The 56651-nt window shown below is 68.8% G+C and carries 56 protein-coding genes and 2 pseudogenes (1 of these 58 only partly in view); 13 read left to right on the forward strand and 45 right to left on the reverse strand.

The features are described from left to right. Both A5678_RS07925 and A5678_RS07930 read left to right on the forward strand, forming a co-directional pair. A protein-coding gene (locus tag A5678_RS07925; protein WP_068040615.1) for a hypothetical protein crosses the window boundary here: on the forward strand, positions 1-157 show its 3' portion. The gene continues 23 nt to the left of window position 1, outside the view; 157 of the gene's 180 nt are visible here — the last part of the coding sequence; the start codon falls outside the window, past its left edge; its stop codon occupies positions 155-157. A 9-nt stretch (positions 158-166) separates the two neighbouring features. After that, the gene (locus A5678_RS07930; RefSeq protein ID WP_068040617.1) at positions 167-1006 is read left to right on the forward strand and encodes a glucose 1-dehydrogenase; all 840 of its coding nucleotides are present in this window, start codon (positions 167-169) and stop codon (positions 1004-1006) included. Between the two features lie 31 nt (positions 1007-1037). Here the strand turns inward: A5678_RS07930 and A5678_RS07935 are convergent, their stop codons facing one another. Further along, complete coding sequence (locus A5678_RS07935) at positions 1038-1307, reverse strand: DUF2795 domain-containing protein (RefSeq protein WP_197502071.1); 270 nt, start codon at positions 1305-1307, stop codon at positions 1038-1040. Positions 1308-1455: 148 nt separating this feature from the next. Beyond that, entirely contained in the window at positions 1456-1869 is a 414-nt protein-coding gene (locus A5678_RS07940; protein ID WP_068040622.1) for a ChaB family protein, read from the reverse strand. 119 nt (positions 1870-1988) lie between these two features. Here A5678_RS07940 and A5678_RS07945 point away from each other — a divergent pair, with 119 nt between their 5' ends. Next, positions 1989-2408 (forward strand): MarR family winged helix-turn-helix transcriptional regulator, encoded by a 420-nt coding sequence (locus tag A5678_RS07945; protein WP_068040775.1) that lies wholly within the window; start codon positions 1989-1991, stop codon positions 2406-2408. Positions 2409-2460: 52 nt separating this feature from the next. On the opposite strand, the gene A5678_RS07950 is transcribed toward A5678_RS07945, so the two are convergent. From A5678_RS07950 to rpsB, 3 genes are read right to left on the reverse strand one after another with little or no spacing between them, the layout of a single operon-like run. Beyond that, positions 2461-3858 (reverse strand): amidase, encoded by a 1398-nt coding sequence (locus A5678_RS07950; protein WP_068040624.1) that lies wholly within the window; start codon positions 3856-3858, stop codon positions 2461-2463. Between the two features lie 32 nt (positions 3859-3890). After that, the gene (gene tsf, locus A5678_RS07955) at positions 3891-4706 is read right to left on the reverse strand and encodes a translation elongation factor Ts (RefSeq protein ID WP_068040626.1); all 816 of its coding nucleotides are present in this window, start codon (positions 4704-4706) and stop codon (positions 3891-3893) included. 11 nt (positions 4707-4717) lie between these two features. Beyond that, positions 4718-5551, reverse strand: coding sequence for a 30S ribosomal protein S2 (gene rpsB, locus A5678_RS07960; RefSeq protein ID WP_068040627.1), 834 nt, complete (start codon positions 5549-5551; stop codon positions 4718-4720). A gap of 274 nt (positions 5552-5825) precedes the next feature. Between rpsB and A5678_RS07965 the strand changes: the two are divergent. Then, positions 5826-6311: pseudogene (locus tag A5678_RS07965) on the forward strand (M23 family metallopeptidase); the annotation flags it as partial. Between the two features lie 53 nt (positions 6312-6364). Here A5678_RS07965 and A5678_RS07970 read toward each other — a convergent pair. From A5678_RS07970 to A5678_RS08005, 8 genes are all read right to left on the reverse strand, one after another. Then, on the reverse strand, positions 6365-7261 hold the full coding sequence (locus tag A5678_RS07970) for a tyrosine recombinase XerC (protein ID WP_068040629.1): 897 nt from the start codon (positions 7259-7261) through the stop codon (positions 6365-6367). Between the two features lie 33 nt (positions 7262-7294). Beyond that, entirely contained in the window at positions 7295-8458 is a 1164-nt protein-coding gene (locus A5678_RS07975) for a lactate 2-monooxygenase (RefSeq protein WP_068040631.1), read from the reverse strand. 42 nt (positions 8459-8500) lie between these two features. Beyond that, positions 8501-9352 (reverse strand): siderophore-interacting protein, encoded by an 852-nt coding sequence (locus A5678_RS07980; RefSeq protein ID WP_068040633.1) that lies wholly within the window; start codon positions 9350-9352, stop codon positions 8501-8503. 32 nt (positions 9353-9384) lie between these two features. Then, the gene (dprA, locus tag A5678_RS07985; protein ID WP_068040635.1) at positions 9385-10551 is read right to left on the reverse strand and encodes a DNA-processing protein DprA; all 1167 of its coding nucleotides are present in this window, start codon (positions 10549-10551) and stop codon (positions 9385-9387) included. 115 nt (positions 10552-10666) lie between these two features. After that, positions 10667-12178: a YifB family Mg chelatase-like AAA ATPase gene (locus tag A5678_RS07990; RefSeq protein WP_068040637.1), complete on the reverse strand. Its 1512-nt coding sequence runs from the start codon at positions 12176-12178 to the stop codon at positions 10667-10669. Continuing rightward, positions 12178-12555 (reverse strand): YraN family protein, encoded by a 378-nt coding sequence (locus A5678_RS07995; protein WP_068040639.1) that lies wholly within the window; start codon positions 12553-12555, stop codon positions 12178-12180. The genes A5678_RS07990 and A5678_RS07995 overlap by 1 nt, the downstream gene beginning before the upstream one ends. A gap of 116 nt (positions 12556-12671) precedes the next feature. Then, positions 12672-13490 carry a formate dehydrogenase accessory sulfurtransferase FdhD gene (gene fdhD, locus A5678_RS08000; protein WP_068040641.1) on the reverse strand — a complete coding sequence of 273 codons (819 nt, stop codon included), beginning with the start codon at positions 13488-13490 and terminating at the stop codon, positions 12672-12674. 74 nt (positions 13491-13564) lie between these two features. Then, positions 13565-14545, reverse strand: coding sequence for an NAD-dependent epimerase/dehydratase family protein (locus A5678_RS08005; protein WP_068040643.1), 981 nt, complete (start codon positions 14543-14545; stop codon positions 13565-13567). A 275-nt stretch (positions 14546-14820) separates the two neighbouring features. Here A5678_RS08005 and A5678_RS08010 point away from each other — a divergent pair, with 275 nt between their 5' ends. Next, positions 14821-15579, forward strand: a complete 759-nt coding sequence (locus A5678_RS08010) for a GAF and ANTAR domain-containing protein (RefSeq protein WP_068040777.1) — start codon at positions 14821-14823, stop codon at positions 15577-15579. Between the two features lie 5 nt (positions 15580-15584). On the opposite strand, the gene A5678_RS08015 is transcribed toward A5678_RS08010, so the two are convergent. The 4 genes from A5678_RS08015 to rplS all read right to left on the reverse strand — a co-directional run bounded on the left by A5678_RS08015 (position 15585) and on the right by rplS (position 17994). Continuing rightward, positions 15585-15890, reverse strand: a complete 306-nt coding sequence (locus A5678_RS08015; RefSeq protein ID WP_046184425.1) for a DUF2469 domain-containing protein — start codon at positions 15888-15890, stop codon at positions 15585-15587. After that, positions 15887-16690: a ribonuclease HII gene (locus A5678_RS08020; protein WP_068040645.1), complete on the reverse strand. Its 804-nt coding sequence runs from the start codon at positions 16688-16690 to the stop codon at positions 15887-15889. Before A5678_RS08020 ends, A5678_RS08015 begins: the two co-directional genes overlap by 4 nt. 2 nt (positions 16691-16692) lie before the next feature. Beyond that, complete coding sequence (gene lepB, locus A5678_RS08025) at positions 16693-17583, reverse strand: signal peptidase I (RefSeq protein WP_068040647.1); 891 nt, start codon at positions 17581-17583, stop codon at positions 16693-16695. 69 nt (positions 17584-17652) lie between these two features. Continuing rightward, the gene (rplS, locus tag A5678_RS08030) at positions 17653-17994 is read right to left on the reverse strand and encodes a 50S ribosomal protein L19 (RefSeq protein WP_067212356.1); all 342 of its coding nucleotides are present in this window, start codon (positions 17992-17994) and stop codon (positions 17653-17655) included. Between the two features lie 352 nt (positions 17995-18346). Here rplS and A5678_RS08035 point away from each other — a divergent pair, with 352 nt between their 5' ends. Further along, a complete protein-coding gene (locus A5678_RS08035; protein WP_068040649.1) occupies positions 18347-19315 on the forward strand; it encodes a hypothetical protein in 969 nt (322 codons plus the stop codon). Here the strand turns inward: A5678_RS08035 and trmD are convergent. From trmD to A5678_RS08060, 5 genes are all read right to left on the reverse strand, one after another. Then, entirely contained in the window at positions 19312-20007 is a 696-nt protein-coding gene (gene trmD / locus A5678_RS08040; RefSeq protein WP_068040651.1) for a tRNA (guanosine(37)-N1)-methyltransferase TrmD, read from the reverse strand. The genes A5678_RS08035 and trmD overlap by 4 nt on opposite strands. Then, positions 20004-20525: a ribosome maturation factor RimM gene (rimM, locus tag A5678_RS08045; protein ID WP_068040653.1), complete on the reverse strand. Its 522-nt coding sequence runs from the start codon at positions 20523-20525 to the stop codon at positions 20004-20006. Before rimM ends, trmD begins: the two co-directional genes overlap by 4 nt. A 16-nt stretch (positions 20526-20541) precedes the next feature. After that, positions 20542-20784 carry an RNA-binding protein gene (locus A5678_RS08050; protein WP_003878715.1) on the reverse strand — a complete coding sequence of 81 codons (243 nt, stop codon included), beginning with the start codon at positions 20782-20784 and terminating at the stop codon, positions 20542-20544. A 5-nt stretch (positions 20785-20789) separates the two neighbouring features. Next, a complete protein-coding gene (gene rpsP / locus A5678_RS08055; protein WP_068040656.1) occupies positions 20790-21287 on the reverse strand; it encodes a 30S ribosomal protein S16 in 498 nt (165 codons plus the stop codon). Positions 21288-21539: 252 nt separating this feature from the next. Further along, positions 21540-21959, reverse strand: coding sequence for a nuclear transport factor 2 family protein (locus tag A5678_RS08060; protein ID WP_068040658.1), 420 nt, complete (start codon positions 21957-21959; stop codon positions 21540-21542). A gap of 58 nt (positions 21960-22017) precedes the next feature. Here A5678_RS08060 and A5678_RS08065 point away from each other — a divergent pair, with 58 nt between their 5' ends. Further along, complete coding sequence (locus A5678_RS08065) at positions 22018-22911, forward strand: D-alanyl-D-alanine carboxypeptidase family protein (protein WP_068040659.1); 894 nt, start codon at positions 22018-22020, stop codon at positions 22909-22911. Here A5678_RS08065 and A5678_RS08070 read toward each other — a convergent pair whose 3' ends face one another. From A5678_RS08070 to ffh, 4 genes are all read right to left on the reverse strand, one after another. After that, entirely contained in the window at positions 22912-23520 is a 609-nt protein-coding gene (locus A5678_RS08070; RefSeq protein ID WP_068040660.1) for a TetR/AcrR family transcriptional regulator, read from the reverse strand. Between the two features lies 1 nt (position 23521). Continuing rightward, the gene (locus A5678_RS08075; protein WP_068040662.1) at positions 23522-25354 is read right to left on the reverse strand and encodes an amidohydrolase family protein; all 1833 of its coding nucleotides are present in this window, start codon (positions 25352-25354) and stop codon (positions 23522-23524) included. 73 nt (positions 25355-25427) lie between these two features. Further along, positions 25428-26519, reverse strand: coding sequence for an amidohydrolase family protein (locus A5678_RS08080; protein WP_156746813.1), 1092 nt, complete (start codon positions 26517-26519; stop codon positions 25428-25430). A gap of 71 nt (positions 26520-26590) precedes the next feature. Then, the gene (gene ffh, locus A5678_RS08085; RefSeq protein ID WP_068040666.1) at positions 26591-28156 is read right to left on the reverse strand and encodes a signal recognition particle protein; all 1566 of its coding nucleotides are present in this window, start codon (positions 28154-28156) and stop codon (positions 26591-26593) included. 145 nt (positions 28157-28301) lie between these two features. On the opposite strand from ffh, the gene A5678_RS08090 reads away from it, so the two are divergent. Then, positions 28302-29096: an alpha/beta hydrolase gene (locus A5678_RS08090; protein WP_068040779.1), complete on the forward strand. Its 795-nt coding sequence runs from the start codon at positions 28302-28304 to the stop codon at positions 29094-29096. A gap of 105 nt (positions 29097-29201) precedes the next feature. Next, on the forward strand, positions 29202-30932 hold the full coding sequence (locus A5678_RS08095) for a DEAD/DEAH box helicase (protein ID WP_068040668.1): 1731 nt from the start codon (positions 29202-29204) through the stop codon (positions 30930-30932). A gap of 4 nt (positions 30933-30936) precedes the next feature. Here the strand turns inward: A5678_RS08095 and A5678_RS08100 are convergent, their stop codons facing one another. The 7 genes from A5678_RS08100 to A5678_RS08130 all read right to left on the reverse strand — a co-directional run bounded on the left by A5678_RS08100 (position 30937) and on the right by A5678_RS08130 (position 41215). Continuing rightward, positions 30937-33402, reverse strand: a complete 2466-nt coding sequence (locus A5678_RS08100) for a [protein-PII] uridylyltransferase (RefSeq protein WP_082945444.1) — start codon at positions 33400-33402, stop codon at positions 30937-30939. Between the two features lie 45 nt (positions 33403-33447). Then, positions 33448-33786: a nitrogen regulatory protein P-II gene (glnB, locus tag A5678_RS08105; protein ID WP_066952569.1), complete on the reverse strand. Its 339-nt coding sequence runs from the start codon at positions 33784-33786 to the stop codon at positions 33448-33450. Continuing rightward, positions 33783-35174, reverse strand: coding sequence for an ammonium transporter (locus A5678_RS08110; protein WP_068040781.1), 1392 nt, complete (start codon positions 35172-35174; stop codon positions 33783-33785). Before A5678_RS08110 ends, glnB begins: the two co-directional genes overlap by 4 nt. A 184-nt stretch (positions 35175-35358) precedes the next feature. After that, positions 35359-36684 (reverse strand): signal recognition particle-docking protein FtsY, encoded by a 1326-nt coding sequence (ftsY, locus tag A5678_RS08115; RefSeq protein WP_068040672.1) that lies wholly within the window; start codon positions 36682-36684, stop codon positions 35359-35361. Positions 36685-36739: 55 nt separating this feature from the next. After that, the gene (gene smc / locus A5678_RS08120) at positions 36740-40348 is read right to left on the reverse strand and encodes a chromosome segregation protein SMC (protein WP_068040673.1); all 3609 of its coding nucleotides are present in this window, start codon (positions 40346-40348) and stop codon (positions 36740-36742) included. A 173-nt stretch (positions 40349-40521) separates the two neighbouring features. Then, positions 40522-40815, reverse strand: a complete 294-nt coding sequence (locus A5678_RS08125; RefSeq protein ID WP_068040675.1) for an acylphosphatase — start codon at positions 40813-40815, stop codon at positions 40522-40524. Further along, positions 40802-41215 carry an OsmC family protein gene (locus tag A5678_RS08130; protein WP_068040677.1) on the reverse strand — a complete coding sequence of 138 codons (414 nt, stop codon included), beginning with the start codon at positions 41213-41215 and terminating at the stop codon, positions 40802-40804. The genes A5678_RS08125 and A5678_RS08130 overlap by 14 nt, the downstream gene beginning before the upstream one ends. A gap of 54 nt (positions 41216-41269) precedes the next feature. Between A5678_RS08130 and A5678_RS08135 the strand changes: the two are divergent. Beyond that, positions 41270-41776, forward strand: a pseudogene (locus tag A5678_RS08135) (PIG-L deacetylase family protein); the annotation flags it as partial. A gap of 149 nt (positions 41777-41925) precedes the next feature. Here A5678_RS08135 and mutM read toward each other — a convergent pair. From mutM to sepIVA, 4 genes are read right to left on the reverse strand one after another with little or no spacing between them, the layout of a single operon-like run. Continuing rightward, on the reverse strand, positions 41926-42786 hold the full coding sequence (mutM, locus tag A5678_RS08140) for a DNA-formamidopyrimidine glycosylase (RefSeq protein WP_068040679.1): 861 nt from the start codon (positions 42784-42786) through the stop codon (positions 41926-41928). Between the two features lie 12 nt (positions 42787-42798). Next, complete coding sequence (rnc, locus tag A5678_RS08145) at positions 42799-43512, reverse strand: ribonuclease III (protein WP_068040681.1); 714 nt, start codon at positions 43510-43512, stop codon at positions 42799-42801. Beyond that, positions 43509-44093: a DUF177 domain-containing protein gene (locus tag A5678_RS08150; RefSeq protein WP_197502072.1), complete on the reverse strand. Its 585-nt coding sequence runs from the start codon at positions 44091-44093 to the stop codon at positions 43509-43511. The genes rnc and A5678_RS08150 overlap by 4 nt, the downstream gene beginning before the upstream one ends. A gap of 59 nt (positions 44094-44152) precedes the next feature. After that, entirely contained in the window at positions 44153-44890 is a 738-nt protein-coding gene (gene sepIVA, locus A5678_RS08155; protein ID WP_068040785.1) for a cell division protein SepIVA, read from the reverse strand. Positions 44891-45216: 326 nt separating this feature from the next. Between sepIVA and A5678_RS08160 the strand changes: the two genes are divergently transcribed. Next, entirely contained in the window at positions 45217-46383 is a 1167-nt protein-coding gene (locus A5678_RS08160) for a permease (RefSeq protein WP_082945445.1), read from the forward strand. A gap of 33 nt (positions 46384-46416) precedes the next feature. Here A5678_RS08160 and coaD read toward each other — a convergent pair whose 3' ends face one another. The 5 genes from coaD to A5678_RS08185 all read right to left on the reverse strand — a co-directional run bounded on the left by coaD (position 46417) and on the right by A5678_RS08185 (position 50217). Beyond that, positions 46417-46899 (reverse strand): pantetheine-phosphate adenylyltransferase, encoded by a 483-nt coding sequence (coaD, locus tag A5678_RS08165; protein ID WP_068040787.1) that lies wholly within the window; start codon positions 46897-46899, stop codon positions 46417-46419. A 149-nt stretch (positions 46900-47048) separates the two neighbouring features. After that, positions 47049-47603, reverse strand: coding sequence for a 16S rRNA (guanine(966)-N(2))-methyltransferase RsmD (gene rsmD, locus A5678_RS08170; protein WP_068040686.1), 555 nt, complete (start codon positions 47601-47603; stop codon positions 47049-47051). Positions 47604-47613: 10 nt separating this feature from the next. Next, the gene (locus tag A5678_RS08175) at positions 47614-48249 is read right to left on the reverse strand and encodes a vitamin K epoxide reductase family protein (protein WP_068040689.1); all 636 of its coding nucleotides are present in this window, start codon (positions 48247-48249) and stop codon (positions 47614-47616) included. Beyond that, positions 48246-49010 carry a DsbA family protein gene (locus A5678_RS08180; RefSeq protein WP_068040691.1) on the reverse strand — a complete coding sequence of 255 codons (765 nt, stop codon included), beginning with the start codon at positions 49008-49010 and terminating at the stop codon, positions 48246-48248. The genes A5678_RS08175 and A5678_RS08180 overlap by 4 nt, the downstream gene beginning before the upstream one ends. 91 nt (positions 49011-49101) lie before the next feature. Next, positions 49102-50217, reverse strand: coding sequence for an alpha/beta hydrolase (locus tag A5678_RS08185; RefSeq protein WP_068040693.1), 1116 nt, complete (start codon positions 50215-50217; stop codon positions 49102-49104). Positions 50218-50573: 356 nt separating this feature from the next. Between A5678_RS08185 and A5678_RS08190 the strand changes: the two genes are divergently transcribed. Then, positions 50574-51419: an aldo/keto reductase gene (locus A5678_RS08190; protein ID WP_156746809.1), complete on the forward strand. Its 846-nt coding sequence runs from the start codon at positions 50574-50576 to the stop codon at positions 51417-51419. A 1-nt stretch (position 51420) separates the two neighbouring features. On the opposite strand, the gene A5678_RS08195 is transcribed toward A5678_RS08190, so the two are convergent. The 3 genes from A5678_RS08195 to A5678_RS08205 form a co-directional block, all read right to left on the reverse strand. After that, a complete protein-coding gene (locus A5678_RS08195) occupies positions 51421-52134 on the reverse strand; it encodes an HNH endonuclease family protein (RefSeq protein ID WP_068040697.1) in 714 nt (237 codons plus the stop codon). Positions 52135-52213: 79 nt separating this feature from the next. After that, the gene (recG, locus tag A5678_RS08200; protein ID WP_068040699.1) at positions 52214-54433 is read right to left on the reverse strand and encodes an ATP-dependent DNA helicase RecG; all 2220 of its coding nucleotides are present in this window, start codon (positions 54431-54433) and stop codon (positions 52214-52216) included. A 2-nt stretch (positions 54434-54435) separates the two neighbouring features. Next, entirely contained in the window at positions 54436-56127 is a 1692-nt protein-coding gene (locus A5678_RS08205) for a DAK2 domain-containing protein (protein ID WP_068040789.1), read from the reverse strand. Positions 56128-56388: 261 nt separating this feature from the next. On the opposite strand from A5678_RS08205, the gene rpmB reads away from it, so the two are divergent. Next, positions 56389-56583: a 50S ribosomal protein L28 gene (gene rpmB / locus A5678_RS08210; RefSeq protein ID WP_068040701.1), complete on the forward strand. Its 195-nt coding sequence runs from the start codon at positions 56389-56391 to the stop codon at positions 56581-56583. Positions 56584-56651: the final 68 nt, after the last annotated feature.

Raw genomic sequence — 56651 nt, forward strand, 5'->3', positions numbered from 1 at the left:
CAGTCCGCGCGAGGACGACGAACTCAAGCACGAATTGGACGGCACGCTGCGCGGTAACCGGTCCAGTCGCGTCGAGGAATGGCGCGATCCCGAACCGCCGGCCGACGACGACCCCGACGTCCCCTCCGCCCGTCCAGAGACACGTGACCACGAATAGAGGATTCAGATGGGCTTTGCGCCTCAGCAACAAACCGCACCGGGTGTACAGGGCCGGATGAACCCCGTGCCCGACTGCGGCGAAAGCACTTACCGGGGCTCGGGAAAGCTCACCGGCAAAAGGGCGATCATCACCGGGGGTGATAGCGGCATCGGCCGCGCGGTCGCTATCGCTTTCGCCCGCGAAGGCGCCGACGTGCTGATCTCCTACCTCAATGAGGACGACGACGCCCGCGACGTCGCACGCTACGTGGAAGACGCAGGACGCAAATGCGTACTGGCTTCCGGCGACCTTTCCGATGCGGCGCATTGCCGCGCCGTCGTCGAGCGGGCCGTCCAAGAATTCGGCGGAATCGACATCCTGGTCAACAATGCCGCCTATCAGATGATGCACAAGAGCCTCGACGAAATCAGCGACGAGGAATGGGATTACACGTTCCGGCTCAATGTCGGCGCATACTTTTATCTCGTCAAGGCGGCCGTGCCGCACATGAGAGCCGGGGCGTCGATCATCGGCAGCTCGTCGGTCAATTCCGACACGCCCAATCCGACGCTGGCACCGTACGCGGCCACCAAGGCCGCGATCGCCAACTTCTCGGCGAGCCTCGCTCAGTTGCTGGGCGATAAAGGGATTCGAGTGAACAGCGTGGCGCCCGGCCCGATCTGGACACCGTTGATCCCGTCGACCATGCCCCCGGACAGCGTTGAGTCGTTCGGCGACAACGTCCCGCTCGGGCGAGCCGGCCAGCCCGCCGAACTCGCGCCCATCTACGTGCTGTTGGCCTCCGATGACGCCAGTTACATCTCCGGCGCGCGGGTGGCGGTGACCGGGGGTCGGCCAGTTCTGTAGCGCGACATTGTCTTTGCGCTCTTAGCGCGGTTCAGGAGCCCCGGTTCTCGCCCAGCTCGTCGACGATCGGGCTCTGCACGGGGATGTCTTTCGCGTTTTCGGCCAGCCCCGGCTTGGTGTGGGAGCGACGCGCCGCGGCCCTGTCGCGCTCCTCGACATCGCGATCATCGGTGATGCTGACCGACGCGGCGACCTGGGCGGCGTTGTTGTAGGTCTCGGGAGGAATGCCCCGCAACGCGCGTATCGTGTCGTCGTCGCAACCATTGCGGCCGGCGGCGTCGAGCAGATCCTGTTTGCTCACCGGGAAGTCCACATTGGTGAAGCACTGACGCAGTTGACTAGGGGTAGTGGACGCAACCATGGCTGTCGGGATGCCCGAAGGCCGTGGGGCTAAACGCGGCCACGGGGTGACGTCTCGGTCACACCGGGGCGCCCGTGCGACGCCGCTCTCAGCGGCCGCGGACCCGCCGGTTGTGCTTCTTGATCGCGTCGACCAACTCCGCCTTGCTCATCGTCGACCGGCCGCGGACATCGAGTCGCCGGGCCAGATCGAGCAGGTGTTTCTTGCTCGCGTTGGCGTCCACACCTTCGGCGGTCGGGCCGGATGCTCGCGGTCCGCCGCTCTTGGCGCGCTCGTCGGACGGGCCCTTCTCTTCTTTGGGTTCCCAATGGTCGCCGACTTTTTCGAAGCTGTGTTTGAGGGCGGAGTAGGCCACCCGATGAGCGCGCTCCCCGTCGCCATACTCCTTGGCGGCCGCGTCGTGCGCTTTGGTGAACGTGCGTTGGGCTTTGGCGTTGGACCGCTGCAAAGTGCTCGGCAGTTCGTCCTTTTTCGGCTTGCCGCCTTTCGTCGTCTTCGGCATTGGAAACCTCCTGATACGCCCGCGCGGTGAAACATTCGGTTACCCCTTTGACGGACCGGCAATCACCACTTCTCGCCGAAGCCGCGTCCGGAGCGCGGAAATATGTCAAGATCCTTGACATGGTTCAGGCCGAAGACGCCCCGCTGGGTTACCTGCTATACCGGGTGGCCAGCCTGCTGCGACCGGAGGTTTCCGCCGTGTTGGGCCCGCTCGGCCTGACGCTGCCCGAATTCGTCTGCCTGCGCATGCTTTCCCTGGTTCCGGGGATGTCGAGCGCCGAACTGTCCCGGCAGGCGGGCGTCACACCGCAGGCGATGAACACGGTGCTGCGCAAGTTGGAAGACATTGGCGCCGTGGCCCGTCCGACGTCGGTGTCCAGCGGTCGCGCGCTACCCGCCACGCTGACCGGTCAGGGCCGCGCCCTGCTGAAGCGCGCCGAGGGCGCGGTGCGGACCGCCGACGCGCGCATTTTGGCCAAGCTGACCGAAACGCAGCAGCGTGAGTTCAAGCGGATGCTCGACAAGCTCGGGTCCGATTGACCCCCGCGCGGCGAAGCCGGGCGAAGCGGGTCGCCCACCTGGAAACCGCGGATCAGTCGGTTTGGATCCGGGCCCACGGTCGGGCCTCTTCGAGCTCGTAGGCCAGCTCGAGCAGTAGCGCCTCCTGCCCGACGTCGGTGGAGAACATCATGCCCACCGGCATGCCTTCGTCGGACTGGGCCAACGGAAGGGAGATCGCCGGCTCGCCGGTGACGTTCTGCAGCGGGGTGAACGAGACCCAGTCGATCAGCCGTTCGATGACCTGGTGGTAGTCGGTGGGTGCCAGATAGCCGATGCGGGGCGTCTCGTCGGCGAGCGTCGGTGTCAGCACGACGTCGTAGGTGCCGAAGAATCGTGCGGTACGCCTCCGGATGCCGCGCAGGCGCATGATCGCCAGCGGCAGCCGGTGCATGTTGCGCGCGGTGTGTCGCTCCAGACCGAGCGTCAGACTGTCCAGCCGGCCGCGGTCGAACGTCTTGCCGAACATGTGCCGCCCGCTGCGCACCTGGGCCAGCGCGAGAAACCCCCAGTAGAGGACGAAATCGTCGACGAAGCTGGCCGGCACCGGGGGCTCCTCGAGGTATTCGACGCGGTGCCCCAGTTCCTCGAGAAGACCGGCGGACTTCACCGTCAGCTCGCGCACCTGGGGACTGCAATCGCGTTGCACCGACCGGGTCAGCACGGCGATCCGCAGCCGCTGCCTGCCGGGCCCGACGACGTCCCCGACCGGCGCGAGTTTCGGGTTACGCCAAATGCGTTCGGCCTCTCGGTAGAAAGCCGCGGTGTCACGCACCGAACGGGTCACCACGCCGTTGGCGACGATGCCCACCGGCATCCGGCGCAGGTGGGCCTCCAGCGGCAGCCGCCCGCGCGACGGCTTCAGCCCGACGAGCCCGTTGCAGGCGGCAGGGATGCGGATGGAGCCGCCGCCGTCGTTCGCGTGGGCGATCGGCACCACACCGGCGGCAACGAACGCGGCCGAGCCCGACGAGGACGCGCCGGCGCTGTAGTCGGTGTTCCACGGGTTGCGGACCGGTCCTAGCCGGGGGTGTTCGGCCGACGCGCTGAATCCGAATTCCGACAACTGGGTCTTGCCCACCGGGGCCAGCCCGGTGGCCAGGAACAGCCGGGTGAATTCGCCGTCGGAGGTTGCATTCCACGGCGTCCACGCGTCGGTGCCGTGCATCGTCGGCTGGCCGGCGATGTCGACGTTGTCCTTGAGGAAGGTCGGGACGCCGTCGAAGAAGCCGTTGGTCGCGCCGGCGGTTCGCGCCTGCCGGAAGGCCGCATACGCCAGGCCGTTGAGGACTGGATCGACGGCCTCGGTGCGGGCGATGGCGGCCTCGACCACCTCCGCCCTGCTGACCCAGCCGGCCTGTAACGCGTGGGCGAGGCCGACCGCGTCCAGATCACCGAGGGCGTCGTCGCCGAACGCATGCACGTGTCGCATGTAACCGACGCTAGCCCGCGCCCGCGCAGGGCTCAGGCCTGGCCCACCTCGAAGCGCACGAACCGCGTCACCGTCACGCCGGCCTCGTCGAGCAGGGCCTTGACCGTCTTCTTGCTGTCGGACACCGAGGGCTGCTCCAGCAGCACTGAGTCCTTGAAGAAGCCGTTCAGCCGGCCCTCGACGATCTTGGGCAGCGCCTGCTCCGGCTTGCCCTCCGCCTTGGCCGTTTCCTCGGCGATGCGGCGCTCGCTGGCCACGACGTCCTCGGGAACGTCCTCGCGCGACAGGTAACGCGCCTTGAGCGCGGCGATCTGCAGCGCGACGGAGTGCGCCGCCTCGACGTCGGAGCCGCTGTACTCCACCAGCACACCCACGGCCGGCGGCAGGTCCGCGGCGCGCTTGTGCAGGTAAGCCTCGACGGTGCCGTCGAAGTGCGCGACACGGCGCAGCTCGAGCTTCTCGCCGATCTTGGCCGACAGGTCGGCGATGGCCTGCTCGACCGTCTTGTCGCCAACCTTGGCGAGCTTGAGCGCGTCGACGTCCGCGGCCTGGGCGTTCAGCGCGGCGTCAACGATCTGGTCGGCCAGGGCCTGGAATTCGGCGTTCTTGGCGACGAAGTCGGTCTCGGAGTTCAGCTCGATCAGCGCGCCGCCCTTGGCCGCGACCAGACCTTCGGCCGTGGCGCGCTCGGCCCGCTTGCCGACGTCCTTGGCGCCCTTGATGCGCAACGCCTCGACGGCCTTGTCGAAGTCGCCGTCGCTCTCGGCCAGCGCGTTTTTGCAGTCGAGCATGCCGGCGCCGGTCAGCTCCCGAAGCTTCTTGACGTCGGCGGCGGTGAAGTTGGCCATGTCAGCCTTCCCTAGGAGGGTTCAGTGGTTGGTTCGGGTGCGCCCGCAGCGACGTCGGTGGGGGCGCTGGCAGCAGCGGAGGCCAGCAGTTCCTGCTCCCATTCGGGCAGCGGCTCGGCGGCCTCGGCCTCGGGCTTGCCGTCGGCGCGGCCGACTCCGGCGCGGGCCTGCAGGCCCTCGGCAACCGCGGAGGCGATCACCTTGGTCAGCAGCGCGGCCGAGCGGATGGCATCGTCGTTCCCGGGGATCGGGTAGTCGACCTCATCGGGGTCGCAGTTGGTGTCCAGGATCGCGATGACCGGGATACCGAGCTTGCGGGCCTCCCCGACGGCGATGTGCTCTTTGTTGGTGTCGACGACCCAGATCGCCGACGGCACCTTGGCCATGTCGCGGATACCGCCCAGGCTGCGCTCCAGCTTGTTCTTCTCCCGGGTCAGCATCAGGATTTCTTTCTTGGTGCGACCCTCGAAGCCGCCGGTCTGCTCCATCGCCTCGAGCTCCTTGAGGCGCTGCAACCGCTTGTGCACGGTGGAGAAGTTGGTCAGCATGCCCCCCAGCCAGCGCTGATTCACGTACGGCATGCCGACGCGGGTCGCCTCGGCGGCAACGGATTCCTGCGCCTGCTTCTTGGTGCCGACGAACATGATGCTGCCACCGTGGGCGACGGTCTCCTTGACGAACTCGTACGCCTTATCGATGTAGGTCAGCGTCTGCTGCAGGTCGATGATGTAGATGCCGTTGCGGTCGGTGAAGATGAACCGCTTCATCTTGGGATTCCAACGACGGGTCTGGTGCCCGAAGTGGGTGCCGCTGTCCAGCAGCTGCTTCATGGTTACTACGGCCATGCTTATGCCTTTGTGTGTCGGTTGTCGCCCGGCATCGGGTGAAGCCGGGCCCTGGCGCCTGCTGCGATGCCGGACCTCGCCAGGAAAAACCCTGGCGGGGACCGCCCGGCACGCGGTGCGAACTCCTAATGGAACGGGAGACGCGGGGCGGACGCGCGAAGTCAGCCCGCGAACGAGCTGCGACCAGGAGTTTACACCGACTCAGCTGGCGGTTTTGCACAGCACCGACCCGCCCTGAGTGGTGCCCGCGCCGGCGCGGCAATGAACTGAGCCGATGCGACGCGTTTTGCGGCTGATCCTATGCCTGGCGCTGCTCAGCGCGGCGCCGGCGGTTGCCGACGACGCCCGCCTGGACTGGCCTTTGCGCCCGCCGCCGGCCGTCGCCCGGGGATTCGACGCACCGTCACCGGATTGGAAACCCGGGCATCGGGGGGTCGACCTGCCCGGAGCCCCTGGTCAGCCGGTGTATGCGGCGGGCGCCGGCACCGTGGTGTTCGCCGGGCAGCTGGCGGGGCGGCCGGTGGTGTCGCTGGCGCACCCCGGCGGGCTGCGCACCAGCTACGAGCCGGTCCGGGCGGCGGTGCGCGTCGGTCAGCCGGTGACGGCCCAGACCGTGATCGGCGAGTTGGTGGCCGGCCATGCCGGCTGCCGGGCCGCGGCCTGTCTGCACTGGGGCGCGATGTGGGGTCCGGCGTCGGGCGCCCACTACGTCGATCCGTTGGGTTTGGTGAAGTCGACGCCGATCCGGCTCAAGCCGCTGCAGGGCCGAGGGCGAGTGTGCGCCGGGCCGCGCACTCAGCGCCGTCAGCACACTCACGCCCGCGGGTGGGCCTGATCGTGCACCGCCCGCAGCCGGGAGACGGCGACATGGGTGTAGAGCTGCGTGGTCGCCAGGCTGGAATGGCCGAGCAGCTCCTGCACCACCCGCAGGTCGGCACCGCCTTCCAGCAGATGCGTGGCGGCGCTGTGCCGCAGGCCGTGCGGCCCCATGTCGGGCGCGCCCTCCACCGCGGACACCGTCTGGTGCACGACCGTGCGGGCCTGGCGGACGTCGAGCCGCCGACCCCGCGCACCCAGCAGCAGGGCCGGCCCCGACTCGGCGGTCAACAAAGCGGGACGCCCGTCGTCCAGCCAGGCGCGCAGCGCCTCGGCGGCCGGCGTCCCGAACGGCACGGTGCGCTGCTTGTTGCCTTTACCGAGCACCCGGATCAGCCGATGTCCGGTGTCCACATCTTCGACGTCCAGGCCGCACAGTTCACTCACCCGGATTCCGGTCGCATAGAGCATCTCGACGATCAGCCGGTCCCGCAATGCCATCGGATCCCCCTGTTGGGCACCGGATTTCGCAGCGGCCATCGCGTCGAGCGCCTGGTCCTGACGCAGCACCGCCGGCAGGGTGCGGTGCGCCTTGGGCACCTGCAGCCGGGCCGCCGGGTCCCCGGCCAGCAGGCCGCGCCGGACGGCCCACGCGGTGAAAGCCTTGACCGCCGAGGTGCGACGGGCCAGCGTGGTGCGGGCGGCGCCGGCAGCGCCCGAGGCGGACAACCACGAGCGCAAGAGGGGCAGGCTCAGTCCGTCCAGCCCGGCGCCGCGGGCTTCGAGAAAGGTCAGCAGCGAGCGCACGTCGCCGAGGTAGGCGCGACGGGTGTGCGCTGAACGGCCGCATTGCAGCGACATGTATTCGTCGAACTCCTCGAGGATGGCCTCCACGCCTGCAACGTTCGCAGGAGCCGGGGACCCGATTCAGTCGACGCGCCGAAGCGTGTCCGGGGTGAGATCTTTCAGGGTCGGATAGCCGTCGACGGCCATGATGAGGTCCGCTTCGGCCAGCAGCGAGCGCAGCACGTGCACGACGCCGTCGACGCCGCCCAGTGCCAGGCCGTACGCGTACGGGCGACCGACGCCGACCGCGGTCGCGCCCAGCGCGAGCGCCTTGACGATGTCGGCGCCGCTGCGGATGCCCGAATCGAACAGCACCGGCAGCCCGTCGGCCGCCTCGATCACCCCCGGCAGGCAGTCAAGCGCGGGCAGACCGCCGTTGGCCTGGCGTCCGCCGTGCGTCGAGCAGTAGATGCCGTCGACGCCACCGTCCTTGGCGCGCCGGGCGTCGTCGGGATGGCAGATGCCCTTGATGATGAGCGGCAGCTCGGTCAGCGATCGCAGCCAGGGAAGGTCGTCCCACGTCAACGGATTGCCGAACGTCGTGACCCACTGCAGCACCGTGGCTTGCGGGTCCTCCTCGGGCGGGCGCTGCAGGCCGGCGCGAAACACCGGGTCGCTGGTGTAGTTGCTCAGGCACAGCCCCCGCAACTGCGGAAAGTTTGCCGTGGTGAGGTCGCGCGGACGCCACCCGGGAATCCAGGTGTCCAGCGTGACGATGATGCCCTTGTAGCCGGCGGCCTCGGCCCGCTGCACCAGGCTGGCGGCGAGCTCGCGATTCTTCGGCGTGTACAGCTGGAAAAAGCCGGGGGTGTCGCCGAACTGGGCGGCGACGTCTTCCAACGGGTCTGCGGTCAGGGTGGAGACGACCATCGGGACGCCGGTGGCCGCTGCGGCCCGCGCGGTGGCCAGGTCGCCGTGGCCGTCCTGGGCGCAGATCCCGATGATGCCGATGGGCGCCATGAACACCGGCGACGGCAGCGTCAGGCCGAACATCTCGACCGACAGGTCCCGCTCGGCGGCACCGACGAACATGCGGGGCATCAAGCCCCAGCGGTCGAACGCCTCGCGATTGGCCCGCTGGGTACGCTCGTCACCGGCACCACCGGTGACGTAGGACCACACCGACGGCGACATCGCCCGCTCGGCCCGGGCCTCCAGCTCCGCGAAGGCCATCGGCAGGGGCGGCACCACCCCGCCCAGGCCGCGCAGGTAGATCTCGTTCTGGTAATCACCGAAATGCGCCATGGGAGTAGAGGATGCCAGCCGGTGGTCAGACCGACGAACCCGCTACGACGCTCCGGCCTCCGCCTCGGCCAGTTCCTTCTTCCATTGCCGGAAGGTCTCTTCGGTGCGCCCCCGCCGCCAGTAACCCGAGATGGACGACGCCCACTTGGCGTCCACGCCGCGCTCCTTGCGGATGTAGGGCCGCAGGTTGTGCATGACGCTTTGCGCCTCGCCGTGAATGAACACGTGCACCTGTCCGGGCAGCCAGGGCGTGGTGGTGACCGCCTCGATGAGCGGGGCGTGGTCGCCGGCACGGTCCTCGGGGACCAGATCGGCCCGGCCGCCGCGGTAGACCCAATGCACCTCGACGCCTTCCGGCGCGGTCAGCGGAATCTCGTCTTCCTGGCCCGCTACCTCGATGAACGCCTTGCCCACGGCGTTCGGGGGCAACGCCTCCAGCGCCGCGGCGATGGCCGGGAGCGCCGATTCGTCGCCGGCCAGCAGATGCCAGTCGGCGGCAGGGTCGGGCGTGTAGGCACCGCCGGGGCCCATCAAGAAGATCCGCTGGCCCCGCTGGGCCGTGGCGGCCCATTGGCCCGCGATTCCGTGCTCGCCGTGCACGACGATGTTCAGCGTGATTTCGCGGGCCGCCACGTCCACGTGCCGGACGGTCATTGTCCGGACCGACGGCCTCTTGTCGGGCGGCAGGCCGGCGAAACTGTCCAGGGTCAACGGCTGGGGCAAGTCCGCGACGTCGACGTCATCCGCGACGAACGCCAACTTGACGTAGGAGTCGGTGAATTTGCTGGGCACGAAGGCGTCGAAATCCTTGCTCCCCAGCACCACACCGACCATGTGTGGTGTGAGTTCTTTGGTATCGACAACCTCGAAGCGCTGCAAAGGTCGACCCGCCACGTGTCCTCCTGTCCCCATCCGACCCCCGTCGACTATACGAGCCGCGGCGTCGCTGCAGCTTGGCCGCCGACGGCCCGGACAAGTCGCCACCTGCCCTCCTGACGCTGCACCAACCCGGCCAGCTCGAGGATCGCCAGCGGCCCCAACACCCGCTCGGGCGCCAGCCCCGACGTGACCGCGAGTTGCTCGACGGTGGCGGCGCCGCGGCCCGGCAGCGCCTCGTACACCCGCCGCTCGTCGTCGCTGAGCCCGTCGAGCGCCGTCGCCGGGCGCGGTTCCTCGGCTGCCAGCTCGCCGATGCGGCCGATCAGCTCGACGATGTGGTCGGCCCGGGTCACCAGTTCGGCGCCGTTGCGCAGCAGCTCATGGCACCCGGCCGACGCGGACGAGGTCACGGGACCGGGCACCGCGGCCACCACCCGGCCCAACGCCCTCGCCCAGGCGGCGGTGTTCGCCGCGCCGCTGCGCAGGCCGGCTTCCACCACCACCGCGGCCCCCGCGACGGCGGCCACCAGGCGATTGCGGGTGAAGAATCGGTGGCGGGCCGGCCGGACACCGGGCGGGTATTCGGTGAAGAGCAGCCCATGTTGCCCCACCCGGTGCAGCAATGCCGTGTGGCCGCTGGGATACGGAATGTCGAGCCCGCCGGCGAGAACCGCCACGGTGATTCCGTCGGCGTTCAGCACCGCCCGGTGCGCCGCGCCGTCGATGCCGTAGGCGCCACCGGAGACGACCGCGACCTCGCGTTGCGCCAACCCCGCGGCCAGGTCCTCGGCCACCTGCTCGCCATACGCCGTCGCCGCCCGAGTGCCCACCACCGCAGCCGCGCGGGAAGCCACCTCGTCGAGCCGGGCCGGGCCCTGCGCCCACAACACCATCGGCGCACCGCCGCGCGCTTTTGCCGGGGAATTCCCGAACGCGGCGAACGCCAGCAGCGGCCATTCGTCATCGTCGGGGGTGATCAACCGTCCGCCCCGGCGGGCAAGCAGCTCGAGGTCGGCGGCGGCGCAGTCGATTTCGCGCCGCGCCTCGGTGTGCCGCGCGAGGCCGTCGTCCATCAGTCCGCGGCAGACCCGGTCGGCCGCCTCCACCGGGCCGACACGCCGCACCAGGGCGGCGAGCTCGGCGCAGGGCGGCTCGGCGACCCGGGACAGGTATGCCCAGGCGCGCGACACGGGATCGTCGACCGCGGTCAGCATCGCGGTGCTCCGGGCTCCAAGGATTCCCCGAGGATCCGGATAGCCCCGTACGCGAATGTGTTGTCGTCGAACCTCATTCGCCATCGCGCAGCCGGCACGGAACGGAGTCCGGCGCTCATCGCTGCGCTCCAGGCTGCCGGAAGCTGAGTGCGGCCGCGACCTCCGCGGGCCCGGGCGATACTCCGCCGGCCAAGTCGGTCAGGCTCCAGGCGACCCGCAGCGTGCGGTCCAGGCCGCGGATGCTGAGCAGCCCCCGGTCCAGCGCTTGCTGTAGCGGCGCCATCGCGGCGTTGCCGGGCCGGAACTTTCGGCGCAACAGCACCCCACTGACCTCGGCGTTGGTGCGGAAGCCGTGCGGCAGCCACCGCTCGGCCGCGGCCGCCCGGGCCTGCGCCACCCGCTGCCGAACCTGTGCCGTCGATTCCGCTTCGGTGCCCGAGAACGCACCCGCGCGGACCGCATGCATCTCCACCCGCAGGTCCACCCGGTCCAGCAGCGGCCCCGACAGCTTGCCCAGATAGCGACGCTTGACCGCCGCCGCGCAAATGCAGTCCTGCGGATCGGCGGGCGCGCACGGGCAGAGGTTGGCGGCCAACACCAGCTGAAACCGGGCCGGGTAACAGGCCACACCGTCGCGCCGGGCGAGGCGAATCTCCCCGTCTTCCAACGGTGTTCGCAATGCCTCCAGCGCGCTCACGCTGATTTCGGCGCATTCGTCGAGGAAGAGCACCCCACGGTGCGCGCGGCTGACCGCGCCGGGGCGCGCCATGCCCGACCCGCCGCCGACGAGGGCCGCCACGCTGGAGCTGTGGTGCGGCGCGACGAACGGCGGCGTGGTGATCAGCGGCGTGTCCCCCGACAGCAGCCCGGCCACGGAATGGATCGCGGTGACCTCGAGTGACTCACTCTCCGACAGCGGCGGTAACAGACCCGGAAGCCGTTGCGCAAGCATGGTTTTACCGACGCCCGGCGGCCCGGTGAGCATGAGGTGATGCGACCCCGCGGCGGCGACCTCCACCGCGAAGCGCGCCTGCGTCTGCCCCACCACATCGGAGAGATCCGACGACGCCTCGAGTGCGGGGGCCGTCGTGGTGATCCGGTTGTCCAGGGCGGCCGATCCGCTGAGCCACTTCTGCAACTGCCTCAGCGTGCGCACCCCCCAGACGTCGATGCCGTCGACCAGGCTGGCCTCCGCCAGGTTGTCCACCGGGACGACGACGGCCGGCCAGCCGTCGCGTTTGGCGGCCAGCACCGCCGGCAGCACGCCGCGCACCGGACGGACCCGACCGTCCAGCGACAGCTCGCCCAGCAGCACCGTCTTCTCCAGGCGGTCCCACGGGTTCTTCCGTTGCGCCGACAAGACGGCAGCGGCCAGGGCGATGTCGTAGACGGAGCCCATCTTGGGCAGCGTCGCCGGGGAGAGCGCCAGCGTGAGCCGCGCCATCGGCCAGGTGTTGTCGCAATTGGCGACCGCCGCCCTGACCCGGTCGCGGGACTCCTGCAATGCGGCGTCGGGCAAGCCCACCAGGTGCACGCCCGGCAGTCCGGAGGTGATGTCGGCTTCGATCTCCACGATTTGGCCGTCCACTCCGCGCACCGCGACCGAGAACGCGCGACCCAGCGCCATCAGCCGATCCCTTGCAAATGGGTGATTTCGGGGGTGCGCCGGCGCCCGATCCGCACCCGGATCACGTCGATCCGCAGTGCCGCCCAGCGCTCGTCCTGGCCGGCCAGCCATAGGCCGGCCAGGCGGCGCAGTCGGCGAACCTTGCGCTCGGTGACCGCGTACGCCAGCCCGCCGTAGCCGTCGCCGGTACGGGTTTTCACCTCGACGAACACCACCGTGCGGGCGGCGTCATCGGCGGCGATGACGTCGAGTTCGCCATAGCGGCAACGCCAGTTGCGGTGCAGGATCCGCAATCCCATCCTCGTCAGGTGGTCCACGGCGAGCGCCTCACCCATCGCCCCGAGTTGGACCCGAGTCATAGTCGTTTCGGTCGTCATGCCCGCCAATGTGCTCCGACGGCACCGACACGGCGGGCCGCGGAGACGCGTGCGACCGGTCCGCGACGACGGGTTATCCCCAGTGCCGTCTACATTCACAACCGGCCGGAAAACGGCTAGCCGATTCGGTCGGCCCTGGTGTAGACGTTCATTGAGTCCTCCCGCAGGAACGCCACCAGGGTGATGCCGGACTCCTCGGCCAACGAGACCGCCAGCGATGATGGCGCGGACACGGCGGCCAGCACCGGAATCCCGGCCAGCACCGCCTTTTGCGTCAACTCGAAGGAGGCCCGCCCACTGACCAGCAGCACCGAGCCGGCCAGCGGCACCCGGCGATGTTCCAGCGCCCAGCCGATGACCTTGTCGACCGCATTGTGCCTGCCGACGTCCTCCCGCACCGCCAACATGGTGCCGTCGACGCCGAACAGCGCCGCCGCGTGCAGGCCGCCGGTGCTGTCGAAAACCTTTTGCGCCGAACGCAATTGGTTTGGCATCGCTTTGAGCGCGGCCGCCGCGACGGTGGCGGGGTCCGCGCCGGGCGAGAAGCGGCCGATCAGCCGCACGGCGTCCAGCGACGCCTTGCCACAGACCCCGCACGACGAGGTGGTGTAGAAGTTGCGGGTCACGTCCAGCGCCGGCACCGCGACACCGGCGGCCAGTGTCACGTCGAGCACGTTATAGGTGTTCGCGCCCTCGACCGCACCCCCGCAATACCGGATGGTCAGCACGTCGTCGCGGCCGGCGATGATTCCCTCGGTGAGCAGAAAGCCTTGCGCCAGTTCGAAATCCGCGCCCGGCGTGCGCATCGTCACGGTGACCGCCGCGCCGTTCACCCGGATCTCCAGCGGCTCCTCGACGACCAGCGTCTCCGGCCGGCTGATCGCTTTCCCGGCGGTGAGATGCTTCACCCGCCGGCGCGCAGTTACGTGCCGCACTAGGCGAATTCACCGTCAGCCGGGACCGCGGCGGAACGCTGGAACTTCACGCAGCCAACCTACCCCGGCCGGCGTCACACCGCCGAGGCCAGCGCCGCCAGGGTTTCCGCCGACGAGTGCAGCGGCCGCCAGCCGAGCTGGGTGCGCGCTTTGGTGGTATCCATGACCATCGATGTGCGCGCGGTGTGCAGCCATTCCAGCATGGACGGGACCAGCGGCACCCGCGACAGCGCCGCCGACGCGGCCGAGGCGGCCACGGCGGGCACCCGGACCGGGCGGCCGCCCAGGGCCCGGGCCACGTCGCCCACGGTCACGACGCCGTCCCCGGCAATGTTGTACGCCCCTGGCGGCGCCGTGGCGGTGGCCGCCAGCGCGATCGCGCTCGCGACGTCGTCGTGGTGCACCAGCTGCAACGGGATGCCCGGATCCGGAACGACCGGCTTCAATATCGGCACCGCCTTGACCACGGCGCGCATCGGGCCGGGCAGTTGATTCCACGGCATCGCCTCGGCCAGGACGGTGGCGTTGGGCCCGGCGACGATGCACGGCCGCAACACGTATACCTCGAGCGGCGAGTCCTTCGTGATCTCGCCGAGCAGCGCCTCACATGCCGCCTTCTGCGCCGAGTAGTAGTGCTCGTCGGACCCCCGTGCCGGGACGTCCTCGGTCAGCGGGTCGGGGTTGTCGCCGTGGTAGCCGTAGGCCGCCACCGACGACGTGTACACCAAGCGCCGCGCCCGCTCGCTGGCGACCGTCGCCTCGAACACGTTGCGGGTGCCCTGCAGGTTGATGCGGGCGCTTTCTTCCCTCGAGCCCATGATGATGAAGGCCAGGTGGATGACCACGTCGGCCTGTGCCACCAGGGCGTCGACGGCCTCGCGGTCCAGGATGTCGCCCTGTTGGTAGGTGGTCTTCTGCCAGCCGCGCGACGACGGGTCAAATGGCCGGCGCGCCATCCCGACGATGGCGTCCACCGCGGGTTCGCGCTCAAGCGCCGTCACCGCGGACATCCCGATCTCGCCTGTTGGCCCGGTCACCGCGACGGTAATTCCCACTTCAAGGCTCTTTCCCGTCCGGGCGCCGCCCAAACCACGGATGGGAAATATCACCAATGGGCGCCGCCGCGGGTGCGCCGATTCGTGCGCGCCGGACGCGCGGGTACCCGTATTGTCAGCGGGTGCTTTTTCGCTGGCCCGGGGACCGGCGGTCGAGGCGCGTAGATTCGTCGCAATCACACCGAACGGCGTGTAAGGCTCGCGCCAAGGACCGATAATCTACGGCGATCGAACGCGGGGTCAGACTGCCGAATGCGCAGGGAATGAGGCACAACATGGGGGACGAATCGACGGCCGCAGGCGGGCCGACGCCGGGCGGCGAGAAGGCCGACCCTGGGACGGTGTTCGCCGCGCTGGCCGAGATCATCTACCAGGGCTCCGACGTCGGCCAGATGTATGCCGCCATCTGCATCGCCGCCACCCTGGTCGTCCACGGATGCGACCACGCCAGCCTGTTGGTGCGTGACGGCGACCGCTACATCACCGTGGGCGCTAGCGACCAGCTGGCGCAGCAGATCGACGAGCTGGAACGGCGGTCGGGGGACGGCCCCTGCATCGACGCGATCGAGGAGGAGACCCCCCAGATCGACCCGGACCTGACGACGCCGTCGCTGTGGCCACAGCTGGCGAAGGTCCTGGTGGCCGAAACACCGGTGCGTGGGGCGATGGGCTTTAGGCTGCTGGTGGACAAAAGAAAAGGCGCCGCGCTCAACCTGTTCAGCGACACCGCAGGCGTGTTCGACGCCGAGGCGGCCGGGCGCGCGGCGGTGCTGGCCGCTTTCGCGAGCGTGGCCATCAATGCGGTCAACAAGGGCGAGGACGCCAGCAGCCTACGGCGGGGACTGCTGAGCAACCGTGAGATCGGCAAGGCGGTCGGCATGTTGATGCTGCTCCACGACATGACCGAGACGCAGGCGTTCGACCTGCTGCGACGCCATTCCCAGGCGCTGAACATCAAGCTGGCCGACGTGGCGCGGGAGGTCATCGAGAGACGCGGCCAACTGCCGCCCCCGGAAGACGACGAGAACAGCTAGCCTCGCTACTCCGGCAGCCGCAGCTCGGGCTTTTCCACCTCTTCGATGTTGACGTCCTTGAACGTCACCACCCGCACCTGCTTGACGAACCGCGCCGGGCGGTACATGTCCCATACCCAGGCGTCGGAAAGCCGCAGCTCGAAGTACACCTCGCCGTCGGCGTTGCGGGGCACCATCTCCACGCTGTTGGCCAGGTAGAAGCGCCGCTCGGTTTCCACGACGAAGCTGAACTGGCCGACGATGTCCTTGTATTCGCGGTACAGCGAGAGCTCCATCTCGGTTTCGTACTTTTCGAGATCCTCGGCACTCATCTGTTCAGACGTCCTTCTCGGAGAAACACTTCCCCCGGCGTTCCGCCCGGGGAATCCTGGCCCCATCTTTCCTCACCGATATCCCCCGCGCGCGGGCGAGGGTCCGGTCGGCATTCGGCCACGACGCGGCCGCCCGACCCTTCTGACCCTATGGCCACGCGCCGGACGTTGATGAACGAATGGCGGTGTTCGGGACAGGGACCCAGCTGCGTCAGCGCCGTGCTGTGCGCCGGTGTGCTGTAGCCCTTGTGCTCGGCGAAGCCGTAACCCGGGTGGTCGGCGTCCATGGCGACCATCAGCCGATCCCGGCTGACCTTCGCCAGCACGCTGGCCGCGGCGATACACGCCGCCGCGGCGTCGCCGCCGATGACGGGCAGCGACGGCACCGGCAGGCCCGGGACCCGGAATCCGTCGCTGAGCACGTACCCGGGCCGCAGCGACAGGCCCGCGACGGCGCGGCGCATGCCTTCGATGTTGGCGACGTGCACGCCGCGCCGGTCCACCTCGGCGGGCGGGATGAACACCACGTGGTAGGCCAGCGCGTAGCGACGGATCAGCGGGAACAACTTCTCCCGGGCAGCCTCGGTGAGCTTTTTCGAATCATCAAGCGCCGCAAGGCTCTCCAGCCGCCCCGGGCCAAGCACGCAGGCGGCCACCACCAGCGGGCCGGCGCAGGCGCCGCGGCCGACTTCGTCCACGCCGGCCACCGGCCCCAGACCGTTGCGATACAGCGCGGACTCCAGCGTGCGCAACCCCGACGATTTGCGGATCACCGTCCGCGGCGGCCACGTCGTGGCCATGGCTACTGATGCTGCTGCGGGTTCACCGAGGACACGCCACCCCATCGCCCGGGCGGCCACACGATGAACCTCGCCTTGCCGATCACGTTGGACACCGGCACGGTCCCCGACGCGGGGTCGCCCGTGCACAACACACCCTTGAGCGCCTCGGCCGGGACACTGTTGCAATGGGCGCGGGAATCCGCCGAGTGCGTCCGGTTGTCGCCCATCACCCACAGCCGCCCCTGCGGAACCGTGACCGGCCCGAACTCGCTGCCCAGGCATGGATACACCGACGGGTCAGCCATCATGGTGGCCGGATCCAGGTAGGGCTCTTTGAGCGGCTTGCCGTTGACCGTCAAGCCGGTGTCGGCCCGGCACTGCACCGTCTGCCCGCCGACCGCGATGACCCGCTTGACCAAGTCGTTCTCGTCGGGAGGCACGAAGCCGATGAAGGACAGCGCGTCCTGTGCCCAGTGCAGCACGGTGTTGTTCGACCGGATCGACTTGTACCCCAGATTCCAGGAGGGCGGTCCCTTGAAGACGATGACATCCCCGGGGCGGGGCGATTCGAAGCGATAGCTGACCTTGTCGACCATGATCCGGTCGCCGACGCAACCGGCGCACCCGTGCAGCGTCGGCTCCATCGATTCCGATGGGATCAGGTAGGGCCGTGCCACGAACGTCAACATGACGTAATAGAGGGCCACCGCGATCACCGCGAGCAGCGCGAATTCCCGCAGCGTGGATCGTTTGGTGCGCTCGGGCGCGCCCTCGTCGGGCGCCTCTAGGGGTTCGGGGACGGTTTCGGCCGCCGTCAGCGACTCGCCTTCGGGCGTGTCCGGGGTGCGGGTGGAGACCTTCGGCTCTGACTGGGCGGACTGGGGCTCAGATGAGTCCGTGGGATCGGTCACGAGATCAGAGTAGCCAGCGCAGATTGTGGCGCTGTAAACCGACCGGAACTCCCGCCCGGCCGTCGCGGCTCAGCGCTTTTCCTTGATCTTGGCCTTCTTGCCGCGGAGCTCGCGCAGGTAGTACAGCTTGGCGCGACGGACATCACCACGGGTCACCACCTCGATGTGGTCGATGTTCGGCGAGTGCACCGGGAAGGTCCGCTCGACGCCGACGCCGTAGCTCTCCTTGCGCACGGTGAAGGTTTCGCGGATGCCACCGCCCTGCCGACGGATCACCGCGCCCTTGAACACCTGGATACGCTCCTTGGCGCCCTCGATCACCTTGACGTGCACGTTGACGGTGTCGCCCGGGCCGAAAACCGGGATGTCGTCGCGCAGCGACGCTTGGTCGACGAAGTCCAGGCGGTTCATCTGAGAAGACACTTCCTTGCGGTCGCGGCCTGCGGCAACAGCTCTCACCTGGATGTGAGGCGGTCGCCAAGCCGATGGTTTGGGGCAACTTGCGCGTATCTCGCAGCGGGCGAAAGCGGCCCGGCCGGCCTGCAACCGCTGGAGACAACTGGTCAATTGTGCCAGACAGCGGGCTTGCCACGAAAATCACAGCATCGAACGCGGTTCGCAACGAGCCGAAAACGCTGGTGAATGGTACATATGACTGGGGCCAGAACGCGCTACCGGACCTTGCGTGATGGCCGGAGCAGGTGGCGCGATGCGGCCCGCACCTGTGCACTTGGGTGCGTCGGAGCCACATCGGAGGAGAGGAATGCGCGTTCGGCCGCTGATTCTGTTCACTGCCACAGCGGCGGTGGCATTGGTCGTGGCCGCCGGATGCGAGGCGAAGGTACAGGCCAAGGTATATAGCCTCCCGGTGTACGTCACGCCCGACCGCGGTCTGCGCCAGCCGCCCCCACAGTCCGCCGAGCTCATGCTCGAGGCGGCCAAGCCACCGCAGCCCGACCGGCAGCTGACGGGCGCGGGGCCCGTCGGCCTGCAGGCGCGGGTGCAGCAGGCAACCGACGAAGCCGCCGCCGGCGGAGCCGCCCTCTCGGTGGCGATCCTCGATCGGAAAACCCACCAGCTGGTCTCCACGGGCAACAGCCAGGTCATCGGTACCGCATCGGTGGCCAAGCTGTTCATCGCCGACGACCTGCTGCTGCACGAATCCGAGGGCAAGGCCGCGCTGAGCGCGGACGACCGCCAGGCGTTGGACATCATGTTGCAGTCCTCCGACGACGGCGCGGCCGAGAAGTTCTGGGGGCAGGGCGGCGAGAACGCCATCATCACCGCGGTCGCGGCCCGCTACGGGCTCACGTCGACCACCCCGCCGAGCGACGGACGCTGGTGGAACACGATGAGCACGACGACCGACCTGATCCGTTACTACGAAATGCTGCTCGACGGGTCGGGCGGGCTGCCCGCCGACAAGGCGAAGGTCATCGTCGACGACCTGGCCCAGTCCACCCCGAACGGGCTCGACGGCTACCCGCAACGCTTCGGCATCCCGGAGGGGCTGTACGCCGAACCGGTGGCGGTCAAGCAGGGCTGGATGTGCTGCATCGGCAGCGACTGGATGCACCTGTCGACGGGCGTGGTCGGTGCCGACCGCCGTTACATCATGGTGGTGCAGTCCCTGCAGCCCTCCGACGACGTCACCGCACGCGAGACCATCACCCGGGCGGTCAGGACGATATTTCCCGAGGGGCGAATCGACCCGCTGCGACGCGGGCTCTAATCCCGCGGGTCCAGCAGCTCGGGCCGGCGTTCGCGGGTGCGCTGCAGCGAGACCTCCCGGCGCCAGGCGGCCACGCGCGCGTGGTCGCCGGATAACAACACCTCGGGAACATCGAGCCCCCGCCAGGTCGGCGGCCGGGTATAGCTGGGCCCCTCCAGCAGCCGGTCCAGGGCCGGCGAGTGCGAATCCTCCCGATGCGACGCCGGATTGCCGAGGACACCCTCGAGCAGGCGCACCACGGCCTCGATCATCACCACCGCCGCCGATTCCCCACCGGGCAGGACGTAGTCGCCGATCGAGACCTCCTCGACCCGCATCCGCCGGGCGGCGTCCTCGATCACCCGCTGGTCGATGCCCTCGTAGCGGCCGCACGCAAACACCAGCTGTTCCTCAGCGCTCCACCGCTGGGCGTCAGCCTGCGTGAACAACTTGCCCGCGGGCGTGGGAACGACCAAAAGCGTTTGCTCCGAACATATCTCGTCCAGTGCGTCGCCCCACACCGGCGCCTTCATCACCATCCCGGGGCCACCGCCGTACGGCGCGTCGTCGACCGAGCGATGCACGTCGTGCGTCCAGCGACGCAGATCGTGCACCTGCAGGTCGACCAGGCCCGACTGAATCGCCTTGCCCGGCAACGATTGCCGCAGCGGGTCCAGGAAGGTCGGGAAGATCGTGACGACGTCGATTCTCATGCGAGATCCAGCAGGCCCTCGGGCGGATCGATCTCGACGCTACGGTCGCCGAGCGACACCGACGTGACGATCGCGCCAACGAACGGCACCAACACTTCCCCGCCGTCGCCCCGGCGCACCGCCAACAGCTCACCCCCGGCGGTGTGCAACACCTCGGCGACGACGCCGACCTCCTGGCCCGTGACGGTCCGGACGTGCAGGCCTTCGAGCTGGTGGTCGTAGTAGGTGTCCGGCTCGTCGATGGGGGGCAAGTCATCGGAATCGACGACGAACACGGTGCCGCGCAGCGCGTCGGCGGCGTCGCGGTCCGTCACCCCGGCCAATCGCAGCAGCAGCCGACCACCGTGTTCGCGCGCGCTCTCGACGACGAAGTCGCGTTCCTCGCCGCCGCGGGATGTCTTGCCGTGCAGGGTATTACCCGGCGCAAAGCGGGCCGCTGGGTCATCGGTGCGGATCTCGACGACGACCTCGCCGCCGATCCCGTGCGCTTTCGCGACGCGCCCGACGGTCAACTCCAACGGAGCTCCATCAGCGCTATTGGTCGGTGTCCACCACGTCGACGCGGATCCCCCGGCCACCGATACCGGCGACCAGGGTGCGCAGGGCGGTCGCGGTACGTCCGCCGCGACCGATCACCTTGCCCAGGTCGTCGGGATGGACGTGGACCTCGACAGTTCGGCCGCGGCGGCTGGTCACCATGTCCACCCGGACATCGTCGGGGTTGTCGACAATCCCACGGACCAGGTGTTCGACCGCGTCAACGACGACCGTGCTCACGTCAGTCAGCTTTCGGCGCTCGGCGCGGCCTGCTCGCCGCCCTCGGCAGCCGGCTCCGCCGGCGCGGCGTCAGCGGCCGCCTCCGCCGGCGCGGCGGCCTTGGCGGCCTTCTTCGCGGGCGCCTTCTTCTTCGGCTTCGCGGCCTCGGTGGTGGGACCGCCCTCGGCCTCAGCCAGCGCGGCGTTGAACAGATCGAGCTTGCTGGGCTTCGGCGGGGCAACCTTCAAGCGACCCTCGGCACCGGGCAGGCCCTTGAACTTCTGCCAGTCGCCGGTGATCTGCAGCAGCTTGCGGACCGGCTCGGTGGGCTGAGCGCCCACGGAAAGCCAGTACTGCGCGCGCTCCGAGTTGATCTCGATCAGGCTCGGCTCTTCCTTCGGGTGGTAGCGGCCGATGACCTCGATGGAGCGGCCGTCGCGCCGCGTGCGCGCGTCGGCCACGGAGATGCGGTACTGGGGATTGCGGATCTTGCCAAGCCGAGTCAGCTTGATCTTCACAGCCATGGTTAAGCGGATTCTCCTGTGTGTGTCACGCTGCAATTCAGCGATCGGGGCGGGATGCCCGGATCCGGTTTTGCCTCGCGTGTATGACCACGAAGCGATGCGTAATCGCTCGGTGGACAGCCGCCCATTGTGCCAGAACGGGGCGCCGGGCCAGAAATCCGCTCGATCGTCACCCAGATTGCCGTGATGGTCGCGTTCGGGGCGCAAGGCACAGCCGTGGCGGCAATCTCGGCGAAGGAGGCCGAAGCCGGGCTACATGACCTTCTGGAAGACCTTGGTCTCGACCCGGCGGGTCATCCGCCAGCCCTCGGGCGTGCGGACGAACTCGTCGTCGTACCAGAGCCCACAGAACAGCACCTGATCCTTGTCCCCGCCGAGCACCATCGGGTTGAAGCAGATCACCCGCGAGGAGGCCTTGTCCCCGTCGATCTCCACCGAGAAGTTGCCAAGCATGTGTGCGTATACCGGGAAGTTCGGCAGCACCTCCGACAGCCACTTCTTGACCTCCGGATAGTGGCCCTCGAAGCCGCCGAGGGCGGTGTAGTCGATGTACGCGTCTTCCGTGAACACCTTGTCGAGATCGTCGAATCGGCGCTGGTCGATGGCGGTGGAGTAGTCCACCAGAAGCTGCTGGATCTCTAAGCGGTCGGAAATCTCGGCCAGACTCAACATGCATCGGACAGTACTGATAATCGACGCCGAACAGGCCCGGTAGTTAGACTTTCGGCCCATGCGCAAGGTCATGGCCCTCAGGGTCGGCGTCGCGGCCCTGCTCACGGTCGGTGCGTGCGCTGCCACCGCCCCCACCTCCTGGGCCGACAGCATGCAGCCGGTGGGCTCGGTGCCGATCCCGGACGGCCCGGCCCAGACCTGGATCGTCGCCGATCTCGACAGCGGGCAGGTGCTGGCCGGCCGCGACCAGGACGTACCCCATCCGCCGGCGAGCACCATCAAGACGCTGCTGGCCCAGGTGGTCCTGGACTCGGTGAGCCTGGACTCCACCGTCGTCGCCGACGTCGCCGACACCCAAGTGGAGTGCAACTGCGTCGGCATCAAGCCGGGCCGCACCTACACCGCGCGCCAGCTCCTCGACGGCCTGCTGCTGGTCTCGGGTAACGACGCCGCCAACACGCTGGCGCACATGCTGGGCGGGCCTGACGCCACGGTCGCCAAGATGAACGCCAAGGCCGCCTCGCTCGGCGCGACGAGCACCCATGCCGCGACGCCGTCCGGCCTCGACGGTCCCGGCGGATCCGGGTCGTCGACCGCGCACGATTTGGCCGTCATCTTCCGCGCCGCGATGGCCAACCCGGTGTTCGCGCAGATCACCGCCGAGCCGTCGGCGATGTTCCCCGGCGACCCGGCTTCTGGGGGCGACCACCTCATCACCAACCAGGACGAGCTGCTGCAGCGCTACCCCGGCGCGATCGGCGGCAAGACCGGGTTCACCAACGCCGCCCGCAAGACCTTTGTCGGGGCCGCCTCCCGCGGGGGCCGCCGGCTGGTCATCGCCATGATGTACGGGCTGGTCAAAGAGGGCGGGCCGACGTACTGGGACCAGGCGGCGACGTTGTTCGACTGGGGGTTCGCCCAAAGCCCGCAGTCCAGCATCGGCTCGCTGTAGCTATTCCGACAGGCCCGAGTCCGGCGCCGCCGCGGACAGCAGCGTCATCAGCATCGGAATCCGTTGCTCGGCGATCTGCGGCTGCGGCAGCACCCCTTCCACCACCGCGGCCCCGTCGAACACATTGGTCAGCAACGCGACCAGGACGGGGAACGTCTCCTCGGGGAAGCTCTCGGCTCCGGGCAGCGTGCGGGCGGCGTCGTGAATCTTCGCGGAGTACTGACGCAGCTCGTGTTGCAAAGTGGCCCTGAGCTTTTCATCGGTTCGCGCGGCGACCAGCAGTTCGTAGAGCACGGCGTTGCTCGGCGCGGCGGTGATGTCGCGGAGTATCGCCAGGGCGGCTTCGAGCGCCGGCCGATCGGCCGGTATCTCGGCGACCCGCTTGGTGAACGTCTCGAGCTGACGACGCAGCACCTCGGACGCCGTGGCGGCCATGAAATCGCCCATCGTCTCGAAGTGCCGGAACAGGGCGCCCACCGACACCCCCGCACGCTTGGTGATCACCGCCGCCGACGCCCGCGCGTATCCGACCTCGATGATGGTGTCGATGCAGGCGTCGAGGAGCCGCCCCACGGTCTCCTCCCGACGCTGCTGCTGCGTCCTGGCCACGTCAGCCTCCGATTTTCAGGGCGCTATGGCCCCGGTGCCGCTGACCCGCGCGCAGGTAGCGGCCCGATTTCACGGTCCGGCCGTAGCCGTCCCTGAACTGGCCCGCGCGGAAGACCACGGTGCCGCCCACACCGGTCGCGACCACGGCGTCGTCGTTGCGGTTGACCATGCGCCGCAAGCCCCCGTAGAACGGCACCTCCTCCTCGTAGTAGCCCTCGACCGCTTCGTTGAGGCCGGCCGGGTCGATCACCACGAAGTCCGCACGGTCGCCCTGGCGCAGCGTGCCCGCGTCGACGCCGAACCACTCCCCCAGTTCGCCGGTCAGGCGATGCACCGCCTGCTCGATGCGCATGAACGGCGCACCCGCCCGGTAGGCATCCCGAGCCCGCTTGAGCAGCTTCAGACCGAAGTTGTAGAAGGCCATGTTGCGCAGGTGCGCACCGGCGTCCGAGAAGCCCATGTGCACGCTGCCTTCTTTGGCGAGCGCGTTGAGCAGCTTGGGGCGATGGTTGGCGACGACGGTGGTCCACCGGACGTCGCGTTCGCCGTTCTCGACGAGCACGTCCAGGAAGGCGTCGAGCGGGTGCAGTTTGCGCTCGTCGGCGATGGCACCAAAGCTCTTGCCTATCAACGACTTATCGGGGCACTCGACGATGACCGCGTCGTGGAAGTCGCGGTGCCACAACGACGGTCCGAGCTTGATGCGGTCGAACTCCCGACGAAACTTGCGGCGGTATTCCTTGTCGGCCAGTAACTCGTTGCGCTCCAACTGGTCCCGCATGTGCAGGGCAGCCGTTCCGGCGCCGAACTCCTCGAAGACCGGCAGATCGATTCCGTCGGAGTACAACTCGAACGGCACGGGCAGATGCTGGAAACGCACGCTGGCGCCCAGCAGCTTGTTCAGCAGACGGGTCCCCGGGCCGAAGACGTATACCGACAGCGGCATCGACTTGGCATCCGCAGATACCAGCATGCTCATGCGAACGCCCTTGCCGCGGTTGAGGATCCGGCTGCTGGCCAGGAAGAAGAGCACGCCGGACGACGGCTTCGCCACGTTGGGCGCGCTCTGCAGCATGCGTCCGCGCCTGCGCAGCACCCTGATCAGGGTGCGGCGCTCGCGCCAGGTCGCGAAGGTGGACGGCAGCGCCCTTGACCGGAAGCGCTCACCGTCGAGCTTGTCGATGGCCGCGTCCATCCCCGACATGCCGAGTACCCCCGCTTCGAGCGCCTCCTCGAGCAGGGCCGCCATCTGCTCCAGCTCGGCGTCGGTGGGCTGGACGCTGGCGTCGGTGGCCCGATCCAGCCCGAGCACCGCGGTCCGCAGATCCGAATGGCCAAGCAGCGAGCCGATATTCGGCCCGAGCGGCAGGGCGTCGATCGCCTTGATGTATTCCGCTGCGGTGGACCAGGTCTTGTTGGCGGCCAGGGCGCCGTAGACGAATTCGCGGGGCACGGCCTCGACGCGACTGAAGAGGTCGGCGGCGTCCTCGGAGTTGGCGTAGACCGTCGACAACGAGCAGTTCCCCAGCAGCACGGTGGTGACGCCGTGCCGCACGGACTCGCGCAGACCCGGATCCAGCAGCACCTCGGCGTCGTAGTGGGTGTGGACGTCGATGAAGCCGGGCACGATCCATTTGCCGGCCGCGTCGATCACCTCGGGGCAGCCATTCTCGTCCAGCGGCCCGTCCGAGACCGCGGCCACCACGCCGTCGCGAATACCCAGCGTGCGGGTCTGCGGCGCGTTGCCGGTGCCGTCGAACCACAGCCCTTCGCGGATGATCACGTCGTAAGCCACTTCTGCCTCCAGTTGTCGTGGTGGCATGGAACCTAACATAGATAGTGATCACTCACAATCTTTTCTGGCTTTCGGCGTGTCAGCCCGTTGACCAGCAACGATTTGCGCCTGCCTATGCCAGCGGTCTGAACACCTTGCCGCGCAAAATCACCAGGTCGGGCCGGCCCAGCGCGGCCGGGCCCGACCGCGGATCGCCCGAGTAGCACAGCAGGTCGGCGCACGCGTCGTGATCGATCCCGGGACGGCCCAGCCAGCGACGGGCGTCCCAGCACGCCGCGCCCAGTGCGTCGGTCGGGCTCATTCCGATGCCCTTGAGCGCTTCGACCTCGTCGGCGATGCGCCCGGGCGCGACCATGGTGCCGGCGTCACTCCCGGCGTAGATCGGCACGCCCGCATCGCGGGCCGCGGCGATCCGCGACAGGCCACGAGCATGCAGGTCGCGCATGTGGGCGGCGTAGGTCGGGTACTTCGCGGCGGCGGCGTCGGCGATACCCGGGAAATTCTCGACGATGTTGACCAGCGTGGGAACCAAGACGGTTCCGCGCTCGACCATCAGCGCGATGGTGTCATCGGTGAGGCCGGTGCCGTGTTCGATGCAGTCGATGCCGGCGTTGACCAGCCCCGGCAGCGCGTCCTCGCTGAAGACGTGCGCGGTTACGCGGACGCCATGGGCATGCGCCGTGTCGATGGCGGCCTTGAGCACGTCGTCGGACCACAGCGGGGCGAGATCGCCGACCCTGCGATCGATCCAGTCGCCGACCAGCTTGATCCAGCCGTCCCCCCGGCGCGCCTCTTCGGCCACCGCCTCGGGCAGTTGCCACTCGTCTTCCAGCTCCCGCGAGAAGCCCGCCGCATAGCGTTTGGGCCGGGCCAGATGTTTTCCGGCCCGGATGATGCGGGGCAGGTCGTCGTGGTCGTCGAGGCTGCGGGTGTCGGTGGGTGAGCCGCAGTCTCGCAACAGCAGCGCACCGACGCCGCGTTCGATCTCGGCCTGTGCGATCGCCTCTTCGAGCGGGATCTCGCCGTGCTCACCGAGCCCGACGTGACAGTGCGCGTCCACCAAGCCGGGCACGATCCAGCCTTGAAAACCGGATGAGCCGAACACGGTGTCGGCCGCCGCGACGGGTTCGGCGCTGATGCGGCCGTCGACGATCCACAGTTCGATTGGGGTCTCATCGGGCAGGCCGATACCTCGCACGTGCATGCGCACGGCGGGTTACTTTCGTCCCGTCCCATGGTGACGACCTGGGGACACCACCGCCGCGCTGGCGATCGTCACGGCTTGCCTGGGAACTTGAGTTTGGACAGGTCGAAGTCCGCCAGCCCGGGCGGCAGCTCGTTGAGGCCCTCGGGCATGTGCGACAGGTCGGGGAAGCCGGCCGGCATGCCCGGCATTCCGGCGCCCAGCGGGTTCCTGGCCTTCGGCGGCGTCGGTCCACGCCCGCCCTTCTTGGCTTTCTTGCCCGCCTTGCCCTTGCCCGCTTTGGCCTTTCGGGTGGCCGACTTGCGGCCCATGCCGGGGATGCCCATGCCGCCGAGCATCGACGACATCATCTTGCGGGCCTCGAAGAAGCGGTCGACCAGCTGGTTCACCTCGGACACCGAGACGCCGGATCCGTTGGCGATGCGCAGCCGCCGCGACGCGTTGATGATCTTCGGGTCGGCCCGTTCTTCGGGCGTCATGCCGCGGATGATCGCCTGTAGGCGGTCGAGCTGTTTGTCGTCGACCTGGGCCAGCGCGTCCTTCATCTGCCCGGCGCCGGGCAGCATGCCCAGCAGGTTGCCGATGGGGCCCATCTTGCGGATGGCGAGCATCTGCTCGAGGAAGTCCTCCAGCGTCAGCTCGCCGGTGCCGATCTTGGCGGCGGCGGCCTCGGCCTGCTCGGCGTCGAAGACCTGCTCGGCCTGTTCGATCAGGCTCAGCACGTCGCCCATGCCCAGGATGCGGCTGGCCATCCGGTCGGGGTGGAAGACGTCGAAGTCCTCGAGCTTCTCGCCGGTGGACGCGAAAAGGATTGGGACGCCGGTCACCTCGCGGACCGACAAGGCGGCGCCGCCGCGGGCGTCGCCGTCGAGCTTGGTCAACACCACCCCGGTGAAGCCGACGCCCTCGCGGAACGCCTCGGCGGTGGTCACGGCGTCCTGACCGATCATGGCGTCCAGGACGAACAGGACTTCGTCGGGATTGACGGCGTCGCGGATGGCCGCGGCCTGGGCCATCAGTTCGTCGTCGATGCCCAGCCGGCCGGCGGTGTCGACGATGACGACGTCGTGGTGCTTCGCCCGGGCCTCGGCGAGGCCCGCCGCCGCGACCGCGACCGGGTCGCCGGGCCCCGATTCGGGGGACTCGCCGGGATGGGGCGCGAACACCGGTACCCCGGCACGCTCACCGACGACTTGGAGCTGGTTCACGGCGGCCGGCCGCTGCAGGTCGCACGCCACCAGCAGCGGGGTGTGCCCCTGACCGCGCAACCAGGTGGCCAGCTTGCCGGCCAGTGAGGTCTTACCGGAACCCTGTAGACCGGCCAGCATCACCACGGTCGGCGGCGTCTTGGCGAAGGCCAGCTGGCGGGTCTCCCCACCCAGGATGCCGATGAGCTCTTCGTTGACGATCTTGACGACCTGCTGCGCAGGGTTGAGGGCACCGGAGACCTCGGCGCCCCGGGCGCGGTCCTTGATCCGGGTGACGAACTCGCGCACCACGGGCAACGACACATCGGCTTCCAGCAGCGCCAGCCGGATCTCGCGGGTGGTGGCCTCGATGTCGGCGTCGGTCAGTCGACCCTTGCCGCGTAGTCCCTGAAGGGCACCGGTCAACCGGTCGGACAGCGATTCAAACACCCCGCCAGCCTAGTGGAGAGTGTGCGGCCTCCCCTATCGCCGCGAGCGTGAAGCTGACGTCACGCTCGACCACCGTGACGCCAGCGTCACACTCGGCGCCTCTGAAGGGCTTGACGGCACGCCGGCGGCGAAGAAAAGTCAGCTCATGCTCGAGGTGATCGACAAGGGATCCTGCAGCGAAGCCCATCCGGTGCCGCTGCTCTTCGTGCACGGCGGCTGGCACGGCGCGTGGTGCTGGGAGCACTTCCTGGACTTCTTCGCCGACGCGGGCTATCGCGCGGTCGCGATGAGCCTGCGGGGACACGGCTCCAGCCCGACGGCCAAGCCGCTGCACAAGGTCTCCATCGCCGACTACATCGACGACCTCCGTTCGGTGGCCGACGAACTGGGCGGCGGCCCCGTGCTGATAGGCCATTCGCTGGGCGGCTTCGTCATCCAGCGCTACCTCGAAACACGCGGCGCGCCGGCGGCGGTCCTGGTGGGCTCCGTGCCGCCGCAGGGCGTGCTCAGGTTGGCGGTGCGCGTCTGGCGTCGCCGGCCGTCGATGACGATGGAAGCCTGGAGCGACCCGACGCTGCTGAAATTCCTCGCCACCCCGGCCCTCACGCGCGAGTACCTCTTCTGCGCCGACACGCCCGAGGCGGTCGTCGAATCCTGCAGGCAGCGCGCCGGGGCCGAGAGCATCCGCGCCGCCATGACCGATCCGATGGTCCGCCGCGTCAGAACCCGGCGGGTGACCACGCCGATCCTGGTGCTGGGCGCCGAGCACGACGGCTTCGTCAGCGCCAGCGATGTGCGCGCCACGGCGCGCGCCTACCGGACCGAGCCGGAATTCTTCCCGATGGGCCACAACATGATGCTGGAGCCGGGATGGGCTGACGTCGCGCAACGCATCCACGAGTGGCTGCAAACCCGCGACCTCGCGGGCCGGCCGCGGTAACCGCCCTCGAGTCGTTACTGCGCCGAAAAGCGTTGGCGTGCTACATTTCACGTCCGCCACCTAACCGCGCTGTCCGCGTTGAAAAACTGCACACTACGGGGGGAAATGTCCGTGCAACCGCTCGCTCGCACGGAGTCCTCCGCCGACGACGGCGGCCGGGCGCTGCGGGGTTGGCAGCGCCGGGCGTTGGTGAAATACCTGGCCGGCCAACCGCGCGATTTCCTGGCCGTGGCGACCCCGGGATCCGGGAAGACGACGTTCGCCTTGCGCGTGGCGGCCGAACTGCTCAGCCAGCGCGCCGTCGAGCAGATCACGGTCGTGGTGCCCACCGAGCACCTCAAGGTGCAGTGGGCGCAGGCCGCCGCGCGGCACGGCATCGCCCTGGACCCGAAGTTCTCCAACTCCAGTGCCCTGATGTCGGGCGAGTACCACGGCGTGACGGTCACCTACGCTCAGGTCGCGGCGCATCCGACGCTGCACCGGGTGCGCACCGAGCAGCGCAAGACGTTGGTGGTCTTCGACGAGATCCATCACGGCGGTGACGCCAAGACCTGGGGCGACGCCATCCGCGAGGCGTTCGGCGACGCGACGCGCCGGCTCGCCTTGACGGGCACGCCCTTCCGCAGCGACGACAGCCCCATCCCGTTCGTGACCTACGAACCAGGCGCGGACGGGGTGCGCCGTTCGCAGGCCGACCACACCTACGGCTACGCCGAGGCCCTCGCCGACGGGGTGGTCCGGCCGGTGGTCTTCCTGGCCTATTCCGGGGAGGCGCGCTGGCGGGACAGCGCCGGCGAGGAGCACGCCGCGCGGCTGGGCGAGCCGCTGACCGCCGAGCACACGGCACGCGCGTGGCGGACGGCGCTCGACCCGGCCGGCGAATGGATGCCCGCGGTGATCGCGGCCGCCGACCAGCGGCTGAGCCAGAAGCGCGCGCACGTGCCCGACGCAGGCGGCATGATCATCGCCTCCAACCGCACCGCAGCGCGCGCCTACGCCGCCCTGTTGACGACGCTGACCTCTGAGGCACCGACGGTGGTGTTGTCCGACGATCCCGGATCGTCCGCGCGCATCAGCGAATTCGCCGCCGGGACCAGCCGGTGGCTGGTGGCGGTGCGCATGGTCTCCGAAGGTGTCGACGTGCCGCGGCTCTCGGTCGGCATCTACGCCACCAGCGCCTCGACCCCCCTGTTCTTCGCACAGGCCATCGGCCGCTTCGTACGATCGCGGCGGCCGGGCGAGACCGCGAGCATCTTCCTGCCGTCGGTGCCCAACCTGCTGCAGCTCGCCAGCGAGCTGGAGGCCCAGCGCAACCACGTGCTCGGGGAGCCGCACCGCCCCGACGACGATCCCCTCGACGGTGACCCGGCCATCAGGACGCAGACCGAGACGACCGAGACCGACAACGGTTTCACCTCATTGGGCGCCGACGCGGAGCTGGACCAGGTCATCTTCGACGGCTCGTCGTTCGGCACCGCCGCCCCGGCCGGAAGCGACGAGGAGGCCGACTATCTCGGCATCCCGGGGCTGCTCGACGCGGACCAGATGCGGGCGCTGCTGCACCGCCGCCAGGACGAACAGCTCCAGCGCCGCGCCGCACAGGGGATGCCGTCCGCGGCGCCGGCGCCACCATCGATGCACGGTCAGTTGCGCGAGCTGCGCCGCGAACTCAACAGCCTGGTGTCGGCCACCCATCACCGCACGGGCAAGCCGCACGGCTGGATTCACAGCGAACTGCGCCGTCGTTGCGGGGGGCCGCCGATCGCCGCCGCGACCCGCGAGCAGATCCAGGACCGCATCGTGGCCCTGCGGCGACTCAACGCCGAGCATTCCTGACGCGCTAGTCGCCGACCGGCTCCTGGAGCACTTCGACTGTGGGGCCACCCAACACCGCGAGCAGGTTCTGTTCCATGGCGGCCCGCGCTTCGTGTTCGTCGCGGGCCGGCACCGTCACGCAGAAGACGTCGGCCGCCGTCGAGCCGAACGTGTTGACCTTGGCCCAGACGATGTCCGCACCCGCACGTTCGAGCGCACCGGTCAGCAGCGCGAGCAGACCCAACCGGTCCATGGCGCGCACTTCGAAGAGCAACTGGCCGGTGGTCGCCGTGTCGAGCCACAGGATGCGGGGCGGGGCGGTCGACCGGGTGACGGGCACCCCGGCCTGAATCTCGCCGGCCCGCGCGGTCGCGGCGCTGACGGCGTCGCTGTCGCGCCGCTCCAGCGTGCCGAGGACATCGAGGTCCCCGGCCAGGGCGCCGTTGAATTGCTGGCGCAGTAAGCCTGATTCGGGCGGCGAGCCGAACACCGGCGACACCACGAACTCGACGATCGCGACGCCCTCGTGAATGTTGGCCAGCGCCGAATGGATTCGCAGCGAGTTCACCGCCAGCACCGCCGCGGCTTTCGACACCAGCCCGCGCTGGTTGGGCGCAAGCATCACCGCGGTCAAGCGCTCTCGGTCACCGGGGTGGAGCTCCACGTGCACGCCGCGGCTGGCGGCCAGCGAAAGATAATGCGGGGCAATCGGTTCCGCCTCTGGGAGTGACTCCCCCGCCATCACCAGCCGGCAACGACGAACCAGGTCCTCGATCAACGATGCCTTCCAGTCGCTCCACACCCCGGGTCCGGTGGCCTTCGAATCCGCCTCCGCCAGCGCGTGCAGGAGTTCGAGCAGTTGCGGATCGCCGTGCAGGGCCGCCGCCACCGACTCGATGGTCTTGGGATCGTTGAGGTCGCTTCGGGTGGCCGTGATCGGCAGCAGGAGGTGGTGGCGGACCATGCCCGCGAGCGTGTCGGTGTCCTGGGCCGACAACCCCAGCCTGTTGCCGATCGGGATCGTCAATTCCGCGCCGAGCACACAGTGGTCCGTGCCGCGCCCCTTGCCGATGTCGTGCAGCAGCGCGCCGAGCGCGAGCAGGTCAGATCGCGCCACGCGGGTGGTGAGAGGAGCAGCGTTGACCGCTGTTTCGACGATGTGACGGTCGACGGTCCACTTGTGCGAGACGTCGCGCGGCGGAAGGTCGCGCACCGCGTCCCATTCCGGGAAGAGGCGGCCCCACAGCCCGGTGCGGTCCAGCGACTCGATCGTGTTCACCGCGGTGGGCCCGGCCAGGAGCACGACCAGCAGATCGTCCAGCGCCTCCCGCGGCCATGGCGACGGGAGGTCGGGAACGCTGTCGGCGAGTCGTTTGAGCGTGCCGGCGCCGATCGGCAGGCCGGTGTCCGCCGACGCGGCGGCGACTCGCAGGACCAAACCGGCATCGGTTTGGGGCTGGGCGTCGCGGGCGAGCACCACCTCGCCGTCGTACTCCACCACGCCCTCGTCCAAGGGTCGCCGCTTCGGCCGCCGCACCAGCGCGGTGAGCCCGCGTCGGGGCAGCGCGTTCTGCGCGGTCCGCAGGCCGGTTTCGGCGTGGTACGCGATGGTGCGGCTGACGCTGGAGAGCATGCGGGACAACGCAAACCGGTCCCCGACGCCCAACGCGGCGCTGACTTCGTCGGCGAACTGCGCCAGCAGTTGATCGAGTCCGCGCTTGGATACCCGGTGTAGTTCGGTGCGGACATCGAGCAGCGTGAGATAGGCGGCGTCCAGCGAGCCGCCGGGCGCGTCGGGATGCCCCATGCCGTGGCGGTCGATGAGCTGCGCGATGCCCAGCGCGTCAAGCAGTTGGACGTCGCGCAGCCCGCCCCGCCCCGACTTCAGGTCCGGTTCGGCTCGCTGCGCGATGCGCCAACACCGTTGCCAGCGTTCGTATGTCATGGCGACGAGCTCGTCCATGCGGGATCGGATTGCGCTGCGCCACTGGCGTCGCGCCCCGTCGATCAGCTCCGCCGACAGCCGCTCGTCCCCCGCGATGTGGCGGGCGTCCAGCATGCCCAGCGCGGCCACCAGGTCGCTATTGGCGACGTCCAGCGCCCCGGACACGGTTCGCACGCTATGGTCAAGCCGAACGTTGGCGTCCCACAGCGGATACCACAAGCCGTCGGCGACGCGCTGCAGCTCCGCGTCAGACCTGTTGTCGTGCAACAGCATCAGGTCGAGATCGGAATACGGCAGCAGCTCTCGGCGGCCCAGGCCGCCGACTCCGGCGATCGCGAAACCGCTGCCGTCGGTGATGCCGATCTCGCCGGCCTTGGCGACCAACCAGGATTCGTGAAGCTCCAGCCAGGCTTTCCGGAGCTCCGCCGCGCCGAGGTGACCGCCTTCCGACAGCAGTTGGCGCCGAGCGGCGGCCAAATCGCTTGTACCGCCGGCGCTTCCTGCTCCCGCTCCAAATGACCCGGACGGGTCGGGTGGGCTTGTCATACCCTCCCGGCCCGTCCGGCCTGGTTCAGCAATGTGCGGCTACGGTCAGAGGGCATCGGTTCCGCGTTCACCCGTGCGCACCCGCACAATGGTTTCCACGGGGGTGACCCAGACCTTGCCGTCACCGATCTTGCCGGTGCGCGCCGCCCGGACGATGCTGTCCACGACCTTGTCCACGATGGAATCGTCGACCACGACCTCGATTCGCACCTTCGGCACGAAATCCACCGAGTACTCAGCACCCCGGTAAACCTCGGTGTGGCCCTTCTGCCGCCCGTACCCTTGAATTTCGCTGACCGTCATGCCCAGGACGCCCGCGTCCTCCAGGCTGGTCTTCACGTCATCGAGGGTGAACGGCTTCACGATTGCGGTGACTAGCTTCATGCCTGCTCTGCCTCCACTTTGTCGCCCACTCGATCCTCCTCCAGGCCGTTGCGGTCCTCGACCGGAATCCGCGCCGTCGGAAGAACGGATCCTTGCCCACCGATCGTTCCGAAATCGTAACCGCTTTCCGCGTGCTCGGACTCGTCGATCCCGGTTGATTCTTCCTCGGCCCCGACACGCAACCCGATGGTGTACTTCAGGATCAAAGCCAAGATTAGCGTGACGATGCCCGAGTAGAAGAGGACGGCGAAGGCGCCGACCGCCTGCCGTTCCAGCTGGGCCCAGCCGCCGCCGTAGAACAACCCCTTCGATACCCCGACCACGCCGTTGATCGCCGGGGATTCGGGCGCGGCGAGCAGACCCACCAGCAGGGTGCCCGTCAGACCGCCGATCATGTGCACCCCGACGACGTCGAGCGAGTCGTCGTAGCCGAACCTGAACTTCAGCCCGACCGCCAGCGCGCACACCACACCGGCCACCGCGCCGACCACCAACGCGCCCAGCACGTTGACCGACGAGCAGGACGGCGTGATCGCGACCAGTCCGGCGACGATGCCCGACGCCGCTCCCAGCGTCGTGGGCTTGCCGTCGCGGATGCGCTCGGTGAGCAGCCAGCCCAGCATGGCCGTGGCCGTCGCGATGGTGGTGGTCATGAATGTGCTACCGGCGGAGCCGTTCGAGCTGGTCGCCGAACCGGCGTTGAACCCGAACCAGCCGAACCACAGCAAGCCGGCGCCGAGCATCACGAAAGGCAGGTTGTGCGGCCGGAACAGCGTGGCGGGCCACCCGCGGCGCTTGCCCAGGACTATCGCCAACGCCAGGCCGGCCACACCGGAGTTGATATGGACCGCTGTCCCTCCGGCGAAGTCGATGGCGTGCAGCTTGTTGTTGATCCAGCCGCCGTGCTCGGACGCGAAGCCGTCGGCGGCGAAGACCCAGTGCGCGACCGGGAAGTAGACCAACGTCGCCCACAACCCGGCGAACACCAGCCAGGCGGTGAACTTGAGCCGATCGGCCACCGCGCCCGAGATCAGCGCGACGGTGATGATCGCGAACATCAGCTGGAAGGCCACGAACACCGTGGCGGGCATGGTGCCGGCCAGCGGGATGTCGACCTGCGTGATGCCCTTGCTCGGGTCCGCCTTGACGGCGTTGCCGCCGATAAGCTTTGCCAGGCCCCAGTAATCGGTCGGGTTACCTACCACGCCGCCCCGGTCGTCACCGAACGACATCGAGTAGCCGTAGAGCACCCAGAGGACCGTCACCACGCCCATGGCGCTGATGCTCATCATGATCATGTTGAGCACGCTTCTGGTGCGCACCATGCCGCCGTAGAAGAACGCAAGACCCGGCGTCATCAACAGCACTAGCGCGGAACTCGCCAACATCCAGGCGGTATCGCCGGTATCGGGTTGGCCCAATTGCGGGAATGCCACTCGCTCACCTCCGGTCGGACATGAATGGCCCTCAGGCGACGCCTGTGGCCTGCGAGAACCATGCGCAATGGTTGTTTCCGCGGTGGGGCCGGCGTGTTTCGGCGGTATTAACGTCCCGCGCGCCGTGTAAGCGGTTTCAGCCGAGGAGGGCGTCGACGAAGGCGCCCGGCTCGAACGGCGCCAGATCGTCGGGACCTTCCCCGAGCCCGACCAGCTTCACCGGCACCCCGAGTTCCTGTTGGACGCGAAATACGATGCCGCCCTTGGCCGTACCGTCCAGCTTGGTCAGCACCGCGCCGGTGATCTCGACGACCTCGGCGAACACGCGCGCCTGGGCCAGTCCGTTCTGCCCGATGGTGGCATCGAGCACCAGCAGCACCTCGTCGACCGCGGCGCGCCGTGTTACCACGCGTTTGACCTTGTCGAGCTCGTCCATCAGCCCGACCTTGGTGTGCAGCCGGCCGGCGGTGTCGATGAGCACCACGTCGGCGCCCGAGGCGATGCCCTTGTCGACGGCGTCGAACGCCACCGACGCCGGGTCGGCACCTTCGGGCCCGCGCACCACCTCCGCGCCCACCCGTGATGCCCAGGTTTGCAGCTGATCGGCGGCCGCGGCCCGGAAGGTGTCGGCGGCGCCGAGCACGACGCGGCGCCCGTCGGCTACCAACACCCGGGCCAATTTGCCGACGGTGGTGGTCTTTCCGGTGCCGTTCACGCCGACGACCAGCAGCACCGACGGGTGGTCGGCGTGCGGCAGCGCGCGGATCGAGCGGTCCATGTCGGGGTGCAGCTCCCGGATCAGCACGTCGCGCAGCACGGCCTTCGCGTCGGCCTCGGTGCGCACGTCGCTGCCGGCCAGGCGGGCGCGCAGCTGCGACATCACCGACTCGGTGACCACCGGGCCGAGGTCGGCGACCAGCAGGGTGTCCTCGACGTCCTGCCAGGCGTCTTCGTCCAGGTCGCCGCCGCCGATCAGGCCCAGCACGCTGCGTCCCAGCGCGTTCTGCGACCTGGCCAGCCGGCCGCGAAGGCGCTCCAGCCGGCCCTCGGGCGGCGCGATGGCCTCGATCTCGGGCGCCTCGGGGGCTGGCGCTGGCTCGGGTACCGGCGGCGGTGGGGGCGCTACCGGCGGCGGGGCGGCAGTCGGCGGGGCCTCCGGTTCTGGGAGTTCGACCTCCGAGATGGTGCGCCGCGGCGCATCGCGAGGAATGGTGGCGTCGTCGCCCACCGCGGGCAGCCCCGTGGTGTCGAGCCGATCGGCCCCCAGATCGGCTCTAGCGGTCTGGCTGAAGGTGATGCCCGACGCCGCGGTGTAGCCACCCGACCGGTCGATCGCGCCGGGCTCGGGCTTGGCCGTGAAGCTGATCCGCCGGCGGCGGTACCGCACCAGCCCCAGGACCAGCGCCGCGATGACAACCAGGACAGCGACGACCGCGATGGCGATCCAAAGACCTTGCGACACGCTGACATTGTTTCAGGGGCGCGAGGCCGCGCGGTCGGCGCGGGGTCTACGCCGCCTACGAAGACTGCGAGACCAGCTGCTCCACTTGTTGCCCGCGCATCCGCTGTGAGATCACCGCGGTGATGCCGTCGCCCTGCATGGTCACGCCGTATAGCGCGTCGGCGACCTCCATCGTCGGCTTCTGGTGCGTGATGATGATCAGCTGAGACCGGGCCCGCAGCAGCTCGAACAGGCTGATCAGCCGGCGCAGGTTGGTGTCATCGAGCGCCGCCTCCACCTCGTCCATGATGTAGAACGGCGACGGCCGGGCACGGAAGATGGCCACCAGCATCGCCACCGCTGTCAGCGCCTTCTCACCACCGGACAGCAGCGAGAGCCGGGTGATCTTCTTGCCGGGCGGGCGCGCCTCCACCTCGATGCCGGTCGTGAGCATGTCGTCCGGATCGGTGAGCCGCAGCCGGCCCTCGCCGCCGGGAAACAGCACGGTGAAGACTTCGCGGAATTCTCGTTCGACGTCGACGAAGGCGTCGCTGAACACCTGCAGGATGCGGGCGTCGACGTCGGCGACGACGTCGAGCAGGTCCTTGCGGGCCGCCTTGACGTCCTCGAGCTGCGTGGACAGGAAGTTGTAGCGCTCCTCCAGCGCGGCGAACTCCTCCAGGGCCAGCGGGTTGACCCGGCCCAGCTCCGCGAGTTCGCGCTCGGCGCGTTTGGCGCGCCGTTCCTGGGTGGCCCGGTCGTACGGCATCGGGGCGGGCGCGACGACTTGCTCACCGCGTTCCCGCGCCTGCTCGAATTCGGCCATCTCGAGCTCGGTGGGCGGCAGCGCCACGTCCGGCCCGTACTCGGCGATCAGGTCGGTCGGCGCCATTCCGAACTGCTCCAGCACCATCTGCTCGAGCTGCTCGATACGCATCGCCGCCTGCGCGTTGGCCACCTCGTCGCGGTGCAGTGAGTCGGTCAGGGTGGCCACCCGGGCGCTCAACGCGTTCACCTCCTCGCGCACCGCCGCCATCGCCGTCGCGCGCTCCTGGCGTTCGGCCGCCAACGCGTCGCGGATTTTCGACGTCGCCGCGACCACTCCGTCCAGCCGCTGCGCCAGCAGCCGTCCGGCGTCGGCCACGGCGGCGGCGACGGCGGCCGCGCGCAGCCGCGCCTCGCGCGCCTGTTGGGCCCGCAGCCGTGCCTCGCGTTCGGCGGCCGCGGCACGGCGCAGGGAATCCGCGCGCCCGCGCACGGCATTGGCCCGCTCCTCGGCGGTCCGCACCGCCAGCCGGGCCTCGACCTCGGCGCCGCGGGCGGCCTCGGCTCCGGCGGCGATCCGCTGTCGGACCTCCGCATGGTTGGGCTCCTCGGCATGCACGTGCTGCGTCTCCTGCGCGTTGCGCAGCCGGCTTTCCAGTTCGGTGACTTCATCGAGCGTCTGCGCGCGGCCGGATTCGAGCTCCTCGCGCTGCCGCAGCAACCTGGTCCACTCGTCTTCGGTCGTGCGGGCCTCCTGCCCGAGCCGGCCCAGTTGCTCGTACATCGCCGAGATCGCGGTGTCGGATTCGTTGAGCGCGGCCAATGCCTGCTCGGCGGAGTCCTGGCGGGCGGCCTGATCCGTCAGCGCGCCGGACAGGGCCGCGGTCAGCTGAGCGACCTGTGACTCCGCGGCGGCCAGCTCGCTGCCGGCCTTGTCGATTTCCGAGGTGACCTCGAGCGTGGACAACTTGCGGTCGGAACCCCCACTCACCCAACCGGCGCCCACCAGGTCGCCGTCGAGCGTGACCGCGCGCAACTGCGGGCGCGCCGCCACCAGCTCGAGCGCCTGATCCAGGTCGTCGACCACCGCGACACCCGAGAGCATCGCCGTGATGGCGCCGCGCAGCCGCGCGGGCGCGTCGATCAGGTCCAGCGCCCACAGGGCGGTGCCCGGCAGGGCGTCGCGCGCCACGGGGTGGTCGGCGGGCCAGTCGCCGAGCACCAGCGCCGCGCGCCCGCCGTCGGCCTGCTTGAGCGCGGCGACGGCGGACCGGGCCGCGCCGAGGCTTTCGGCGGCCAGCGCATCGGCCGCCGATCCCAGCACAGCGGCCAGCGCCGCCTCGTAGCCGGAGCGGACCTTTACCAGCTTGGCGATTGGCCCGAAAAGACCTGTACCAGAATGGTTTTCGGTAAGCCAGGCCGCGCCGTCCTTACGCTCCAGGCCGACCGACAACGCGTCGATGCGGGCGCGCAACGAGGCCACCCGGCGTTCGGCGTCGCGTTCGGCGGATTGCAGTTCGGCGACGCGTGCGTCGGCCAGCCGTAACGCGGCCACGGTCCGCTCGTGGTGCTCGTCCAGGCCCACCTCGCCCTGGTCGAGCTCGCCGACGCGCCCCTGCACGGTTTCGAATTCCGCCTTGGACTGCTGCGCGCGGGCGGCGGCCTCTTCGATGCGTTCGGACAGCCGCGCGACGCTGTCGTCGATCGACTCGACGCGCGCCCGCATGGTCTCGACCTGACCGGCCAGCCGCGCCAGCCCCTCGCGCCGGTCCGCCTCGGCCCGCACCGCCGCCAGGTGGGCCCGATCGGCCTCGGCGGCCTCGCGCTCACGCTCACCCAGCTCGGCGCGGGCGGCATCGAGCCGCGTGCGCGTCTCGGCCAATTCGGCCAGCAATTGCTGCTCGGCGGCGGCCACCCGCTCGGCCTCGGCTTCCAGGGCGTCGGGATCGGTGTCGCTGGGCGGCGCCGGTTCCAAGTCGAGGTGCTGAGCGCGTTCGCTGGCGATGCGGACCGTCGCGGCCACCCGTTCGGCCAGCGCAGACAGCCCGAACCAGGTGTGCTGCACCGATTCGGCCCGAACCGAGAGTTCGGCCACCGCCGCCTCGTGCGCCGTGAGCTCCTCGGACGCCACGGCCAGGCGGGCGGCGGCCTCGTCGTGCTCGCGGCGGACTGCGGCCTCGGCCTCGAAGATGGCGTCGCGCTGCACCTGCCGGCTGACCAGGTCGTCGGCCGCCAGGCGCAACCGGGCGTCGCGCAGGTCGGCCTGGATGGTTTGGGCGCGGCGGGCCACCTCGGCCTGGCGGCCCAACGGTTTGAGCTGGCGGCGCAGCTCGGTGGTCAGGTCGGTGAGCCGGGCCAGGTTCGCCGACATCGCGTCGAGTTTGCGAAGCGCCTTCTCCTTGCGCTTGCGGTGCTTGAGGACGCCGGCGGCCTCCTCGATGAAGGCGCGACGGTCTTCGGGTCGCGACTGCAAGATCTCGTCGAGCTTGCCCTGCCCCACGATGACGTGCATCTCCCGGCCGATCCCGGAGTCGCTCAGCAGCTCTTGCACATCCATCAAACGGCAACTGGCGCCGTTGATTTCATATTCGCTGGCGCCGTCACGGAACATCCGGCGGGTTATCGACACCTCCGAGTATTCGATGGGCAGCGCGTTGTCGGAGTTGTCGATGGTGACGGTGACTTCGGCGCGGCCCAGCGGGGCCCGCGACGAGGTGCCCGCGAAGATGACGTCTTCCATCTTGCCGCCGCGCAGAGTCTTTGCTCCCTGCTCCCCCATCACCCAGGCCAGGGCGTCGACGACGTTGGATTTGCCGGAACCGTTGGGCCCGACGACCGCGGTAATGCCCGGCTCGAAACGTAGAGTCGTCGGCGATGCGAAGGACTTGAAGCCCTTCAGCGTCAGACTCTTGAGGTACACGGCGAGCCAGACTACCGCTCAAATCGCCCGTGCCGCCCGCACCGAGGGGTGTCGCCCGGGCCGAAATACCGCCGCTGAGCACAGTCGCCGCACTGGCCACAATGACCACATCAGTCACGGGATCGGAAGGGATGTCGCCCGCTGAAACGTGATAGGGCCGGCGCTATCAGGCGTCAGCGTTCGACGAAGCCTTCGTACCGTTCCTGCGGCTGCGACCAGTCGGCGACCACCCTGTGGACGCGGCCCGGCCTCGGCGGCCACGACTCGTCGCCTTCCAGCAGCGCCAGGAGCTTCTCGCCCGCTTCGCGCGGCCCCTGAGCGACCACCAGGACGCGGCCGTCGGTCTGGTTGGCAGCGTAACCCGTCAGGCCCAGCTCGAGCGCCCGGGAGCGCGTCCACCAGCGAAATCCGACGCCCTGGACTTCGCCGTGCACCCAGGCGGTGAGCCGGACGTCAGGCTCCGACATCGGCAACCTCGAGATTGACCCGCGTGCCGGCCTTCAGCGTGCGCCCGACGGTGCAGACCAGTTCGATCGCCCGGTCGACCACCACCCGCAGCCGCTCCTTCTCCTCCGCGGACAGTCCGGACAGGTCGAGTTCGAGCGTCTCCTCGAGCAGCGGATAGACCTCGTGTTCGCGGTCGGCGTCCCCCGACACCCTGACCACCGCCTTGTAGTCATCACCGAGCCGGCGGGCGAGCGGCTGATCGCTGGACATCCCGCTGCACGCGGCGAGCGCGATCTTCAGCAGCTCACCGGGGGTGAACACACCCTCGACGTCCTCCGAGCCGACCAGGACCTGCGCGCCACGCGAGCTGTATCCCGTGTAACGGCGCGACCCCGTGCGCTCCACCCAGAGTTCGGTCATGCCTTACTTTTTACCGGGCGGTGCTTGCGGTACGCCGCGGGCATACTGCGTTTGATGGCCATCGTGGTCGCGTTCCACGCACATCCGGACGACGAGGTAATCCTCACCGGAGGCACGCTCGCGCGGGCCGCGGCGGGCGGGCATCGCGTGGTCGTCGTCACCGCGACCGACGGGCGTGTGCACAACGAAGAAGCCGATTTCCGGCTGGACGAATTGCGTGTGAGCGCAGGCATTTTAGGAGCCCCCCGGGTTGAGTGCCTCGGCTATGCCGATAGCGGTTATGGCCCTGTGTTCTACCCGGATCCGCCGGGTCGGATCCGCTTCGGGCGAGCGAATGTCGAGGAGGCGGCGCAGCGGCTCGCGGCAATACTGAGGGAGAACGCGGACCTCCTGCTCAGCTATCAGCCCAACGGCGGCTACGGCCATCGCGATCACGTCCAGGTGCATCACGTCGGCACGCGGGCTGCCGAACTGGCGTCGACGCCGCGGGTGCTGGAGGCGACCATGCCTCGCGAATTACTTGTGCGCGTTGGTCATCTCGCCCGTCTGCTGCGGCTGCCGGCACCCTAAGCGTTCGGCCTTGCCCGCCGGGGCCGCTCGCCGGGACATCTTCGATCGATCCGCCGTCGGCCCGATCGAGTGGGCGTCCTGGGCGACGCCACTCGGTGTGTCGCGACCGTGGGCGCACGCTCAACGCCCTGGACGCACACTCAAACCCGCGGCCGCGGTTGGCATCTCGGGCAGTAGAACGACGACCGGTTCATGAACTTCTCCCGGCGCATCACCGCGCCACAGCGGCGGCAATTCTGCCCTTCGCGGCCGTAGGCGTCCAACGACCGGTCGAAGTAGCCCGATTCGCCGTTGACGTTGATATACAGCGAGTCGAACGACGTCCCGCCTTGCGCCAGCGCGTCGCGCATCACGTCGGCCGCGGCGTCCAGGATGGCGCCCAACTGGCGGCGGCTCAACCCAGCGGCGATCCGGGCGCCGTTGACCTTGGCCCGCCACAGCGCCTCGTCTGCATAGATGTTGCCGATGCCTGACACCACCGTTTGATCGAGGAGCTGCCGCTTGATCTCGGAATGCTTGCGCCGCAATATGTTAACGACGGAATCGCGGTCGAAGAGCGGATCCAGCGGGTCGCGGGCGAGGTGCGCGACGGGGACCGGCACGACGCTGCCGTCGACGTTCACCAGATCGGCGAGCATCCACCCGCCGAAGGTGCGTTGGTCGGCGAAGCTCAGCACCGTCCCGTCATCAAGCAGCGCGGAGATGCGGACGTGGTCGGCGCGCGGCACTTCTCCCAGCAGCATCTGCCCGCTCATGCCAAGGTGCACGACGAGCGCGGTGTCCGGCTGGTCCGGAGCGTCGAGCAGCAGCCAGAGGTACTTGCCGCGCCGATCGGTGCCGGTGATCCGGGCCTCGAGCAGCCGGGCGGTGAGGTCGGCGGGCCCGGCCTCGTGACGGCGCACCGCGCGCGGGTGATGCACCCGGACGGCCGTGATCGTTTTACCCACAACGCGGGCCTGCAAGCCGCGGCGCACCACCTCGACTTCCGGCAGCTCGGGCATCTAATCGGGCACCTAGGCGGACGTTTTCCCCGCGGTGTCCAGCACTTCCAGCGCTTTCCACGTGGCCGCCGCGGCCTTCTGCTCGGCTTCCTTCTTGGAGCGCCCCACACCCGAGCCGTATTCGGTGTCCATCACGACGACGACGGCGGTGAATTCCTTGTCGTGGTCCGGGCCGGTGGAGGTGACGACGTAGGACGGCGCGCCCATACCCCGCGCCGCGGTCAGCTCCTGCAGGCTGGTCTTCCAGTCCAGCCCGGCGCCCAGCGTCGGCGCGGCGTCCAGCAGCGCGCCGAACAACCGCAGGATCACTTCGCGGGCCGTGTCGATTCCGTGCCGCAGGTAGATGGCGCCCAGCAGCGATTCCATGCCGTCGGCCAGGATGCTCGATTTGTCGGCGCCGCCGGTGTTGGCCTCCCCGCGTCCGAGGTAGAGGTGAACGCCCAGGCCGTCCGCGGACAGCTTGCGCGCGACATCGGCCAGCGCCTGAGTGTTGACGACGCTGGCCCGCAGCTTGGCCAGGTCCCCTTCCGAACGGTCGGGATGCCGGTGGTAGAGCTCGTCGGTGATGGTCAGGCCGAGCACGGCGTCGCCGAGGAATTCCAGACGTTCATTGGTCGGCAGACCGCCGTGCTCGTAGGCGTAGCTGCGATGCGTCAACGCCAGCGAAAGCAGCTCGTCGGGCAACTCGACCCCGAGGGCATCGAGCAGGTCTTGCCGTGACGTCATTGCTCACCCCGCGCCGCGTCGGGCTCGGGAAACATGCCCGCCAGCTTGGCCCACCGCGGGTCGATGCGGTCGTGGTGATGGTCCGGCTCGGCCGCGAGGGCAACGCCGCATTCGGGGCACAGCCCCGGGCAGTCGGGCGTGCACAGGGGCGAGAACGGCAGCTCCAGTCCGACGGCGTCGACGATCGCCTGCTCGAGATCGATGATGTCGTCGACGATGTGGCCGACCTCGTCTTCCTCGGTGGTCGCCTCGGTCGTGCTGTCGGGGTAGGCGAACAGTTCGGTCAGCCGGACCTGCACGTGACCTTTGACCGGGGTGAGGCAGCGGGAGCATTCGCCGGCGGTGGGCGCGTCCACCGTCCCCGTCACCAAGACGCCCTCGGAGACCGACTGAACCTGTAGGTCGAGTTCCAATGGAGCGCCCGCCTCGATCGCGATCATGTCCAGCCCGATGCGCGACGGGGTGGGCACGGTCTTCCGCAGGGTCACCATCGCCCCGGGACGCCGCCCGAGCCGGGCGATGTCAATCCTCATCGGGGAGCTCAGATGGCGCTGCGAGGTGGTGCTGTGCTGCCGCGTCATATCAGAAATCCTACGGCGCGAACCGCACAATTCCAGGGCGCGGCCGCCCGGTCGACGCGCTAACGCACCGCGTAGTCGTGCGTACCGGCCGCCGTCCGGAGTTGGTGACGACCGCGCCCGACGGACCGAAGCGTGCCGTTGAGGAACTCCTCGAACTCGGCGAGCTTGTTGTCGACGTAGATGTCGCATTCACCGCGCAGCCGGTCGGCCTCGGCATGGGCCGAGTCGATGAGACGGGTGGCCTCCGCGTTGGCCGCCTCCACCACGCTGTTCTGCGACACCAGGCGCTGCTGCTCCTTGATGCCCTCTTGCACGGCCTTCTCGTAGGAGATGTTGCCGTTCTCGAGCAGCCGGTCGGCCTCGGCCTGGGCGCGGCCGACGCTGGCCTCGTACTCCCGTTTGGCCGCCGTGGCGATGCGCATCGACTCCTCGCGGGCCTCGCCGACCATCCGCTCGCTATGCTGGCGCGCCTCGCTCACCATGCGGTCGGCCTGCGCCTTTGCGTCGGACAACAGCCGGTCGGCCTCTGCACGGGCGTGGTTGAGCATCGACTCCGACTCGGTGGTCGCCGAGGAAACCATGGATTCGGCGTGCGACTTGGCGTCCTGCAGCATCGAGTCACGCGCGTCGAGCACATCCTGGGCGTCATCGAGCTCGCCGGGGATCGCATCCTTGATGTCGTCGATCAGTTCCAGCACGTCACCGCGTGGCACCACGCAGCCGGCCGTCATCGGAACGCCGCGTGCTTCTTCAACGATGGCGCTCAACTCGTCGAGCGCTTCAAAGACCCTGTACACGGCCATATCCTCCTGGCGTCTGCAAAACTGTTGTTACCAGTGTGCCTGGTGTTGCCTTTGTGACAGTGGTGGCGAGGCCGGTGTGTCGGACATTTGACCGCGACAACGACGCAAAATGCCGCAGAAAACCGGCTGCGACCTCCCCGTCATGAGTCAAATCCATCGAAACGCCCGTCCGCGCCGCCAAGGTTGGCCGCACCTGTTGCCGGCCATTGTAGGGATCGCCAAGACTCCAGGCGCTGGCCAGCGCACTTTGTACCGGTTGGGACATACCCAGTAGGGGTATAGTTTGGCGCGGGGTCAACCGAGGGGAAGGACGAGAACTCGTGCTAGCAGCGATCGGACACGCCTTGGCAGTGACGGGATCGATGACGTGGGAAATCCTGTGGGCGCTGATCTTGGGATTTGCTCTGTCTGCGGTGGTGCAAGCTGTGGTGCGGCGCTCGACCATCGTGGCGCTGCTGGGCGACGACCGCCCACGCACCTTGGCCCTCGCCGCCGGTCTCGGCGCGGCATCGTCGTCATGCTCGTACGCCGCGGTGGCCTTGGCCCGATCCCTCTTCCGCAAGGGCGCCAGCTTCACCGCCGCCATGGCATTCGAGATCGGCTCGACCAACCTGGTGGTCGAACTGGGCATCATCCTGGCCCTGCTGATGGGCTGGCAATTCACCGCGGCGGAATTCGTCGGCGGCCCGCTGATAATCGTAGTGCTCGAGGTCTTGTTCCGATTGTTCGTGCGCTCCAGGCTTATCGATGCCGCCCGTGAGCAGGCCGACCGCGGGCTCGCCGGTTCGATGGAAGGCCATGCGGCCATGGACATGTCGATCAAGAAGCAGGGCTCGTTCTCTCGGCGCCTTTTTTCCCCGGAGGGCTTCACTTCCGTTGCCCATGTGTTCGCGATGGAGTGGTTGGCGATCCTGCGCGACCTCGTTCTGGGCCTGTTGATCGCGGGGGCCATCGCGGCGTGGGTGCCCGAAAAGTTCTGGCAGAGTTTCTTTTTGGCCGACCACCCGGGCTGGTCGACGATATGGGGGCCGATCGTTGGACCAATCGTGGCGATCGTGTCCTTCGTCTGCTCGATCGGCAATGTCCCGCTTGCCGCGGTGCTGTGGAACGGGGGCATCAGTTTCGGCGGTGTCGTCGCGTTCATCTACGCCGACCTGCTGATCCTGCCGATCCTGAACATCTACCGCAAGTACTACGGAACCAGGATGATGCTGACACTGCTGGGCACGTTCTATGCGGCCATGGTCGCGGCGGGCTATCTGGTCGAATTGATCTTCGGCACAGCGAGTCTCATTCCGAAGCAGCGCAACGCCACGGTCATGGAAGCGACGATTTCGTGGAACTACACGACCTGGCTCAATATCGTCTTCCTCGCCGTCGCCGCCATCCTGGTGGCCCGGTTCGTCACGACGGGCGGAGTTCCGATGGCGCGCATGATGGGCGGCTCACCCGCCGCTGGGCACGAACACGATCACGAGTGCCACTAGCTGATGGCGTGAACCTGTTGAGCGAGTGAGGATTCAGAAGCGGCTGGCGAGCTTCTCGCGCAGGAGGCGGTTGACCGGTTCGGGCAGCAGCTCCGAGACGTCCCCGCCCAACAGCGCAACCTCTTTTGCCAAGGACGACGAGACGAACGAATAGCGGGGTGTCGTCGCGACGAAAAACGTGTCGACGCCGGCGATGTGCTTGTTCATCTGCGCCATCTGCAGCTCGTATTCGAAGTCGGTGCCGGTGCGCAGGCCCTTCACGATGGCGGTCATCCCCTGCGACCTGACGAAGTCCACCACCAGACCCTGGCCGGCCTCGACCCGCAGGTTGGGCAGATGTGTCGTCGACTCGTTGATCATCGCGATCCGCTCGTCGAGCTCGAACATGCCCTTCTTGGCGGGATTGGTCAGGATCGCCACCACCACCTCGTCGAACTGAGCCGCCGCCCGTTCGAAGACGTCGATGTGACCCAACGTCACTGGATCAAACGACCCCGGGCATACCGCGCCACTCATGTCGCGCACCGACGACGATGCAGTGGGGGCACCGCCCGATCGCGGGGGACAAAGCGATGAGGTGGGGGTACGCCCCCACAAGTGGGAGGAACCCCCACCCGCTTGCGGGGGAGAGCGGCGCTCATGTCGAAAGACGGTACACGCCCGACTCACAGTCGTTCGGCCAGCTCCAAACGGGTGTCACCATACACGCGCGGCGGCCACACGGACCAGCCGGCCGGCCAGCTCAACGGCGCGCCGGAAGCCGCGCGCTCCACCACCGCCACGGTTCCGGGCTTCGCCCAGCCATGAGTGACCAAGGCGGCCAATACGGCTTCCACCTCGGCGGCCTCGACGTCGTAAGGCGGGTCGGCCAGTACGAGGTCGACCGGGCTCGCGGTCCCGGCCGCCAAAACGGTCGCGACCGCGCCGCGGCGCACCGCCGCGCCGGTCAAACCGAGGGCGTCGATGTTGCGTGCGATGACGGACGCGCTGCGCTGATCCGATTCCACGAACAACGCCGACGCGGCCCCCCGCGACAGCGCCTCCAATCCCAGTGCGCCCGAACCGGCATAGAGGTCCAGCACCGCAACGTCGTTCAGGTCACGCCGCACGGTCAAGATGTTGAAAAGCGACTCACGCACGCGGTCGGTGGTCGGCCTCGTCCCTCGCGGCGGGACGGCGATGCGCCGGCCGCCTGCCACGCCGCCGATGATCCGGGTCACGTGCCAACGCTTACAGCAGCGTCGACCAATAGTCCCAGAACCGCGCCATGATCAGCAGAAACACCGCGGTGAACCACAGCGCGGCGATGGACCACCGCCATTGGTACAGCACCCACGCCACACCGCGTCCCCGGCGTTGCAGCGCCGGGCGGCACACGATCGACGCGACGACGACCAGCAAGGTGATGGTGGCCGCCCAGACCACCATGCAGTAGGGGCACAACGCGCCGATGCTGTACAGGCTCTCGTAGATCAGCCAGTGCACGAACCCCGCCCCGATCACCAGCCCGACCGTCAACCCGATCCAATACCATTGCGGCAAGGCTACTTTGGTCACCGCCAGCAGCCCAGTGACGACCACCACGGTGAAAGCCCCGAGGCCGAGCAGCGGATTGGGGAATCCCAGCACCGACGCCTGCGGCGTGACCATCACCGAGCCGCACGACAGGATCGGGTTGAAGTTGCACGACGGCACGTACGCCGGGTTGAGCAGGAGGTCGATCTTCTCGACGGTCAGCGTCGCGGAGGCGACCAAGCCGATGACACCGGCGATCAGCACCCACCACGCGCTGGGCGCCCGCACGCGAGCTTCGGGACCCAATTCCGGTGTCAGGCCGGCGGTTTGGGCTGACACCGGAGTGGTCACGTGGCCGCGGGGCTCACGGCGCCGTCGATGCCCGGCACGTCACCCACGATGCTCTTGATCTTGGCGACCAGCGCATCCGGGGTGGACGGGTCGTACTCGTCGCCGTTGATCTTGATGGTCGGCGTGGCGTTGATCTTCGCCGCCGCCGCCTCGCCGGTGACCTTGGCGATGTACTTGCCGCTGTTGACGCAGTCGGGCACCTTGCCGACGACGCCGGCCTCGCGGGCCAGCTCGATCAAGCGGGCGTTGTCGGGAAAGCTGGTGCCGCGTTCGCTGGGCTGGATGTCGGTGGTGAACAGCGCGGTGTGGAATCGGCGGAACGCGTCGATGGACTCGTCGGCCACGCACAGGGCCGCGGCGCCCGCCCGCGACGAATAGTTCTGGTTTCGGGAGTTGTCGAGGATCGACACCATCGAGTAGTCGGCCGCAATGGCACCGACGTCGATGAGCCTGGACACCGTCGGGCCGAACGTGCGCTCGAAGTTGCCGCAGGCCGGGCAGAGGAAGTCCTCGTAGAACGTGACCACGGCCTTGGGGTTGCTCGTCCCCGGCTGGGTGACCAGCTTGCTCGACGTCACCCGCACCGTGTCACCCGAGCCGATCGCGGCCGTCTTCTTGTGGTGCGTCACCACGATGTAGGAGACCAGCGCGACCAGGAAGATGACGACGACGGCGGTCCCGCCGATCTGAACGAGTCGGCCCGATTTACCGTCGGCAGCCTTCATGTCAAAGCGCGGGGGGCGTTTGGATTTGTCGGCCACAGTTTCCGTGATCCTTCGGTACTCGGGTTGTCGTTCGGTGGTGGGCAAGACAACGGCGCCTCTAGATTACCGGCGGCGACCGCGCAAGAGATCAGACCCGGCTCAGGTGGGCACGCAGAGCGGAAATCAATTCGGTGGTCGCGGCGGCGCTGCCGCCGCCGAGCTGGAACAGGTTGGCGAAGCCGTGCGTCAGCGACCCCATGCAACGCAGATCGACCGCGGTCCCGGCGGCCTGCAGGGCCGCCGCGTAACTCTCACCTTCGTCGCGCAAGGGGTCGAAACCGGCGACCGCGATCAGCGCGGGCGCGAGCCCGGCCAACGACTCGGCCAGCAGCGGCGAGACCCGCGGGTCCGTCCGGTCGATGCCCGAACGCCTGAGGTATTGAGACTCAAACCAGTCGATGTCGCGCTTGGTCAACAGGAATCCGCGTGCGAACAGGCCCATCGAACGGGTCTGCGCGGTGAAGTCGGTCCGCGGGTAGATCAGCCACTGCAGCACGGGGGCGGGCTCGCCCTCGTCGCGCGCCCGTTGGCAGACGACGGCGGCCAGGTTGCCGCCCGCACTGTCGCCGCCGACGGCGACCCGGCCAGGCGCAGCGCCGAGTTGCTCGGCGTGGTCGTATGCCCACCTGAAGGCGGCGTACGCGTCCTCGACCGCGGCCGGCGCGGGGTGCTCGGGAGCCAGCCGGTAGTCGATCGACAGCACGTGAATGCCGGCGTCACGACACGTCAACCGGCACAGCGCGTCGTAGGAGTCCAAGTCGCCGATGGACCATCCGCCGCCGTGGTAGAAGACCAGCAGGGGCGCGGACGCGCCGTTGGCGGGGCGGTAGTGCCGCGCCGGGATCTGGAAGGCCGGCCCTGGCAGCGATAGCTCCTCGACGTCGACGTGGATCTGCGGACCGGGTAGTTCCAGCAAGAGCTGGCGGAACTGAGCGCGGGATGCACCCGGGTCGTCGTCGACGACCAGACCGTCGATGCCCACGGCGCGCAGACCGGAAAGCATCAGCTGAAGCGTGGCGTCAAGCGTGTTGCCGTCGATGGTGACCGAACGGCCACCGAACAGCGCGCGCTTGGCCGGGGTCGGGATCCACGGAATGACCTTGACACCGATCGTGGAGACGGCGCCCTGCATGCGACTGGCCAGGCGCATCGGCGAGTGCTTCACGCCAAGGTGGAGGTCCGGCGCAGGCACGCTCTTGGTCATGGGCACTCCCTTGAGTAAAACGTCTAACGCTCGACGACGGCGGCTGTCCGCTTGCCCGCCGTCGTGTCGGAGCCTTCCGGTTCCCGGCGGCCACCGAGCAGATGCGGTTGGTGTCGCGCTGCGCGCCGGCAGGGCGGTTGCCGGTTCGGCTGTGCCGTGTGACCAACTCTACGTGTAACGAATATGCGAAATTCAGGCCAGGGTCCGATATCACCGCGGCCCGGCCCGGTGTTCGATGAGGTGGTATTTTTCCAGCCCGGTACTATCGCGCCGATGGGACGGCGTCGACCTTCTGGCACGATGACGGCACCCGGCTGGGTCCACGATCCTTCAATTTCACAGGCAGGTGAATGACATTGGCTAGCGAGTCGGGCGCGGCCGTGCCCTCGATAGCTCTTAATGACGAAAACACGATGCCGGTGCTTGGCCTGGGTGTCGCGGATTTGTCGGAAGACGAGACCGAGCGCGCGGTCTCGGCGGCGCTGGAGATGGGCTGCCGGCTGATCGACACCGCCTCGGCCTACGGCAACGAGGCTGCCGTCGGCCGTGCCATCGCGGCCTCCGGGATTCCCCGCGCAGAGCTGTTCGTCACCACCAAGCTGGCCGCCGCCGACCACGGATTCCTGCGGTCCATGGAGGCCTGCAAGGAGAGCCTGGAGCGGCTGGGCCTGGATTATGTTGACCTTTACCTGATCCACTGGCCCGTCCCGGCGCGCGGCGAGTACGTGAACTCCTTCGGCGGCCTGATCCAGTGCCGCGGGGACGGGCTCGCACGTTCGATCGGCGTCTCGAACTTCACCGAGCTGCACGTGACGGACGTCATCGACCTGAGCTTTGTGACCCCGGCTGTCAACCAGATCGAGCTGCACCCGCTGCTCAACCAGGAACCGCTGCGCAAGGCCGACGCCGAACACAACGTGGTCACCCAGGCCTACACGCCGCTGGCGCTCGGCAAGTTGAAGGACAACCCGACCGTGACCTCCGTCGCCGGCGAATACGGCAAGACCCCGGCTCAGGTACTTCTCCGGTGGAACCTGCAGCTGGGCAACGCGGTCGTCTTCCGGTCCGCCAATCCTGAGCACATCGCCGGCAACCTCGACGTCTTCGACTTCGAGTTGGCCGCCGAGCACATGGACGCCATCAACGGGCTGAACGACGGCACCCGGTTGCGCCCCGACCCCAACACCTTCGAGGGCATTTAGGCTAGCCCGCGGGGCAGGTGGCCGCCGCTTGTCGCAATACCCCCGTCGACGGCTGGTCCACCGGTAACGAATAACCGCGCAGCACGGCGATGAACTGCATCGCGTACTGGCAGGCGAACGCGGCATTCGGCGGCATCCACTGCGCCGGCGCCGCGTCGCCCTTGTCCTGATTCGCCTGTCCGTCGACGGCCAGCAGGTTGGCCGGATCGTTGGCGAACCGCAGCCGCTCGTCGTCTGGCCAGGCAGAGGCGCCCATGTCCCAGGCGTAGGCGAGCGGGACGATGTGGTCGATCTGCACCGCCTCCCCGACCTTGGCGCCGCGCTGGAACGCGATGGTCTTGTTGGTGTACGGATCGTGCAGGGTGCCGGTGGCCACGGCGTCCGGGCATCGTTTGGTCGAGACATACGTCTTGTCGATGAGGTCGCGGTTGAGGATGTCGTCGCGGGTGTCGCAGCCGTTGTGCCCCAGCGGGGCGTCGTTGTCGTCGGTCCACGCGGCGCCGAACGCGGCTCTGCGGTAGTCGTACCGGTGTGCCCGCACCGGTAGCACCGCGATGCCCGCGAGCACGTCGGTGCCGGGTTGCACCGTGGGGACGTCGGCGCGCGCCGCGTATTCGGCGGCGTGCCTGGCCGTCGAGGATCCGACCGTCTGGTAGGCGACCAGCAGCGCGAGCGCCGCGGCCGCGGACAACCACAGCAGAAGCTTGCGGTTCACTAGCGCCGTCCCCCACACGTGGGAGGTGCCCCCACTCCCCCGCAAGCGGGTGGTGCCCCCACTGCATCGTCGCCGGCGGTCACGACTTGTCCAGGTATTCGATCCGGTCAGTCGTCACGAAAGGCGCTGCCAGCGAAGCCAATTCGAGGTTGTCCGGATTATCGGCGTAGGCCCGCACGCAGAAGTCGCGCGCGGCCTCGATGACGTCGCGGTGGTCGGCCAGCGAGAGCAGGCGCAGATTGATCGCGCGACCGGACTGGTTGCGGCCCAAGACGTCTCCCTCCCGGCGCTCCTTGAGGTCAAGGTCGGCGAGCGCGAACCCGTCCAGGGTGGCGGCCACGGCGGAAAGCCGCCGGCCCGCCGGCGAATCCGGCGAAACCCAGCTGGCGAGTAGGCACAGGCTGGGATGCCGGCCGCGGCCGATACGACCGCGCAGCTGATGCAGCTGGCTGATGCCGAATCGGTCGGCATCCATCACCAGCATCACCGTGGCGTTGGGAACGTCCACGCCCACCTCGATGACGGTGGTGCACACCAGCACATCGATCTCACCGGCCCGAAACGCCGCCATCGCGGCATCCTTGTCGTCGGCGGACAACCGCCCGTGCATCAGTCCCAGACGCAGATTCGCCAGCTCGCCGGAACGCAGCCGGGCGTAAAGACCTTCGGCGGTTTCCGACGGTCTGACATTCTGCTCCTGCTTGTCCGCGTCGTCGGTCTCGTCGATCCGCGGTGCCACCACGTAGGCCTGGCGTCCGGCGGCAATCTCTTCGGTGATGCGCCGCCAGGCGCGCTCGAGCCACGCGGGCTTGTCCTTGACGAAGATGACGTTGCTGGTGATCGGCTGGCGTCCGCGCGGAAGCTCGCGCAACGTCGAGGTTTCCAGGTCGCCGTATACGGTCAACGCGACCGTACGCGGTATCGGCGTCGCCGTCATCACCAGCAGATGTGGGGTGACGCCGGGGCGGGCCTTGGCGCGCAACTGGTCGCGCTGTTCGACACCGAAGCGGTGTTGCTCGTCGACCACCACCATGCCCAGGTTGTGGAATTCCACCGCGTCCTGCAACAGCGCATGCGTGCCGACGACGACCCCTACCTGGCCACTTGCCACCTCGTCACGGACCTGCTTCTTCTGCGCCGCCGTCATGGAACCGGTGAGCAGGGCGACCCGGGTCGCGTTGTCCGCTCCGCCCAGCTGGCCCGCCATCGCCAAGGGGCCGAGCACGTCATTGATTGACCGTAAGTGTTGGGCGGCAAGGACTTCCGTGGGAGCAAGCAGCGCACACTGGTAACCGGCGTCCACCAGCTGCAGCATCGCCAGCACCGCGATGATGGTTTTCCCCGAACCGACCTCGCCTTGGAGCAGGCGGTTCATCGGCCGGGTGGCCGACAGCTCCTGCGCGAACACGTCGAGCACTTCACGTTGTCCCGCGGTCAGCTCAAACGGCAACCGCCGCAACAGTTCCGCGGACAGACCGTCGGGGCGCGGCGGCGCCGGGGGCCCCGATTCCGACAGCTCGCTGTGCCGGCGGGCGACCAGCGCCCACTGCAGCCCGACGGCTTCGTCGAAGGTCAGACGTTCCCGCGCGCGCCTCCGCGCCGACTCGTCCTCCGCCAAATGGATGTCGCGCAACGCCTGGTCTTCGGAGGCCAGGCCGTAGCGGCCGCGCAGGTCGGCGGGCAGCGGGTCATCCACCGGATCCAGGACGTCGAGCACCTGACGCACGCATCTGAAGATGTCCCAGCTCTGCAGCTTGGTGGTCGCCGGATAAATCGGAAAGAAGGCCCGCTCGAAGGCCGCCATCTGCACCTCGCCGGTGGTGGCCTGCGAGGCGATGGCGATGTTCTTCAGGGAGCTGGTGCCGCGGTTCTTGCCGTCCGGGGAGTCGAGGATGAGGAACGCCGGGTGCGTCAGCTGCATGACGTTCTTGAAGAATCCGACCTCCCCGGAGAGCATCACTTTGGTGCCCTCGGTCAGATCTTTTTTCAGGTAGTTCGCGTTGAAGAACGTCGCGGTCACCTTGTTGCGCCCTGCCCCGAGGGTGATGCGGTGGCACAGCTTCTTCGGGGTCTTCTTCATCGGCCACGTCTTGGTTTCGGTGATCGTGTCCACGAGCGTGATGTGCTCGCCGGCCGGCGGTCGTTGATCGTCGGAGCCCCACCGGGTGGCGCCCTCGGTGTAGCTGCGCGGATAGTGGCGCAGCAGATCGTCGACGGTGCGGATCCCCAACTCCTCGTCGAGCTGGTCGGCGGCCTTGGCGCCCACCACGAAATCCAGCCGGTCGCCCAGCGAAGCCACGGCTACTCGACCCCGATCAGCAGCGCATCACCGCGATGGCCGGTGCGGTACGTGACGAGCTCGGTTCCCGGGTGGTGGTCGTGCATGTGCTTTTCGAGGATGTCGCCCACGGCCGCAGACTTCTCGTCCGTGTCGACGTCGGCGCCGACCAGCACCGTCACCAGGTCACCACCGGAGGCCAGCAACAGATCGAGCAGGCCGATGGCCGCCGCGATTGCGTCGGCGGCCACGATCAGCACCTCATCCCCGGCGATCCCCAGGCCGTCGCCCGGCTGGCAGCGTCCCGCCCAGGTCAACGCGCTCTCGGTCGCGATGCGCACCGATGCGTGCCGGGCCGCACCGGCGGCGCGGGCCATCGTGTAGCCGTCGTCCACCGCCTGCCGGCCGGTTTCGTGCACGGCCAGCGCGGCCAGCCCCTGCACCATCGACCCCGTCGGGATCGGCACCACGTCGATACCCCAGCCGATGGCCGCGGTGCACCCGGCTACCAGCTCCTCGGCGGGCACGTAGCCGTTGGGCAGCACCATCACCTGCGCGGCACCGGTGTCGACCACCGCCCGCATCAGCTGGTGGGCGCTGATATTGGTGACCGGCTCGTTGGCGGCCGGATCGCGCTGCAGCACGCAGGCGCCTTCACCGCCAAACAGCTCGGCGGCACCGTCGCCGTCGACGACGGCCAGCACCGCGCGTTCGCGCGTCCAGCCGCCGGCCGGCAGGCCGGTGCCGCCGGAACTCAACGCAGAGATCACGATGCGGCTCAACCGCCCCGCGGCCAGCCCCGCCTCGACCGCGGCGCCCGCGTCGTCGGTGTGCACGTGCACCGAGTACGTGCGATCGGCCGACGACGGCGCGGCCGCGATGCCCACGGAGTCGCCCAGCTCCCCGAGCCGGTCGCGCAGCGCGTCCGCCGCGCCCGGGTCGCATCCGTCCAGCCGGTACATCACCTCGAACTGCGGCGCCGGGCGCTCGCCGGTGCTTTCCTGTTGCGGTGCCCGCGGCGACAGCTCGTACACGGTTCGGGCCGGCGCCTGCCCGGTGACGGTGGTGCGCAGGGCGTCCAGCAGGACCAGCAGGCCGCGCCCGCCGGCGTCCACCGCACCGGCGTCGGCGAGCACGTCGAGCTGTTCGGGCGTCTTTTCCAACGCGACGACCGCCGCATCACCGGCGGCGATGATCGCCGGGGCGAGCCCTTCCCCGGCCTGCGCGCACTCCCCGACCGCGTCCGCCGCGGCACGCAGGACCGAGACGATGGTCCCCGGGACCTCGTCGCCGCCCATCGAGGCGATGACCAGGTCGACGCCGCGGCGCAGCGACGCCCCGAGGACGGCCGCGTCCATGTGGGGCAGCTCACCGCCGCAATCGGCGGCCGCGAGGGCGGTGACGTCGGCGATGCCGCGCAGGATCTGGGACAGGATCACGCCGGAATTGCCGCGAGCGCCGTTCAGCGCACCGGCCGACATCGCCGCGGCGGTCCGGGCGACGCACGCCGAGGCGGCCTCGGAATTGACGCCCGCGTTGGCCTCGGCCAGCGCCGATCGCATGGTGAACAGCATGTTGGCGCCGGTGTCGGAATCGGCAACCGGAAAGACATTGAGCCGGTTGATCTCGTCGATGTGGGTGATCAGGTCGCTGACGGCGGTGTGCGCCCAGTCCCGCAAGGTGACCGCGTCCAGCAGACGCTCCGACGGTCCCAGTGTTACCCACCTCCTCGACACCTAGCTTCCGGTGGGCGCCAGCGTAGCTCGGCGACCAGGCGACGGCTGCCGGTGACCACCACCCTCGCCGGCGGGGCAATCCGACCCATTGAGCCTAGCCAGACGGGACGACAGCGGTGGCGATCGTTTTGGTGGTTGCCAGGACAATCGGTATCCTGGTTCGGCCCGGGTCAGCCCGGGCTGTCCCGGCCACGTGTCAGACCGCCGAGCCGGACCCCCGAGATTTGAGGAGCTTGAACCATGGCCGCTGTGTGCGACATCTGCGGGAAAGGCCCCGGCTTCGGTAAGTCGGTGTCGCACTCCCACCGCCGCACCAGCCGTCGGTGGGACCCCAACGTCCAGACCGTGCACGTTGTCACCCGGCCGGGCGGCAACAAGAAGCGGCTGAACGCCTGCACGTCCTGCATCAAGGCCGGCAAGGTCGTCCGGGGCTAGGGGCGATCGCAAGCGCGGCGTAGCCGGGCGCTGGGGGCACCCCCGCGGAGCTGGGGGACTGGTCGCCA

It is taken from the genome of Mycobacterium sp. E2733, from assembly GCF_001667585.1.
Classification (GTDB): domain Bacteria; phylum Actinomycetota; class Actinomycetes; order Mycobacteriales; family Mycobacteriaceae; genus Mycobacterium.

Bases quoted from the DNA above. Each gene is read 5' to 3' on its own strand.
- A5678_RS08075 (WP_068040662.1), bottom strand. From the start codon at position 25,354: ATGTTAGGTTCCATGCCACCACGACAACTGGAGGCAGAAGTGGCTTAC.
- rplS (WP_067212356.1), bottom strand. From the start codon at position 17,994: ATGAACCGCCTGGACTTCGTCGACCAAGCGTCGCTGCGCGACGACATC.
- A5678_RS07975 (WP_068040631.1), bottom strand. From the start codon at position 8,458: ATGGCGCATTTCGGTGATTACCAGAACGAGATCTACCTGCGCGGCCTG.
- coaD (WP_068040787.1), bottom strand. From the start codon at position 46,899: ATGAGTGGCGCGGTATGCCCGGGGTCGTTTGATCCAGTGACGTTGGGT.
- A5678_RS08100 (WP_082945444.1), bottom strand. From the start codon at position 33,402: ATGACAAGCCCACCCGACCCGTCCGGGTCATTTGGAGCGGGAGCAGGA.
- A5678_RS08090 (WP_068040779.1), top strand. From the start codon at position 28,302: ATGCTCGAGGTGATCGACAAGGGATCCTGCAGCGAAGCCCATCCGGTG.
- trmD (WP_068040651.1), bottom strand. From the start codon at position 20,007: ATGAGAATCGACGTCGTCACGATCTTCCCGACCTTCCTGGACCCGCTG.
- A5678_RS08185 (WP_068040693.1), bottom strand. From the start codon at position 50,217: ATGACCAAGAGCGTGCCTGCGCCGGACCTCCACCTTGGCGTGAAGCAC.
- A5678_RS08130 (WP_068040677.1), bottom strand. From the start codon at position 41,215: ATGACCGAACTCTGGGTGGAGCGCACGGGGTCGCGCCGTTACACGGGA.
- A5678_RS08065 (WP_068040659.1), top strand. From the start codon at position 22,018: ATGCGCAAGGTCATGGCCCTCAGGGTCGGCGTCGCGGCCCTGCTCACG.
- rpsB (WP_068040627.1), bottom strand. From the start codon at position 5,551: ATGGCCGTAGTAACCATGAAGCAGCTGCTGGACAGCGGCACCCACTTC.
- mutM (WP_068040679.1), bottom strand. From the start codon at position 42,786: ATGCCCGAGCTGCCGGAAGTCGAGGTGGTGCGCCGCGGCTTGCAGGCC.
- glnB (WP_066952569.1), bottom strand. From the start codon at position 33,786: ATGAAGCTAGTCACCGCAATCGTGAAGCCGTTCACCCTCGATGACGTG.
- A5678_RS08015 (WP_046184425.1), bottom strand. From the start codon at position 15,890: ATGAGTGCCGAGGATCTCGAAAAGTACGAAACCGAGATGGAGCTCTCG.
- A5678_RS07940 (WP_068040622.1), bottom strand. From the start codon at position 1,869: ATGCCGAAGACGACGAAAGGCGGCAAGCCGAAAAAGGACGAACTGCCG.
- A5678_RS07990 (WP_068040637.1), bottom strand. From the start codon at position 12,178: ATGGCGCTGGGTCGCGCGTTCTCGGTCGCGGTGCGCGGAGTGGACGGC.
- A5678_RS08125 (WP_068040675.1), bottom strand. From the start codon at position 40,815: ATGTCGGAGCCTGACGTCCGGCTCACCGCCTGGGTGCACGGCGAAGTC.
- dprA (WP_068040635.1), bottom strand. From the start codon at position 10,551: ATGCTGACCGCGGTCGACGATCCCGTGTCGCGCGCCTGGGCATACCTG.
- A5678_RS08110 (WP_068040781.1), bottom strand. From the start codon at position 35,174: ATGTTGGCGAGTTCCGCGCTAGTGCTGTTGATGACGCCGGGTCTTGCG.
- A5678_RS08010 (WP_068040777.1), top strand. From the start codon at position 14,821: ATGGGGGACGAATCGACGGCCGCAGGCGGGCCGACGCCGGGCGGCGAG.
- A5678_RS07930 (WP_068040617.1), top strand. From the start codon at position 167: ATGGGCTTTGCGCCTCAGCAACAAACCGCACCGGGTGTACAGGGCCGG.
- rnc (WP_068040681.1), bottom strand. From the start codon at position 43,512: ATGACGTCACGGCAAGACCTGCTCGATGCCCTCGGGGTCGAGTTGCCC.
- A5678_RS08020 (WP_068040645.1), bottom strand. From the start codon at position 16,690: ATGGCCACGACGTGGCCGCCGCGGACGGTGATCCGCAAATCGTCGGGG.
- A5678_RS08080 (WP_156746813.1), bottom strand. From the start codon at position 26,519: ATGCACGTGCGAGGTATCGGCCTGCCCGATGAGACCCCAATCGAACTG.
- A5678_RS07950 (WP_068040624.1), bottom strand. From the start codon at position 3,858: ATGCGACACGTGCATGCGTTCGGCGACGACGCCCTCGGTGATCTGGAC.
- A5678_RS07945 (WP_068040775.1), top strand. From the start codon at position 1,989: ATGGTTCAGGCCGAAGACGCCCCGCTGGGTTACCTGCTATACCGGGTG.
- A5678_RS08095 (WP_068040668.1), top strand. From the start codon at position 29,202: ATGTCCGTGCAACCGCTCGCTCGCACGGAGTCCTCCGCCGACGACGGC.
- rpsP (WP_068040656.1), bottom strand. From the start codon at position 21,287: ATGGCTGTGAAGATCAAGCTGACTCGGCTTGGCAAGATCCGCAATCCC.
- A5678_RS08035 (WP_068040649.1), top strand. From the start codon at position 18,347: ATGCGCGTTCGGCCGCTGATTCTGTTCACTGCCACAGCGGCGGTGGCA.
- A5678_RS08150 (WP_197502072.1), bottom strand. From the start codon at position 44,093: ATGACGCGGCAGCACAGCACCACCTCGCAGCGCCATCTGAGCTCCCCG.
- A5678_RS08060 (WP_068040658.1), bottom strand. From the start codon at position 21,959: ATGTTGAGTCTGGCCGAGATTTCCGACCGCTTAGAGATCCAGCAGCTT.
- tsf (WP_068040626.1), bottom strand. From the start codon at position 4,706: ATGGCCAACTTCACCGCCGCCGACGTCAAGAAGCTTCGGGAGCTGACC.
- rpmB (WP_068040701.1), top strand. From the start codon at position 56,389: ATGGCCGCTGTGTGCGACATCTGCGGGAAAGGCCCCGGCTTCGGTAAG.
- A5678_RS07995 (WP_068040639.1), bottom strand. From the start codon at position 12,555: ATGACGACCGAAACGACTATGACTCGGGTCCAACTCGGGGCGATGGGT.